This window comes from Catalinimonas locisalis (assembly GCF_038039535.1).
Classification (GTDB): Bacteria; Bacteroidota; Bacteroidia; order Cytophagales; family Cyclobacteriaceae; genus Catalinimonas.
On the sequence record NZ_JBBPHP010000005.1, the window covers coordinates 57,672 to 115,342 of the forward strand.

The window sequence follows — 57,671 nt, forward strand, 5'->3', positions numbered from 1 at the left end:
TACTGAGGCAGGGCATGACTGGCTTAGCAAGTTTATTGTCAATGCGCCGGAAGTGATTCAGAGTGGCGATCCCCGTGCTACAGAACTTTATGAGCAATATAAGCAGTACATGCCGGCTTTTACCTCACTGGAAGAACAGGAAGTAGAATCTATTCTGGCTTACATGAATACCTATCAGGAAAAGCCGCAGGAAACGCAGTCTGCTCTGACTGCCGCCAATGCGCTGGAAGATCCGATAGAAGAGAAAATACCAGCTTCCGGCCTAACGCTGGTGATGGACGAATACTTAAAGGCACCGCCTTCAGCCGATGAAGGTATCCGTGCCCGTATCAACCGTATGGTGGCTTTCCGGCAGAATGGAAAAGAGCGAATGTTTGTCAACGACCTGAGAGGTAATCTGTACGAAATTATCAATGGAGATTTCAAGGTCTTTCTGGATATGAAAAAGCAGATGGGTGAAAATTTTATGGATAACCCTGGCTGGGGTTCTGGTTTAGCCCATTTTGAATTCCATCCCGAGTTTGATCAGAATGGCCTGTTCTATACCAGTCATACCGAAAAGCCTGGTTCTGGAGAGGCTGATTTTGCCTATGCCGACTCTATCAAAGTCACCGTGCAATATGTACTGACCGAATGGAAAATGGATGATCCTACGGCCAGCAACTTTTCCGGTAGCAAGCGTGAGGTTTTGCGTGCCAATATGGTGACACAGATTCATGGGGTGCAGGACATTAACTTTAATCCTACTGCCCAGCCTGGCGATGATGACTATGGCTTGTTGTACATAGGCGTGGGAGACGGAGGTGCTGCTTTTGGCGGTTTCCCTTTTATCCCGCATGGCAAAGACCGCATCTGGGGCTCAGTCTTGCGCATTGATCCTTCGGGTAACAATAGCAAAAACGGACAGTACGGTATTCCGTCCATCAATCCCTGGGTGGATGATCCTGATGCACTGGGTGAAATTCTGTGCTACGGTTTTAGAAATCCTCATCACTTTGCCTGGGAGCCTTCGGGAGAAAGAATGTATGTAACCGATATCGGGCAGCATCAGATCGAAGAAGTCAATATTGTAGTGCCCGGAGGCGACTATGGCTGGCCGGAGCGAGAAGGTACTTTTATGATCAATACAGGAGGTAAGGCTGATCAGGTGTTTCCTCTGCCTGATAATGATCCAGACAAATTTATTTATCCCGTAGCACAGTACGATCATAATGAAGGAAATGCCATTATCGGAGGTGTGGTGTATCAGGGAGAAGCTATGCCTCAACTGCAAGGTAAATTTATCTTTGGTGACATTGTGAATGGAAGAGTCTTTTTCGCGGATACAGACGAAATGGAATTAGGAAAGCAGGCACCTATCTATTCGTTGCAATTAAGGCTTAAAAATGAGAGTGATACCACCAGTTTTCAGACATTGAGTGGCGTGCAGAGAGTCGCCCTCCGCTTTGGTACAGACACCAATAATGACTTATACTTATTCACCAAGAGTGATGGCGTAATTTATAAAGCGATAGCTTGTGAAGGAAATGAAATGGCAAGTATTGAGAAGTAGCAAGATGGAAGCAGGAAGATAGAAGTTGGAAGAACTCCCCACTTCTATCTTCCGTCTTTTTATAATCTTTCCACAATTCTCGCATAATCTTCATCCTTGAGTTCAGAGGCTTTGGTGTATTGTTTCATCACCTCTTTCATAATCATATCCTGCTTTTTGCCAATGCTCAAAGCTTCGGCATAGGGACGGTGAGAGAAAGTTACCATATTGTAAAGCGGAACCCATTGCTCGGGATAGCGTAGGTATAACTCCTTTTCAATTTTTTTGCGTTCTACAAAAGTCTCATCGGCTACCAAATCACGCATTTCTATGAAATTCTGCAAAGCCAGTTCGGCAATGGCATCCGCATTGGGCTTGCGGCTTTTCTGAAACTGGAAAATTACCTCAGCGAGAGCAGCAGGTTTTTCAGAAAGCATTTCGGTAAACAAACGACAGTCTTCAAAAGCCGCATTCATACCCTGCCCATAAAAAGGTACAATGGCGTGGGCAGCATCGCCCACCAGCAATTGTTTTCCATTGTAAGTCCAGGGATAGCAACGAATAGTAACCAGATCTGAAGTAGGGTTTTGGAAAAATATCTCCTCCAGATCAGGCATGAGCGGCAGCGTATCAGAAAAATGTTCTTTAAAAAATTGCTGTACCTGCTGCTTATTCTGTAAGGCTGCGAAGGATTTTTCTCCGTCATAAGGGAGAAAAAGCGTGCACGTAAAGCTTCTGTCTGTGTTGGGCAGAGCAATGAGCATATAACCTCCCCGGGGCCAGATGTGCAGTGCATGGGGCTCCATGGCATATTCTCCTTTGGAAGTAGGCGGAATACTCAGCTCTTTATACCCATGCGCGATGTAGTGCTGACTGTAATTGAAGCGAGGTATTTTTTGTAAGGCCGAGCGTAGCGCAGAGAAAGCCCCGTCAGTACCTATGAGCAGATCAGAAGAAATGTTCTTCGTTTCTCCTGAAAAGCGGAAACGTGCTTCATTTTTAGATAAATCTACTTCCTCACAAATGTGATTAAAATAATAGTTCACCCCTTTTTCCTCTGACTGACTAATCAAAATATTATTAAGGACCGATCTTGACACAGAGTAAATAGACTTACCATCCGTGCTGTAAGGCTGCAAATGTGTTTCTCCCTCCAGATTGTGAATCATGCGTCCTTTCATAGGGATAGCCTGTTTGCGGATCATCTCCTCTATTCCTGCTTTGCGCAAGGCTTCCCAGCCTCTGAGGCTGAGCGCCAGATTGATAGAGCGTCCTTCGGCAATTTGAGCATTACGAGGATCACTGCGTTTTTCGTATACACTGACCTGATAGCCTTGCTCTGCTAAAAGCAGACTCAGCAAAGAACCAGCCAGTCCGGCCCCTAAGATGTCAATATGTTTAGTTTGCTTATTAAGCATGCAAAGTGGTTTTTAGAATTTCATAGAAGCAATGCACTTCCTCAAAAGTATTGTACAATGGATTGGGAGCTACCCTAATAACGTTTGGTTCGCGCCAGTCTACCATGATACCAGCTTCAGTAAGTTTTTGAAAAAGCTTTTTGCCTTTCTGCAATACAAACATAGAAAGCTGGCAACCTCTTTCCTCCGCTTGAGATGGCGTAATAATTTTGATATGCTGTCCCTCCGGGTCAGCTTCACGAATGCAGTTTTCCAGAAAGCCGGTAAGTTGTACACTTTTCTTTCTTAAGTTATTCATTCCAGCCTGAGCGATCATCTCCAGAGAAAATCGCTGCACTGCTGTGGATAAAATGTTTACGTTACTCAACTGCCAGCCATCTGCGCCATACATTGGCCTGAAGCCTTTTTCCATTAGAAAGCGCTCCTTTTCATCATGCCCCCACCAACCGGCAAAACGAGGTAGCGATGTGTCATTCGCATAGCGTTCGTGGATAAACACTCCTCCATTATTTCCCGGTCCTGAATTCAGGTATTTATAGGTGCACCAGACAGCAAAGTCTACGTCCCAGTCGTGTAATTGAAGAGGAATGTTACCAACCGTGTGTGCCAGATCAAATCCGGCCTTTGCGCCTATCTCATGCGCTGCTTCAGTGATTTTTTGGATGTCAATGTATTGACCGGTATAATATTGTACACCGGGGAAAAGCACCAGCGCAATTTCTTCCCGATGTCTTTGCATCGTAGCGATGATATCCTCCATGCGCAGCCTTTCTTCTCCCGGCCGAGGTTTTACTTCAATGATAGCATCTTCAGGATCATACCCGTGAAAGCGGACCTGACTTTCCACCGCATACTGATCGGAAGGAAAAGCACCAGCTTCCAGCAGAATTTTGTATCGCTGCCCAGAGGGGCGGTAAAAGGAGACCATCATCAGGTGCAGGTTCGTTGTCAGGTTATTCATGGCCACTACCTCATGTTCATGTGCACCGGTGATATGGGCGAGGGGTGCTTTTAACAATTTGTGGTAACTAAGCCAGGGCGCAGGCGCTTCAAAATGACCTTCTACTGCTTGCTGCTGCCATTTGCCCAGAGCTTCCTGCAAGTAGTGAGTAGCGTTTTTAGGTTGCAAACCCAATGAGTTGCCACAGAAATAGATTTTGGTCTTTCCTTCCGAGTTTTTTGGAATATAAAATTGCTCTCGGTAGTGTTGTAATGAGTCTTTTTTGTCTTGTGCTAAAGCTGTGTCTAGAAGTTCATGCATTTTAATATTAGTGTTATGGTGCGATAGTGTTATAGTTAGTGCTAGAGTACATGTTCTTCAAAAACCATAACACCAGAACACTTAGAACTATAACACTTTTCCTCCCTACAGCAAATTTTATAATTTTAGCGGAGTTTTCTATGATTTACTAAACTATCAAAGATGAATATTGATTTGAGCAGTAAAAGAGCTATTGTTTGCGGAAGTACGCAAGGCATTGGCAAGGCAGTGGCAGAAGAACTGGCCAGCCTGGGAGCTTCCATTACTCTGGTAGCCCGCAACGAAAAAAAGTTAAAGGAAGTACAGGCAAACTTACCTACAAATCAGGGACAGGAGCATCATTATGTGGTAGCAGATTTTTCCCAACCCGATTATGTTAAATCAGCGATACAGTCTTATCTGGATAAGATAGAAGAAGTACACATTCTGTTGAACAATACCGGCGGACCTCCAGCTGGTAAATTATATGAGGCTGATCCTTCAGCATTTATCCAGGCGGCACAGATGCATGTGGTCTGTAACCATATACTGGTGCAGGCAGTTTTACCCAAAATGAAGGCAGCTAAATATGGGCGCATTATCAATATTGTTTCCACTTCGGTAAAAGAGCCAATTCCTGGCTTGGGTGTTTCTAACACTACGCGTGGTGCTGTGGCTAGCTGGGCCAAGACTTTGTCTGGTGAACTCGGACCTATGGGAATTACCGTAAATAATGTGCTTCCTGGTTCTACAGAAACTGACCGTATATGGGCCTTGATCAGTAACCGGGCTAAGGAACAGGGAAAAACGGAGAAAGAGATAGAAGAAAATATGAAATCGCAGATTCCTCTGCGGAGATTTGCTCAACCTTCCGAAACGGCGGCAGCAGTAGCTTTTCTGGCCTCACCTTCAGCGGCCTACATTACTGGAGTAAGTCTACCGGTGGATGGGGGTAGAATCAATTGCCTGTAATACAGATCAAATTTTATGCGTTGGAGGAGATATTTGTTGAAAGTGGAACAGCAGCTTGAGAATTCCCAGCTACGTTTCTCCTCCATTCTCTTACTATTTCTACTTTGGTTAGCCATCCAGCTTAGCACTTTTCATTATTTAGGAATCAGGACAGGCTCAGACACACAGCTTTATGTAGATGCTGCACACGATTTTCTTAATGGAGAATGGCCTCAGGGAAGGTTGATCTGGTACACTACTTATATCGTCTTTCTCGCTATGGTTTTTGCTTTAGGAGGGAGTCTTCCGTTAGTAGTTTTTCTGCAAATGTTGCTTTCAGGAATAGCCGCAGTCGCCCTATGGTTTTCTGTGAAAAGGATGACGGATAGCTTCTGGACCAGTTTTGTTGCTGTCTTGCTCTACCTCTGTTGGTTCAAAATCCATCAGTGGAATATTTTTATTTATACAGAGTCATTATTTACCAGTCTGGCTATCATCACCTTTGCCATACTGCTAAACTTAAAGCGTCCTTATCATTATATCCTTTTTACTATTTTATTTCTGCTTACCTTCTTCGTCAGGCCGACAGGTTTCTGCTTTTTGATAGGTGTGATGTTGTATGGGATGCAGAAAGTTCCTTTAAACTTTAGCATGAAGTTAGTGTTCGGAGCCATCCTTCTGCTGGCTTGTTTTTTCTTACTTAACAATATGTTGAGCCAGTTTACGCTGGTGGAAAGCTATGCAAAAGGGGAGGTCATTTACCCAAATATAAGGTTGGGGGTAGAAGTTCCGAACGATCTGATGATACCGGATACCAGCCTTTCCCCTCTTGCTCGTTTGGGTATGTTTGTGTTTTATAACCCTTTTTACTTCATCAAAATTACGCTGCTGAAGCTGTTCCTCTTTTTGGCTAATGTAAAACCTTATTTTTCATGGTTGCATAACCTTCTGATTACGCTGGTCTTATACCCTTTATACATTTTTGCCTTTTTGGGTTTTAAACATTTTCACGAAAAGAGATGTGGGAAATATTTCATACTGGGCTTTATCCTTGTCCAAAGCCTTACGGTAATGCTCACCACAGAAAACTGGGATGGCCGTTTTCTGATTCCCACTCTGCCCTTTATATTTATTTTAAGTGCAATGGGAATGCAGTGGATATCCAGAAGAGTCAGATACATCTGGAAAGGGAACAGTCAATAAAAAGCCTTCCCATTTTCACAGGAAGGCTTCTTCTCAAACCAAATAATCACCAAATTCTAAGTGGTAGAAGCGAAAGTTTTTCCAGCTTCTTTAGGGGTTTTCTTTAACTTAGCAATGTTAAATATCTTTTTAGTCTTATAGCCGGTATAGCTACATTCGTAATATTTCATCAGCGTACCTTCTTTTTCTTCAGTAGGCGATTCTATAATTTCTTCTTTCACCACCCTAAGTGTATAATAACCACAAGTAGGAGATTTTTCGGCATGCAGATGTCCTTTATATTTCTCAATCTTTGTTTCTTCGGTCTTCTCATCTATCCAGACATCATAGTCTACTGAGAAGATATTTTCTTCAGCCTGCATTCCTTCATCCAGATATACATCTTCTTCTGATTCACTGAGTAGTTTCATTGGATTACCCGTGCTGGAAATTCTGGGCTTATACCTTAGCTTCTGCAAACGCTTTTCAATAAATGTAGGATAGTAATATTCCAGGTAGTTGTAGATCACAACGCCGAGAATCATGCCAAACATAAAAGAGACAAATACACCTACAAAAACATACAACCACTCTGTAGCCAGTATGGAGGTTACAAAAGTGCCTGCGGCTATGAGCAGTATCAGGAAGCTACGCCAAAGCGTCTTTTTCTCATGCTTATTGATAAAATCATACTTAGTCTTTGGGTCGGAGGTGCCACCCAGTCGGATAAAATAAAAGATGAGCATTCCTACCCCCACTGCGATTAAGGCAAAGGAGAGGAAATATAAACCCTGCCTAACGATATTGAGTAAACCTTCCATGTTGATGTACAGTTATATTACCTTGTGATTTGATATTGATTATGAGCGACTTGACGTAAAAAATGTATACACAAGTACGGTAAAAAGCATTAAATAGTGAAAAATACCCTTACTCTAGTTTAACGAATATATTACATCAGTCATTACCTCATCAATACAATAAAATTTACAAAAAAACTGCGTGAATTAATAGCAAGAAGACTATAAATTATCCTTTACAAACGCCGTCATCATTCTGAAAAGGTGGAGGCGAGTATTGCCACCATAAATTCCGTGGTTTCTGTTAGGATAAAAGAAAGATTCAAATTGCTTACCAGCTGAGATAAGGGCATCCTGTAGCATCAGCGAATTTTGTACATGCACATTATCATCCCCTGTACCATGGATGAGCAGATAGTTTCCTTCAAGCTTTTCTACATGTGATAATGGTGAGTAAGCATCATATCCTTCAGGGTTGAGCTGAGGGGTTTGCAGGTAGCGTTCTGTATAAATGGTGTCATAAAAGCGCCAGTTGGTAACCGGAGCCACCGCGATAGCCGACTTAAACACATCATTACCTACAAATAGCGCGAGTGAGGACATATATCCTCCATAACTCCAGCCCCAAATGCCTATGCGTTCCGGGTCTACAAAAGGCAACCTGCCAAGATAACGAGCACCGTCAATCTGATCTTGTACCTCATACTTACCCATTTGCCCATACGTGGCATGTTTGAAAGCTTTACCTCTGCCTCCGGTTCCTCGGTTATCGATGCTAACTACGATATATCCTTCCTGTGCCAGATAATGATGCCAGTAATCACGATAACCCATCCAGTTGTCACGCACCAGCTGGGAGCCGGGGCCACCATATACGTACATAAGCACCGGGTATTCTTTGGAAGGATTGAAATCTGCCGGTTTTATCATATAGCCGTATAGCAGGGTGTCTTCAGCATTACGGAAAGTAAAAAACTCTTTTGTCCCCAATTGATATTTATTAAGGCTATCTAGAAGCTCCGGATTATCTTCCAGCACACGTACTAAATCTCCCGAAGGTGCTTCATGTAAGCTTACTTTTAGAGGTGTTTGCGAAGAAGAATAGTCCTGGATATAAAAATCACAGCCAGGGCTGAAGTCTGCACCATAAGTGCCCGCTTCCTGGCTCAGCTTTCTTTTTCTCTTACCCTGGAAATCAATAGCATACAAATGCCGTTCAAGAGGAGAATCTTCAGTAGAAGTAAAATAAATAAGCTCTCGCTCCTCATCTACGCCCAGCAGTTCGCTCACTTCCCATTTCCCTTCGGTGATTTTTCTTTCCTGTCCACCGTCCATATTATAGAGGTAGATATGTTTGTAGCCATCCTTTTCACTACTCATGAGGAAGTGCTCTCTGTCTTCAAGGTAGGTAAGGTTGTCATTAAACTCTACGTCAACGTAGGTATCGGAAGTCTCACTTAAGATCACATCACTTGCTCCGCTGCCAGCATCAGCATGTAGAATCTCCATCTGATTCTGCAGACGATTCATCCTGATAAAAGAGAGTACATTTGGATCTTGCGTCCACTGAAAACGAGGTATGTACATATCGGTTTCTGTGCCTACCTCTACGCTGACAATTTTATTCTCAGGAAGATGATAGACAGATAAGTTTACCTCAGAATTTTGCTCACCTGCTTTGGGGTATTTGAAGCGATAATCTTCAGGATAGAGCTCGTTCCAGAGCTGCATATTATACTCTTTGACAGCGGATTCATCAAAGGAGAGAAAAGCAATTTTTTCACTATCGGGAGACCAATAAAATGCTTTGGCAAAGCCAAATTCTTCTTCATACACCCAGTCGGCACTACCGTGGATCAATTCGTTGAATTTTCCATCTTCCGTCACCTGATGCAGTTGCATATCACCCAGGGTAACATAAAAGAGATTATTATCCCTGACAAAAGCTACCTTACTGCCATCCGGAGAAAAGGTGGCATAAGACTGTTTTCCTCCATCATCCAGCGCTTGAAAATTATCTTGACTGATATCGTAAAGGTAATAATATGCTTTTGTGGAGCGACGATAGATTGGTTCTGTTTCGGTGGCAAAAAGCACTTTATTTTCATCAGGACCTAGCTGATAATCATCAAAAGCCAAGGCATAAGGCTCATCTCCAGGCACCAGTTTTGCTCCGTTGACCAATGTGTCTACTACTTCAGCAGTATTGACATCATAACGGAGAATATGTTCGTAGTAGGCAGTATCATCGGGTACTACAGAAGTATAATGCTGACCATCTTCCATCCATCTGATGCCCTGTACATCATACTGATAGAAAGTCTGGTCTTCAAATATATTTTCCAGAGTAAGGGGTTGTTTGTCCTGGGCTTTTACATAAAAAGATGATAAAGCAATAAGGCAAATTAGTATTAAGTACTTATTAGGGTAGGTTTTTATATGAGTTATAATGATCATAATGTATAAAGATGAGAAACTAAATCATTTTGCTGATAACAATTTTCTAACTTAAATATTATATGAAAAAAGTTAAGCATATTTTTTAGGATTGCGTATCATACAATATTAATAAGCATCTGCTAGTAAATATGAGTAGCACTAAAAGCAAGAAAAAAAGTTTTAAGGAACTGATTAACTCCGGCTCAACGGCAGTGTTAGTAGATTTTTATGCTACCTGGTGTGGTCCCTGCCAGACATTAAGTCCTATCGTGCAAGAGGTATCAAAAGAATTGGGAGACCAGGTAAAAGTTATTAAAGTGGATGTCGATAAAAATCCGGCAGCGGCACAACAATTTCAGATACGCAGCGTTCCTACCCTGATGATTTTTAAAGGAGGAAAAGTGCTTTGGCGCAAAGCCGGTTTGATGACCAAGCGAGAGTTACTCTCTTCGGTGCAGCGGGCTGTTGAAAGTTAGCCAGCTTTTGATTCCAGGTGACTATTTTTTTGCTGATGATAGGAGTTAAGTGTATGAGAAATTTTTTTGAATTGTACCTTTTTAGTTTTTCAAAGAAAATACCATCCTGTGTTACTGTAATTTAGTTTTGAAGCCCGGGGCTTAATTCGGCTATCCTCAATAGTTTAGAGTAAGAAGAATAGCCCTCTAGAATTATTTTCAGGCTTTATTAACTAAAATTCCTCTAAAAATAATATGTACCTTTTTTTCAACTATTACATGAACAATATGATAAAAAAAAACTTGGACAAGTAGATACTGCACAAGTTTTGCATGAGACATGTAATTATTAATTAAGTTTTTTCAAACCAAATATTTTAACACGTATGAGTAAATTGTTGCGTTATTTTTTATTTAGCTCATTAGTACTATCCGTACTTTTTTTAGCGAGTTGTGAAGAGGATGGAGAAGATCCTATTGGAGATTTAGCCGTATCTCTTGATCCTTCGGAAAGTATTGAGGCAGCCCCTGGAGATACTGTGGATGTAGAAGTAACTCTTACAAATGCCTCAGCCGGTGCTGAAGCTACTGCTCTTACCGACGGCGGTGGTGATTTTATTGGTGATGGTTTAGTTGCCTCAGGTGAAACTGTACAGTTTATAGTTCCTGAAGACGCAGCTTCTGGAGATATTATTACATTAACATTTTCAGTAACAGATGGTAACTCTCAGGCAAGTGAACAGCTTGAAATTACTGTTGGCTTTGAGACTATCGTAGATATAGCTACCAGAAGTGATGATTTTGAAACATTAGTACTTGCACTAACAGCGGCAGATTTGGTAGAGGCTCTTGAAGGGGACGGTCCTTTCACAGTTTTTGCACCAAATGATGATGCCTTTGCAGCAGCAGGCATTACCTCTGAAGCTGACCTTCCTGAGACAGATGTATTAACTACTATTCTTCAGTATCATGTAGTGTCAGGTTTAGTTTTATCAACTGACTTAGAATCAGGTTATTACGAAACACTTAGCGGAGACAGTGTATATGTTGATGTAACTGATGATGGTATTTTTGTAAACGGTGCAGAAGTGCTTACTGCTGACCTTGAAGCAGGAAATGGTGTTATCCACGAAATAGAAGAGGTATTGATTCCTGATGTGACTTCTTATGAGGCATTCTTGTTAGCTGCTCCGACTGCAGAAGAAACTTCTGAAACCTTTTTCAGCACAAGTACAGGCGAACTTTACTCTTTTGATGATGTGGTAAGTTCTACCGAGCCTCTTTCTGCTGAAATAGATTTTGGTTATTTCTATGGAAATACATTAGAAGCTACGCTTCTTTCTCCCGATAATGGAAACTGGACAAGCACTGTAGGTTATGATATGGGAGAATGGAACCAACTGAATACAACAGTATTCAGAAGTACTAATCTAAGTGCCGAAGGATTTGATGCTATTGCATCATCACAGGGAGACGCCATAGAGGCAGAATTTGAAGCTGGAACTGCAGTAACCAGCCCAGGACGAATCAATGGTCTTGTAGCTGACGATGTAGTTGCATTTCAGACTGAAGATGGTCGTTTTGGACTTGTTAAAGTAGTAGAAGTTGTTGGTACTACCGGTGCAAATGATGGTATTAGAATTGAGGTAAAAGTGACTCAATAATTATTGAGGAATATCATATAAAAAAGCTCTCCGTATTGGAGAGCTTTTTTTGTTTTATAGCCCTACAAAAGTCTTTCGGTGCGAACAAATATAGTTTAAGTGTGTTGAGATATGACAGGTCGGAAGTATATTCTGCGAGATATCAGGACGTCTATTTCTATATAAGATCAAGAAATACCATCAGACATTTTTCAATGTGTTTCAGATTCCGGCAGTTGTATAAAAAATGATTTTTCAAACTAAATTAATGAAGAAGATGAATAAAGCTTTGCGTTATTTTTTATTTAGCTCATTAGTACTCTCCGTACTTTTTTTAGCGAGTTGTGAGGACGATAATGAGGGACCATCCGCATCCATCTCCCTTTCTATAGATGGTGAAATTGTTGAAGAGGATACTTACATCGCTCCTCCCGGTTCAGATATCGAGATCACTCCATCTCTGGGGGCTACCAGTACCGAAGAAATTACTGTAGTAACCAATGGGGCGGCGGTAAGTGTGCCCAGTAATAATGTTATTACTTCAGGAAGCAGCATTACCGTAACAGTAAGTCCTACTGCTACACTTAGTGATGAAGCTACGCTTACGTTTTCGTCAGGTGGGGTAAATAGACAATTGACAATAGATGTAGGATACCAGACTGTAGTAGATGCTGCCATGTCTGACGCTAATCTTTCCACATTGGTAGCTGCGCTTGATGAAGCTGACCTTGTGGAAACTCTAGACGATCAAAGTGCTGAGTATACGGTTTTTGCGCCCACCAATCAGGCTTTTCAGGGGCTGATGACAGCTCTGGGTGTTACTCAGGAAGAGCTTTTGGCAAGAGAAGATTTGGCAAATATTTTAATGTATCATGTAGTAGAAGGTGCTTCAGCTTCTGGCGACCTTGAAAGTGGACAAGTGATTGAAACGTTGCATCCTGACGGGCTTAGCGTAGTAGTTACCATAGATGACAATGATAATATTATGATCAATGGTGCTACTGTTACTACCGCAGATATAGAAACAGGTAATGGTGTAGTGCATGTGATTAATCAGGTATTGTTACCACAAACCGTGGCCGAATACGAAGCAGTCTTGTTAGCTGCTCCTATAGGACAGGCTCCTGGTGAGCGCTCATCTGACACCTTCTTTAGTGCAGACAATGGTGGAATCTATTCGGTAGATGATGTTGTAAATGGTACCGATGGTATCACTTCTGCGGATATTGATTTTGGTTATTATTATGGTGTTGATAACAATGCTTCTATCGCTGCGCCTTCAGACTATCCTTCAAACGTATATAACCTTGGGGCAGGTGGAGCAAACTGGAGTGCATTGAATGCTACTATGTTTCGTGCTACTAATAACCTAAGCCTGGACGACTTTAATGCCATTAGTGCAGCTGATGCGGCCCGGTTGGTGCAGGAGTATGAAATTGCTACCGAAGATCCTGTCGCTGAAGTTACCGATTTATCGGCTGGTGAGCTTTATGCTTTCAAAACAGTAGACAATCGCTACGGAATATTCTTTGTAGAAGAAATTGTAGATGGTAATAATGATGGTGAATTTGATGGAATAGATGATGAAATTGAACTTGAGGTAAAAGTGACCAGGATGGTTGAGTAATCCGTTGATTTAACTTATAAAAAAAGCTCTCTTTCATGAGAGCTTTTTTTAGTTTATATACTGCATTGCAAAATCTTTTTTCTATATTTGCAGTTCTTTTTGGACAGCGTATTTAAAATACAAATATATCATGAGCGATCTGTTAAAATTTATAGAGGAGGAATATCAGGATGTACGTAAGAAGCACCCTGAATTTCAGGCAGGTGATACGATCAACGTACACGTGAAAATTACTGAAGGTAACAAGGAACGTATCCAGCAGTTTCAAGGGGTAGTAATTCAGCGCCGTAATGAAAACTCAAATGGAGAAACCTTCACTGTAAGAAAAGTATCAAGCGGTATTGGGGTAGAAAGAATATTCCCCTTGTTATCTCCAAGTATTGACAAAATTGAATTAATCAGAAAAGGTAAAGTAAGAAGAGCCAGATTATTCTATCTGAGAGGTCGCCAGGGTAAAGCTGCCCGTATCAAAGAAAGAAGGTAGAAACTATATTTAACGATATTTAAGCGCCATTATCTGTAAAAGATAATGGCGTTTTTTTATTATTTGTTTTTCTTACCCCACTTAAGCTGCTCATAATCCATATCATCAGCAGGATTACTCTCAGGGTTAGTTTTAGGTTCCTCTCCGGTAACTTTGGCTGAGCCCTCATAGCCTTGGTGCGCGTGATTAGTCTGCCTTTCTTGTACATATTGCTGGCTATCAACAGATTCTTGTGACTGATTTTCCATCACCTTGACGCCATAGTAATTAAAAAGCTTCTCCAACTCTTGGGTATCACTTCCTTTGAGCTTATGAATATCTATAGAAGGAGCATTTTTGATGCGATGAGCTGCTACTTTGAGTGCAACATCAGAAGCCTGGGTGTTAAATCTGAGTAGGTGAAATGGTAAGGCTATATAATCACTACCTAAACCTAAAATCCCTCCTTCTGCAAGGATAGCAATTTTGGCCTGGTTATCTTCCGGGTCAATCAGTATGTCATGGATTTTCCCAACTTCCTCTCCTGTCTCATCATGTACAGTATTGGATAATATATTGTCTCGGGTGGATAAATATTGCTTCAACATGATTCTATAAGTGTAAATATTTAACTAAGTCTACACTAACAGAACCGGGCGAGGCTGAGAAAGTTTAGCGGCCGTAGTCTATTGTATCAAGCTGATTGCCAGCTTCATCGTACATTTTCCATGCGCCACTTTCATGTCCATCCTTATAGTCTCCTTCTAATGCAATATTGCCGTTTTCATGATAAAATTTCCAGTGCCCTACTTTCTGTCCACTCTGGTAGTCACCTTCTTCCTGAATCTTACCATTACCATAAAAACACTGCCAGTGCCCATGTCTGGCACCATCAACCATTTCTCCCTTACAATTATCTGTAGTGGATGAAAATAAAAAAGAAAGCCAGATCAGAATTTGTACAACCAATATCATCATGGAAGGGCATTGAAAACTATCCGCAATTTAAGCAGATTATCACCTCTTCCGATTTTCCTTCTAAGCGCAATATTACATTGGTAAGATAAAAAGAGGCTTACAAGAGTTCATTGGCCAGGTTGGCTAGCTCAGAACGCTCCCCTTTTTCCAATGTGATATGCGCATAAAGCGGATGACTTTTAATCTTATCTATCAAATAAGAAAGTCCATTGCTCTGAGAATCCAGATAAGGAGTGTCTATCTGATAAATATCGCCGGTAAATACAATCTTGGTATTCTCACCCGCCCGGGTGATAATTGTTTTTACTTCATGGGGCGTAAGGTTTTGTGCTTCATCCACAATGAAGAATATGTTGGATAAACTCCTGCCCCGAATATAAGCCAGCGGTGTGATGACCAGCTTTTCTGTATTGAGCATTTCAGTAATGCGGGTATGATCCTTATCACTCTCATGAAACTGGTTCTGAATAAATTTCAGGTTATCCCACAGCGGCTGCATATAGGGATTAAGCTTAGATTTGATATCACCGGGCAGGTAACCTATGTCTTTATTGCTCAAAGGGACGATAGGTCTTGCCAGATAAATCTGTTTGTACTCACGCCGTTGCTCCAAAGCTCCGGCAAGGGCCAGTAGTGTTTTTCCGGTACCAGCTACTCCCTGTACAGAAACCAGCCTCACCTCAGGGTTGAGGATAGCATGTAGTGCAAATGCCTGCTCAGCATTCTTAGGTCTGATGCCATAGGCCTGCTTTTTTTCTACTTTTTCTATGCGTTGCAGGATCGGATTATAGTAGCAAAGCGCAGAGTTTTTGGCACTTTTCAGAATGTAATAGCCATTGGCGCTTACCTGTTTGGGGTTCATAAAATCTTCTACCTCGGCAAAGCCATCTTTGTAAAGGTCAGTGATTTTATCGCTGTTGACCCGCTCAAACACGGTTTTTCCACTGTACAAACTGGCTACGTGTTTTACTTTGCCAGTCTCATAGTCTTCCGCAGTCAGGTTAAGAGATTTGGCTTTAAGGCGAAGGTTAATGTCTTTGGTAACCAGAATGACTTTACGCTCAGGATACTCTTCTTTGAGCGAAAGCGCAGCATTCAGAATTTTATGATCGGGCTTTTTCTCATCAAATATTTTTTCAGCATCTACTTCGCTCTCCGGGCTCATCACCACTTTAAAAGAGCCTTTGGTTTTGCCATTCAGAGGAATCCACTCGCGGAGAGTATGCTCTTTAGAAAGATCATCCAGCATACGGATAAACTCTCTGGCCTCAAAGTTACGAGTATCACTGCCCTTCTTAAACTGGTCAAGTTCTTCCAGCACCGTGATAGGGATACCTACATCGTGCTCATCAAAGTGCATGATAGCATCATGAGCATACAATATGACTGAGGTGTCAAGTACAAATATTTTCTTTTGCTTAGACTTAACCCCATTGCTGTTGGCTTTAATCTTTTTAGTTGTGGTGGCACCAGCTGGCTGGCTGCTTGCTTTCTTTCTCGTAGTCCCCATAAATGTTTTGTGACGAATACTAATCTTCAATTACACTTTTGTACTTCCGCGGATGTCAATGTTTTCCGAGAGAGGAGAATAAATGTAAGGAATATCTTATGAAAATTTCAGCATAAAAATGTCTTCTTTTTCTCTGGGAATAATTTTGAGTACATTGGCTAAGACGAGCAAAACCAGGGTTTGTGAAGCTCTAAATCGTGGCAAATGGGCCAAGCGAGTAAACTCAGTAAGTGTGATATGGGAGTGATTGTCCAGGTATTCCATCAGCAGCTTTTCCTTCTCTCCGAAGGTAAACTTCATATCACGAGGTTTACGTCCCCGTTTGAGGATTTTCCATACTTCAGGGCTGGCTTGGAGGCTTTTATCTTCAAAACGAACGTAGGCTTTTCCCTTATGCTTATGGATACGCTTATCGCCGTTTAGCTTGTGCTTTTTAAAATCTTCGTTGAGTACGTAATGTGGCTTTTTTTCGCTTTCCTTAATTTTATAATGCACTATAGATTTTTTGCCATTGATAGGTACTACATCTACTTCATAGTCAAGCTTAGGGCGACACCACTGCTGTATGGCTTTTTCCAGTACAAAAATTTCCTCATCGGCAAATCTAATACCCGGAATATTTCCATTATCATCTACGCCAATCAGTAAGTTGCCTCCTTTAGTATTGGCAAAGGCTACAATCTCTCTGATGATCTTTTCAGGATGGGCTACTTTTCTTTTAAACTCAATATTTTCTCCCTCACCACAGCTAACCAGTTTTTGAATTTCCTGCATAGACATGACCCATAAATATTGTTAAATCTACAGATAAACAGGGCCGCATACTTTTTATGAACGGCCCATTTTACTTTACTAAATGATGATAGCCAGTATGCTATTCGTCAAAATCGTTTTCTTCGCCATAGTCAGGCATAGAAAACATACTGCTCAGCAAATCTTTGAACTGCGTACCGGCAGTGAGTTGCTTTTTGCTAAGCTGGCTGTATTCGGCTAAGCCATGTAAAGCAAATTCCATGAGGAAGAGACGCGTATTTTCATCTGTTTTAGCATGATGATTTTTGACAAGTTCTTCCAGGCCGGGCACGCTTTTCAGGCGCTTCTTATATTCCTTATTGCTGAGATCATTCAGGATATCTACTTCTTTGCCTTCTCCAAACCATTCTACGATCTTTTTGTAAGGATTTTTTTCTTTCTGCTTACGCTTATCGTCGGGATTAGGAAAGTACTTCAGAAATTGGGTACGTATGGCTTTGCCTACCAGATTATGCGCCACAATGCCGGGGCCTTCCTGCTCTCCTTCGTACACCAGCTCTACTTTACCGGTGATGGAAGGGATAACGCCAATAAAGTCAGAGACACGTATAAAAGTGTCCTCCTCATCATTCAACAAAGTACGTCTCTCCGCAGCGCTCATCAGGTTTTCGTACGCGGAAATGGTAAGTCGGGCGGATACCCCACTTTTTTCATCCACATATTCGCTTTCTCTGGCCTCAAAAGCCACCTGCTCAATAAGATCATGAGCCAATTCCGTAAGTTTGATCTTAGCTTTCTGAGGTTCTTTGATCTTGGCTTCCTGCGCCGTAATTTTCTTGCTGATCTCCAGTGTACGCGGATAATGCGTCATGATCTGGCTGTCAATCCTGTCTTTGAGCGGAGTAACGATGCTACCTCGGTTGGTATAATCCTCCGGATTGGCGGTAAAGACAAATTGTATATCCAGCGGCAATCTTACTTTAAAACCGCGAATTTGAATATCACCTTCCTGCAAAATATTGAACAAAGCCACCTGTATGCGTGCCTGCAAATCGGGCAGCTCATTGATCACGAAAATAGAGCGATGTGAGCGGGGAATAAGACCATAGTGAATTACCCTTTCATCAGAATAAGGCAGCTTAAGTGAAGCTGCTTTAATAGGATCGGTATCTCCAATCAAATCCGCTACCGATACATCAGGCGTAGCGAGTTTTTCAGCATAACGCTCAGAGCGATGCACCCAGGCAATAGGCGTATGGTCTCCATGCTCTGCTATTTCACTCTTACCAAAGTGTGAAAGTGGCTGCAGAGGATCATCGTTCAGTTCGGAGCCTTTGACTACCGGCATGTACTCATCCAGCAACTCTATCATCATACGGGCGATTTTGGTCTTGGCCTGTCCTCTTAGTCCCAATAAAATGATATTGTGCATGGAAAGAATGGCACGTTCCATATCGGGAATGACAGATTCTTCATAGCCCCAAATGCCCTCAAATACTCTCTCCTTTTTGCGCAGGCGCTGAATCAGATTATCTCTCAATTCCTGCTTAATAGACCTGGGTTGGTAGCCACTGGCTTTCAGTTCTCCTAGTGTATGAATTTTTAAAAGTTGTTCAGACGGAATGTCCTGATATTTCATTGACGTTTACAATTAAAGGTTAAAAAGCTTCAGGTTAACAAAAAGATATAAGTTCTTGCTGTGAAGAAGAACACAAAATAAAAATTTTACCTGAAACTACTGTTTAAAGTTTTTACGGCGGTTTCGGCGATAATCTTCAAAGATAAGATTACCCAAACCTTTGAGGCTGCTGTAGTAGGCGTTGCCGTTGTTGACCTCGGTAAATTTCTGCACAAACTGCTTCAGATAAGGGTCAGAGGCAATCATGAAAGTAGTGACCGGAATGCCTATGCGGCGGCACTGAGCACCCAGGTTTAGCGTTTTGTTAAGAATCTTGCTGTCCAATCCAAAACTGTTTTTGTAATACTTAATTCCCTGCTTGAGACAGGTAGGCTTACCATCCGTAATCATAAAAATCTGCTTGTTTTTAGTTTTACGGCGGCGGAGAATATCCATAGCCAGTTCCAGCCCGGCTACCGTATTGGTATGGTAGGGACCAACTTTCAAATAGGGTAAATCTTTGATCTGGATCTGCCAGGCATCATTACCAAAAACAATGATGTCGAGTGTATCTTTTTTGTACTTAGTCGTGATCAACTCTGCCAGCGCCATTGCCACTTTTTTGGCAGGCGTGATTCTGTCCTCTCCGTAGAGAATCATGGAGTGCGAGATGTCAATCATGAGTACTGTAGAGGTCTGGGTTTTGAACTCCGTATCATTGACCTCCAGATCGTTTTCGGTCAGCATAAAATTGCCTAAGCCGTGGTTGATCTGTGCATTACGGATAGAGTCAGTCATGGCAATCTGCTCCAGAGAGTCACCAAACTGATAATCACGACGGTCAGTACTGGCTTCGTCACCCATGCCGCTGTGCGGTGTTTTATGGCTACCCTGTCCGGACTTTTTGAGTTTGCCGAAGATTTCTTCTAGCGCACTTTTACGAATTGAGCGCTCAGTTTTGGCAGTAAGTTCAAAAGAACCTTCAGGATTTTCATCGGTGATGTATCCTTTATCTTTCAGTTCCTGAATAAAATCACCCATCCCATATTCATCATTAGTGATGTTGTACTGATTATCCAGGCTGGTCATCCACTGCAATGTCTCTCCAACATCACCGGAGGTAATAACCATGAGTTCCATGAATATTTTCAGTAGCTGATCAAAAGTACTTTGTCCTTGCTGATTGGGGTCGGGCTGGTAGTCGGTAAATCGGTATCCTAGCATATATGCAAAACCTTAAAAATGGTGGATTTGTTCTGTTTCTCCTCTATAACGGAAAAGTGAGCAAAGGCATTCGCTGTAGCGACATTTATTTGACGCATTTAGCCCAAAATATAGATTTGAAATATACTTAGCAAGAAGAAGTTGGAAAGTAAGGTAGGTAGGAAATGTAATACACTTATCTACATGAAGTTGGTTTTTATAAAACCCTCTCCAGGCGAAACTTTTTCTTTAGCTCCTTACCGTTTCGGAGTACTTTGACGCGAATGCGCTTGCCCGGTCTTTTGTTCACCAAAGCGCTAAACAGCCCAAGGTCAAGCTCCGGGGGGCGTCTTCCATTAATAGAAATAATCATATCTCCTTCTTTGAGTCCTACACGATCGGCAGGAGTGTCTTCAGTAATTTTAGAAATGTAAAGGGTAGTAAGCAGGGGACCGGTAGCGATCAGTTCCATGCCGCTCATGTTATACTCAAACTCTTTACGGAAGAGCCGGTTCTTCTTGATATACATCTTCTGATTGGCGTAGTCAAATACTACACGAAAGCGCTTCAAAACGGAGCCGCCGATATTACCATGGTGCTTGGTTTGTGACTGTGCCGGAAGCACGAGGCTGCTGTCTTCTGGAAATGAAGAAATGATACCTTCTAACTCATAATCGGCAAGTTTTAGGCCGTCAATACGCCCCAGATAACCATATATTTCTCCGCTAAGACCACGGCCCAGATAGCCGGAGAGATTTTTTTCAGGAACAGTAATGAGCGGGTGGGAGTCGGTATCTAGTAGCAGAGAATGGCTGGCGCCAGTATCTACCATTAACTTGAGCGGTACATAAGTAGTGTCGTTAACTCTCAGCTTCACGTCGGTAATATAGGGCTTGGTATCTTCTATGCTCATTGAAAACTCCCGGTAAGAACGACGGGGCTTGAAATGTTCGGGACGGTGGAGAATAACACGTTGATTAATGTAGTCTACCTCAACCACAAAGCGGCTGAAGATCTCGTAGCCGAGAATACCATGAATACGTACGCCAAGGTGATTGTCCAGTTGCAAATAATCTTCCTGCAACACCAGCATGGCATTCCCTTCAGCTTCTACCCCTTCCGGTAGGGCAAAGGAAATATTATTACTTACATATGCACTGATCTGCCCTTCTTTTCCCGCACCCATCAGGCGGATTACTCTGTCGTTGGGGCTGGGTACTCCTTCCACATATATATCGTCAGTAAGAATAGCAGTGCGCACTCCCGTATCCAGGATGAATTTAAGCTCATGCTCAGCATCATTGATCCTCACGGGTACCACAATGAGATTACTGTGCATCTCAAAAGGGATTTCTACACGTTTGGTTCTTTTGTTAGTAATCCGGAAACCACGGTATACAAACTGACCATAAGCCACATGAGATGCTACCTCCCCAATGGTAAAAAAAATAAAGAGTGCATATTGAATTAAAAATTTAGTACTCATGTGGCTGAGCAAGGTAGTTACAGGGTTAATGTGCTGAATCTCAGAATATATACTACATGTAAACTCTGTATATAACAAACAATCAGAAAAAAAAATTACCTCTGATTATACAATCTATACTTTGCAATAGATGAGCAGGTTCATACGCTTTTTCCTAATAAAAAGAGGTATTTTTTGTTAGATTTGCGGTTTATTCTACCTGCAAAAATACTATGTCTACTTTTTCACTCTACTTCAATCTGGGTTTTACCCATATTTTGGATATTAATGGCTACGACCACATTTTGTTTGTAGTAGCCTTGTGTGCAATCTATCTGCTCAAAGACTGGAAGAAAATACTGGTGATTGTAACCGCTTTTACCATAGGCCATTCTATTACGCTGGCCCTATCTACGCTAAGTATTATTACAATAAATCCTTCACTGATTGAGTTCCTGATTCCGGTAACCATATTTATTACTGCGATGAGCAATGTGTTCAAAAACAACAGCGGTCTGCAACAAACTGGTGGCAGGCTGAATTATGCCTTTGCACTTTTCTTTGGGCTGATTCATGGTATGGGTTTTTCAAATTATCTGCGTAGCCTGCTGGGCAAAGATGAATCTATTGTGATGCAACTATTGGCTTTCAATATAGGTTTGGAAATAGGGCAAATTATCATTGTAGCCTTATTCCTGTTGATTTCTTTCCTCTTTGTGAATATGTTACAGGTAGCCCGTCGTGACTGGCGGCTGGTGATTTCTTCTGCGATTGCCGGTATTGCTCTCACATTAATGCTTGATACCAAATTCTGGTAAATCTTGAAATAGTGTATTGCAATATTTAATTATATTTACATAAAATACCGTAAATAACTTGTTTTTCAGACTATTTAATTGATACTATGAGATATATACTAATTAGCCTAAGCCTCATAATAGGTCTCGGACAAAGCTTGTTTGCCCAGGAGAATAAGCATACCGACAAGTTTGAACAATTGGGACCGGCAGCCTTACCTACGCCTAACGTATACCGTGCAGGTTCCGGAGCGCCCGGGCATAAGTACTGGCAGCAGCGTGCCGACTACAAAATTGAGTGTGAGCTGAACGATGAGATTCAGCGCCTGACCGGCTCCGAGACAATTACCTATTACAATAACTCCCCTGACCCGCTGGACTATCTATGGGTGCAGTTGGATCAGAATATGCGCGCCAAAGATTCTGATACTTATAAAACCCAGACCAACAGCATTGCTGATCGCATGAACGTTGATAACCTGGAGAGTATCGTAGGCTATGACTTTGATGGAGGGCATAAGATTCAGGCGGTAAAGGATGCGGAAGGAAATGATATTCCCTACACCATCAACCGTACGATGATGCGAGTAGATATCCCTGAAACACTGATGCCCGGTGAGCAGATCTCTTTTTCAATAGATTGGTATTATAACGTTAATGACCGCCTGCTGATGGGTGGACGTGGTGGACACGAGTACTTTCCTGAAGATGGTAACTACCTTTATACCATCACTCAGTGGTTCCCTCGCATGGCTGTGTATGATGACCACAACGGCTGGCAGCACAAGCAGTTCCTGGGCCGTGGTGAATTTGCACTGACTTTTGGTAACTATGAAGTGGCCATTACCGTACCTGCCGACCATATCGTAGCCTCTACAGGGACGCTGCAAAATCCTGAAGAAGTACTGACTCAGGAGCAACGTGATTTATTGGAGAAATCTAAAACCGCTGATAAGCCAGTAATCATTGTAAGTCAGAAAGAGGCGGAGAAAAAAGAAAAGTCAAAAGCCAAGGACAAAAAGACCTGGGTATACAAAGCAGAAGATGTAAGAGACTTTGCTTTCGGTAGCTCTCGTAAGTATATCTGGGATGCTATGGGCGTAGAGATTGACGGACGCACTGTCATGGCGATGTCTTATTATCCTAAAGAAGCCAACCCGCTGTATGAGCAGTACTCTACTGAAGTAGTCGCCCATACGCTGAAAACATATTCTAAATATACTATACCATACCCTTACCCTAAGGCGATCTCTGTAGAAGCCTCTAACGGTATGGAATACCCTATGATCTGCTTTAATTACGGTCGCCCTAACCCAGATGGTACTTACTCCGAGCGTATCAAATACGGTATGATAGGTGTAATCATTCACGAAGTAGGGCACAACTTCTTTCCGATGATTGTCAACTCTGACGAACGTCAGTGGACCTGGATGGACGAAGGACTGAATACCTTTGTGCAGTACCTTACTGAGCAGGAATGGGATCGTAATTATCCATCTCGTCGTGGACCGGCTTTCAAGATTGTACCTTATATGAAAGGAGATAAGTCCCAGATCAGCCCTATCATGACCAACTCCGAGCAGGTACAGCAGTTTGGCTGGAATGCTTATGCCAAGCCTGCCACGGCTTTGAATATACTGCGGGAGACCGTGATGGGGCGTGAGTTGTTTGACCATGCGTTCAAAACGTATGCCACCCGCTGGGCTTTCAAACATCCTGAACCCGCCGACCTTTTCCGCACTATGGAAGATGCTTCGGGTACTGATCTGGACTGGTTCTGGAGAGGGTGGTTCTTTACTAATGATCATGTGGATATTGGCATTAAGGATGTAAAATACTTCCAGATCAATACGCAGGACCCACGTATAGAAAATCCTATTGCCAGAGAGAATTACGAGCAGGAGGAGAAGCATATCAGCCAGATGTACAACAAAGATGATGTGCCCACTACAGCGATTGAGGCTGATCCCAGCCTGAGAGATTTCTACAATGACTATGATCCTTTTGAGATCAACCAGGAAGATGTGGAGGCTTACAATGACTTTGTGGCAAGCCTGAATGAGAAAGAACGTGAACTGCTCAAGTCAGGTATGAATTTCTACGAAGTGACTTTCAACAATATTGGAGGATTGGTCATGCCTATCATCTTAGAATGGACCTTTGAAGACGGCTCTACCGAGATAGAAAGGATACCTGCTGAGATATGGCGCTACAATGCTGAAGAGGTAACCAAAGTATTTGCCAAAGACAAAAAGGTAAAGCAAATCCACCTGGACCCTTATCGTGAAACCGCCGATACCGAGGAAGGTAATAATTTCTTTCCTGAGCGTGCTGTACCTACCCGCTTTGAGATTTATAAAGAGCAGATGAACGCTCGTGGCGCTTCCGGTCCTAATCCTATGCAGAAGAAAAAGAAAAGTGAAGAAGCAGTAGGAAGTAATTAATTTCTTTCTCGCGAAATGTATCATGAAAGCGGCTTATCTTTGGAGAAGCCGCTTTTTTTATGATGTGATTAATGGTGTGAATTGTTGTACTACTGTCCATTTTCTGAAGGTGAGCTGTGAGACACAAGCCCAGAGAGTGTATGTCCCACTTTTGTCGCCCTATCTGCAATCTTTACAAACTGAAAATATACCGTAGTAGGGTTAGTTGCCCATTTACCCCAGGCCTGTACAAACACTCATCGTTTTAGTATTTTTTTTCTCAGAAGTCTTCTTTATCATTGATGCTTTAAGTATATACTATTACTTTATCATAAAGCATTGGTCTCCCTTCATGAAAAATCTACTAATCATCATATTCGTATTTTCTCTTTTCGCTAACTTATCTCATGCACAGCCGATACTCAAGCCCTCGGTCAGCATGAATATTTCAAGCGTTTCCAATAGCTCTGACTTTGATAACGCAGTAGGACAGGCAAGCTGGCAGGGAGGTGTGAGTATAGCCTATGGCGATGGTCTTTATGGGGAAATAGGCGCTTTTTTTGTGAATAAATCTACTGATTTACAAGATACTCTCGCTAATGAATACATGACTGACTTTGAGGGCATTCGTATTCCTGTTACCATTGGCTACCAGATCGTAGGGAATGAAAATAGCAGAGGAGGAGTACGTCTGTTCGGAGGAGGTTCTTTGTTCTGGATAACGGATCTGGAAACAGATTTAGACTATGTTAAAGATGACTTCAAACCCAGAGCAGGAGGAGTGTTTGCAGGGCTGGGAGTAGATTTTCTGTTTCTCTTTGCCGAAACCAAGTATGAATGGTCGCTTACCGAACTCTCGGAAGTACCTGATTTCAATCTTGGTACTCACCGCTCTTTCTTTCTGACCGCCGGGTTGAGGTTTCCTATCTGAATGCTAATAGTCCGAAAGGACATTGTTTTTATTTTTTAAGAATGTTCTGTAACTACGGCTTTCTCCTTGTCCTTCCGCAATACAAAGAAGTGAAAATAGCCATACGCCAAAAGCATAATGCCAAAGTAGACCAGGGCAATCATCAGATTGTAGATGGTCATGGCGATGAGGGCGATAGTAGCAATCACTAGCGCAATGGCCGGGAAAGCAGGATAGAATGGCACCCGGAAAGGGCGTTCCATCCCCGGTTCTCGTTTGCGTAGCACAAAAAAGCTGATCATGGAAATGATATAAAGGGAAAGCGCGCCAAAGCAGGCAATGGTGATGATTTCACCGGTCTTACCCGTAAGTAAGGCAATGATCCCGATAAACATATTGGCTACCAAAGCATAAGCTGGCGTCTGGAAACGAGGATGGACTTTGCCCAGCAGCCGGGGCACATAGCCTACCCTTCCGAATTCAAAAGTAGCTCGTCCTGCCGCCAGTATAATCCCATGAAAAGAGGCGATCAGCCCCAGCAAGCCTACTGAGATGAGCAGATGATACAGCCAGCTTTCCGCGCCCACCACATACGAAAGTGCCAGCGGCAGCGGAGAGTCTGAGGCTTCAGTACTGCCTTCAGGGTAAACTACTGCTTCCCATCCGGCTACACCTACTGCCGAGGAGAAGGTAAGCACACAGAGCATAACCAGCGTAAAGATGGCAGAGCCAAAGCCCAGCATCACATTGCGTTGCGGATTGATGGTTTCTTCTGCTACATTGGCCACCCCTTCAATGGCCAGAAAGAACCAGATGGCAAAAGGAATAGCCGCAAAAGCACCGCCCCAGCCATTGGGTAAAGCATTTTGACTAAGGTTAGCAAACTCAAACTCCGGCAGGGTAACGCCTGCAAAGATCAGCAGTTCTACCACCGCCAGCACAGTCACCACCAGCTCAAAAGTAGTAGCTGTTTTTACTCCTGAAATATTGAGAAGGGTGAAAAGCATATAGGCAACGATAGCAATGCCCAACGTAGGCATGGCAGGAAAATAAAGGTGAAAGTAAGCGCCTATGGCAGCAGCAATGGCCGGAGGAGCAAATACAAACTCAATGATCTGCGCCATACCTCCGAAGAAACCCATTCTCTTGCCCAGCGCCCGATCAGCATAGTCAAAAGCACCTCCTGCTTTAGGAATAGCACAGGCAAGTTCGGAATAACTGAAAGTAAAAGTGATATACATGATGGCAATAAAAACGGTAGCCACTGCCAGTCCGGCAGTACCGCCTTCGGCCAGTCCGAGGTTCCATCCAAAGTACATACCTGAGATCACCAGCCCTACGCCTATGCCCCACAAAAGTACCGGCCCCAGGGTTTGTTTCAGTTTTGCTTCCGCCATAATGTGTTTAGGTAATGATAAAAGGTTTATCCGGTGAACATAAGGTAAAAAGTATTATTAGTAAAATTTAAGAACTGTAATGTTGTCTCTGTGCTTAATAAAATTCTGCAATGAGCTTTGTGTAAGGCATTGCAAAAAGTTACCTTCTCCACATTTTTTCCCTTCTGATCAATCTACCTAAGTCCTGAGCTTCGTAGGTAAGATACTTTTTAACAACAAAAATCATTATGAAGAAGCACAAAGTTAAAGTATCCCTTTCCGAAAGCCAGCCCTTTCAGGCAGGCAAAGCAAACCGGAGACAATTTATCAAACTGGGAGGCGCTTCCCTTGCCATTGGCGGGATGCTACTGGCAGGTTGTGAAGAGGATGACGAAATGATGCCCAATCCTCCTGACGATGGAGATGATGAGGTGTTTGATCTGGGTAGCGGCGATGTAGGTATTCTCAATTACGCCTATGCGCTGGAGCAGCTGGAGGCAGACTTTTATACCAGAGTATTTAATAACTTCTATGCAGGCATCACTGCCGAAGAGCAGCAGGTGCTTACCGCTCTGTACTATCATGAAGTGATTCACCGTGAGTTTTTTAAGACTGCAATCACCGCTGCGGTAAGCGATAGTGCGCAGGTACTGCCTGAGCTGGAATTTGATTATGGCGATCTGGATTTTAGCAGTCGTGATGCGGTACTGGCCACTGCCAAAGCTTTGGAAGATACCGGTGTGGCAGCCTATAATGGTGCAGGAAGGCTGCTCACCAACCCTGATTATCTGCTGATCGCGGGTAAGATCGTATCGGTGGAAGCTCGTCATGCTGCGGCTATTCGCAGCCTGATCAATCCAGATTCTACTGACTTTGCGGGTGATGATGTGGTAGATCCGACAAACGGGCTGGATGTAGCCATGCCTCCGGCAGATATACTTCCGATAGCTGGACAGTTCATCACCACTGAGTTTACCGCCAATAATTTACCCACATCATAAGATCTCAAAACATTTTATATTATGAATATCATACATTTTTTAGACCATTTCACGAGTGATGAATTGACTGCCAACAAAGAGCAGGACAAGAAAAGCATAGTATCCCGCCGCCAGGCATTCAATCAGCTGGGTAGCCTAAGCAAAAAGTTGGCGATGAGTGCCGTCCCTATGGGTGCAGCGATGTTTGCTTCACAAAAAGTGAAGGCACAAAGCATGAACAGTGCAGTATCAGCCTTGCAGCTGGCGCTTACGCTGGAGTATCTGGAAGACGAGTTTTATCGTATGGCACTGGATTCAGGTGTGGTACCTGCGGGTACCCGTGCCGAGAAAGTGTATATGCAGATTTCCAAACATGAGAGTGCGCATGTAGACTTTCTGATTGCCGGACTGGGAGACAATGTGGTGGATAAGCCTACTTTTGACTTCACTGCCGGAGGCGCATTTGACCCTTTCAATGAAAATGGAATTGGTCAGGATACTGCATACGCCCAGCTACTGGCTTTGGCCCAGGCATTTGAAGATACCGGCGTACGCGCTTACAAAGGGCAGGCTACCAACCTGATGGACGCGCCCGATCTGCTTACCGCGGCATTGCAGATACATTCGGTAGAAGCACGTCATGCTTCAGAAATCCGCAGGCTGAGAGGCTTAAAAGGATGGATTGTACAGGATAATCGGGGAGAGGGTATGCCCGAAGCAAGCCAGGCGGTATACAATGGTGAAGCGCAGACCATGCAGGCTGGTTATGATACCGCTACCGAGTTTGGCGCTGACGCAGGCACTGAGGCTTATGATGAACCTCTGTCCGGAGAAGATGCCACGGCCATTGCCAGCCTGTTCATAGTGAGCTAGATATTTTCTGTAATAGATCTCAGAGTTCCTTTCTCCCTCCTCAGAGTTCTTTACAAGTAACTCTGAGGGTGAAGGCATAAATCACTTATTTTTTCATTTAAAAAACGATACGATATGGAAAGCTTATTATTATTTGTAGGAGGCCTGGGAGGATGGGAAATCTTCCTGATTCTGGCCATTATCATGCTATTTTTTGGAGCTAAGAAGATTCCTCAGATGGCGAAAGGTTTAGGACAAGGCATCAAAGAATATAAATCTGCCATCAGTGGCGAGGCAGAACGAGAACTCAAAGACTCATGATGAGTGGTAGTTAAGTAAATGTTAGCGTTACTGAGATAAGTGTACCCGCCAGGGTTCATAAGTTTTTGGTTAAAACAAAGGTGCTCCATGCTGTGGAGCACTTTTTTTATGGAATAGGCAAAAAGTAGCTAAAATCAACTTATTTTTAAGGCTTGGAGAAACCTTCACAATTATATATCCAAATCGCTAGCAGTACTCAAAAAATGAAAGCAGCCTATCATGTGGAATACGGCCTACCTGAGGTATTGAGCTTGAGAGAAATAGAAAAGCCTGTTCCGAAAAAAAACGAACTTCTGATCCGGGTGCATGCCACTACCGTAAACCGAACCGACTGTGGTATTTTGGGGGCACGACCCTTTGTGCTACGCTTTATCACAGGTTTGTTCAAACCCAAGCTTCCTGTTACCGGAACTGATTTCGCGGGTGAGGTAGAAGCAGTAGGAGACAAAGTGAGCCGCTTCAAGATTGGGGATAAGGTATGGGGGTTCAATGACCAGGGCATATCCTCCCACGCGGAGTATATGACGATAGCTGAAAAGCTGGCGATCTTACCTCTGCCCCCAGGGTTCACTTATGCGCAGGCAGCGGCAAGTGTGGAAGGGGCGCATTATGCCTACAATTTTATCAATAAAGTGAAGCTGCAGGCAGGGCAAAAGGCGGTAGTCAATGGAGCGACTGGCGCTATCGGATCAGCACTGCTTCAGTTATTAAAGTATCATGACATATATGTGACGGCGGTATGCAGATCTGTTCACTTTGAGACAGTAAAAGCCTTAGGTGCGGATAAAGTAATAGACTATACTCGGGAAGATTTTACGCAGGATACCGAGCAATACGATTATGTGATGGATGCGGTCGGCAAAAGTACCTTCTTCAAATGTAAGCCCCTGTTAAAGAAGAAAGGCATATACATATCATCTGAGCTGGGCCCCAACAATCAGAATATGTTTTTGCCCATCATTACCCCACTAGGCAGAGGTAAGAAAGTGGTTTTCCCCTTTCCCATAAGTATTGAAAAAAGCATGGAATTCGTCAGTAAGCTTATAGAGGAAGGAAAGTTTACCCCTCTGATAGATAAGAGAACATTTACGCTTGAAGAAATCCGGGAAGCCTTTACCTATGTGGACTCAGGGCAGAAAATAGGCAATGTATTGCTTAAGATGCACTAGGTCTGGCGCGCGATTGCATCGCGTGACAATCATGTCTCCTGAGTAAATAATCTACCTTCTCAGAGTTCCTTTCAGGTAACTCTGAGGAAGTAGTAAGCGGCCGCCGGAGTGGCGACTCTCGTTACGGGGACTCTGAGAAAGTAGCAATCCAATTCCCTAAGAAGGCACCACGATGCCTAAAGCTTCCAGTTGCTGCTTATCTTCGTCAAAAGCATAGCGGGCAGCTTTGATAAACTTACTCATCCACTGCTGCATCTCTTTCCGCTCCCGGTCGCGACGCTCTTTGGCCACCTGCTTGCGGCTTTTGCTCTGGTTTTGCTGTATACGGGCCTCAGCTACCGCCTCTATCATTGCTTCGGTCTGCGCCAGTTCTTCGGCAGTGATACCCCGCTGGGCGAAAGTGTCGGCCAGAGGAATAGCGTACTTATAAAAAGCTTTGACCTGCACCAGCCAGCCAGTCATATTCTGACTGCGTTTGCCGCCCAGTTTCATGTCATTCCAGGCCTGGCTTTGGGGTGTGAAAAGCATGCGGGCAAGCTTCAGGTGACCCATATAGCGAGTATTCACTGCTTTATAGGCTTCATGTAACTTTTGCGTGCTCTCCTTCTGGAGGTTCTCCTCATGCTCCCGCTCATCCTGCTGGTTCGCGAACTTAGTCAGCAGGCCATTGCCAAAGTTGATTTCCTTACGGTCGTAGCCCAAAGGAGACAGCAGCCTGATGATCTCAGGACTGGCCAATGCACCCGCTACAATCTGGCGGTTGCTTTCCAACTCATCATAAATACTCTTTCTCATATGCACTTTTTTTATGATAAAATTAAAAGAGAATTAGGAGGTGGTAGCTATACTGAGTATAAGTAAACCTACACAAGTAAGTTTGGCAAATGAAGCAGAGATTACTATACAGATGATGCTTTTTTATGGTTATAGAAGCAGGGGTAGATCACAAAAGAATGGACTGGAGGATATATCCCGACGAGGGAAATGAATAAAAGGCCGGACTTTATTACCTTCCCTCATAGGGACAGCAACAAAATGACAGTCTGGAACTCTCATCCCTATTAGGGATAGATACAAACGAACGGTCTTTTGTAACCATCCCTCCCGGGGAAGGTCATTCATTCCATCATTTCATAAGCATCCCCATTGGGGACAGTTACTCCAGCCCGGGCTGGCATAGGGTGGATAGGGATGGTAAAGGGTTTGGGCTGGGGAGTTTGTGAGGGTAAGGTGGGCAAATAGACGATTTGTAAGTGGTACTTGTGAATAAATGTTGATAAAATTTTATATACTTAGGAGCAACTCATGCTTTTTTATATTAGATCATTTAAAAGTATACATCAATATCCTTTTGCCCTCCTCAGAGTCTCTTGCAGGTGACTCTTAAATTTTTTGCACATTCCTGCTTAGGAATCTCAGTGTCCTCTGCGAGTGACTCCGAGGAGGAAGCAATTCTGAGGGTGAAAAGACATAAAAGCATAGAATCTTAGCAGTATCGCAGTTTCTAAAGTACAATAATTTGTCAACCCACCGATTACATACTGAGCGCCATGAGGTTTACTTTTGTACAATCACCTGCTATCAATGGCTACCCCTTTTTGAGCAAGCCCAAGCCTATGCAGCAGTATACAAATGGTTTGAATACTTAAAGAAAGACAATTGCCATATCTTGGCGTATGTAATTATGCCTAATCACTCACATTGTCTTTTATATCCTACCCATACGGAGAAGTCTCTCAATCACCTGGTTAGTGAAGGCAAGAGGTTTATGGCTTATACTATTGTAAACCAACTAAAGAAGTTAGAACAGCATTCTTTACTGCAACACCTGGCAGCGGGAGTACAAGCCAATGAAAAGAAGAAAGGTAAGAAACATCAGGTATTCAGGTTGTCATTTGACGCCAGAAAATGCTTGAGTGTGGAGATGATTGAGCAAAAAATGGATTATATTCATCGCAATCCTGTCAGTGGTAAATGGAGCTTGGTAGAAGACTTTGTAGATTATCCCCATTCAAGTACGTCCTATTACGAGCAGGATAGGGAAAATGATTACATCACACACTATAAAGCAATTGGCTAGATTGACAGAGACGTTACTGGAACAGCTACTGCTCCCCCTCAGTGTCATCCTCTATGGAATTTGCGCAGAGGGCATTGAGCTACTAAATGGGAGGTAGTGCAAGGTGCTCAGAGTTGCCGCAACGGGAGTTGCCACTCCGGCGGCCACTTGCAGGTGACCCTGAGGGGGGAGTGTATTACAACGAAAGCACCTCATTACTCTGACTAAGTGGACGTATATTTGCCCAATAAACGATCAGCAATCTATTGAAATAAGAGGGGATAAGGATAGGCTCCACCCACTATGTTCAAGTATCAGGAAAGATTAAAAAATCGTATACCAGGATATGAAAGTACAATTGCAATATTTGAACGATCAGGAAGGCAATCTGACAGCAGTTCAGATTCCCATTGAAGATTGGGAAAAGCTTGAAAAGAAAATAAAGAAATATGAACAAGCTTTAAAAGTGAAAGAAGATTTGACAGCAGCCTTTGAAGAAGTTAAACAGATGAGAGCTGGTAAAATTCCCAAACAATCTTTATCAGACTTTCTGAATGAATTATAAGGTAATTCCTACGCCACGATTCAAGAGACAAGCTAAAAAACTGCTTAAGAAATACAGTTCATTATCTACTGAGCTGCAGGCATTTGAGCGGGACTTGATAATGAACCCTACACAGGGGCAAAGTCTGGGACAAAATGCTTATAAAGTAAGAGTGGCAGTTAAAAGTAAAGGGAAAGGTAAGAGTGGCGCCCACCGCGTGGGGGGCTACGCGTGATTACTTATTTGATTACTGAGGAAGAGGAAATTTATCTGCTGACAATTTATGATAAATCAGAGATGGAAAGCATAGATAACAAGACTTTGAAGGAGATGATAAAAGATATCAATTAATAAAGTATACATCCTATCTTACACACATTTGAGCGCAGCGAAAACGTATGCCTTCCTTTCCCCTTCCCCAGTATTACCCCCAGAGAAAGGAAAACACAGAAAATAGTTTTATCTTAAAGCAAATGGAATACAAGACAGTCCGGTATTGACCTCATTACTAGCCGGATAAGCTATACAACTCACCCTAAGATGAAAACTTACGCCAAACTCCTCTTTGTCCTTTTGTGGACTTGTACCTCAGCCTTCGGCTCAGTGGCTATGTCTCCTCCTGTATCGGGTAGCCTAGATAAGGTGAGTACGGTGCTGTTTGAGGTGCGCTCTGATGAGATAGACAATGTGTCTTATCTATTTGGCACGCATCATGCCTTTGGCAATACCTTTTTTGATTCCCTGCAAAACGCTCATCAGGCCCTCTTATCTTCTCAAATCCTCATCAAAGAAAACCTGGATATTCCCGGTCACCTGGCCGAAGATATCATTAACCGGCGTACTGCCACTACAGACTGGACAAAGTATCTGCATAAAAGAGATCTTCCTTTTGTGGACAGTATCTTCTCCAAAAGTGAAGTAGATCTAAATAAAGTAACGCCTACAGAACTGCATATGATTCTGAGCAGATTTTACAATGAAAGGATATGCCAGGCCAAAGCCCTCGGAGATTCTGTGCTGACACTGGATGGCTATATTGGTGCGTTGGGCAGGCAGCAGGGTCTACAGCTTATAGGCCTGGAAACTATAGAAGAACAACTAGCCCTGATTGCCAAAGATGTGGAAGGCATGCCCAGAAAAGTACATAAAAGGCGGCTTGAAGGCGTGATTGAACGTATCCGCCAGCAAGACCGCAGCGCTTGCTCCCAGGCAGACTGGTACAAGGACATGGAATTTGATTTACAACTGGATCAGCCCTGTCAGAATACCCTGATACTCACCGAGAGAAATGACAAATGGATGCTTGAGATTGACAGGCAACTCCAGGCCGGAAGCTGTTTTATTGCAGTGGGCTTTAGTCATCTCATGTTTGAGTGTGGTTTAATCAATCAGTTGAAGCAGCTTGGATATACCGTACAGCCCATTCCGGTGAATTAAGATTCCTTATTTTATCCCACCTCCCACGCGTTTGAATGCAACGGGAACGCTCGGGCGAGACCCGGCATGGAACCATACTTACCGATTAATCCGAACTTCCCTTAAAAAAAATATTCACTATCCTGTAATGATTTGAGGTTTCAGCCACTAAACAAGAAAAAAAGTAGTGAGCAGCGATTTCTATACTTCATCCATTCTTCCTTATGCCGGTATTATCATCAAGATATGCCGGGCCTATACCAATACGCAGGAGGACTTTGAAGATTACTATCAGGAGGTATGCCTGCAGATCTGGAGAAGCCGGGAAAGCTTTCGGCAGGAGTCGGAATGGTCTACCTGGATATACCGCCTCTCGCTCAACGTCTGCCTGACCCTGCTTAAGAAGAAGAAAAATAACGGGCAGCATTTCGCCTCTGATGCCTTACCGGATATAGCAGTGGAAGATAGCCGTGCCTTTGCCGATGAGTCACTCAATTATCTGTATACCGCTATCCGGCAGCTCGCAGAAGTAGACCGGGCGGTAATTCTGCTTTATCTGGAGGAGAAATCATACCAGGAGATCGCTGACATTATGGGTACCAACCCCAATAACATTGGGGTACGCATTACAAGAATTAAAGAACGTTTAAAAAAACTGTTAGATGGAAAAATCAATTGAATCAATCTGGAAAGAAGGCTTCCTGAAAAGTGACGCCCTAGTGGCTCCCCGCCTCAATGATCTGTACAATCAGAAATCTCAGGATATTATTGAGAAGATCAAACGTATGATGCATATCAACGTAATTGCAATCGTTGTATTTGCCTTTGTAGTATTGGTAGGCTGGTATTTGATGGGCATTCCTTATATCGGTGTCTTTATCTTTGTGCTGCTTAATGTCTTTGCATGGTATGCCCATATGCAGATGAAGAAATTACAGAATATAGATAGAAGCAGTAGCAGCTACCAATATCTTGTAGCCTTTAATCACTGGCTGAAAGCCGGTCTCTCTAATAATGCCAGAATCATGCGCTTCTTTTACCCCCTGATTTTCCTGGCGGCAATGGCTACCATATGGTTTTCCAACAACAACGAAGCTGTGCTGGGTGAAGTAATCCACAAATATTTTCCCGGCATCAATCTGATAGGGGGCGTCCCAGTTTGGTGGTTAGTGGGGGTACTTGCAGTGGCTACTATCATGGGTTTATTTGGCGAAAGAATCTACAGGTGGGATGTGAATATTGTGTATGGAAATGTATTCAAAAAGCTGGAAGAGATCATCGCAGATATGGAGGAATTAAGGGCATGATAATTCATGCCCTTAGTTTTCTCTTACAAACTTTACTGTGCCATAGGACGCTGTTGCGCATAGAAATCCTGCAACACAAAAAAAGCTTTTTTGCGCTCCCCATTGTCAGTAATCAGTCCCTTACGGTTCCAGTAATCCTGAACACCCTGATAAAGGCGCATGGTGGAGCGGAAGTCTTTCAGTATCCAGGGTGACATGCCCACTAAGCTCTGCTGTTGCTTGATCATCTCAATCTGCTTACGATATACCAATGCCTGATATTCTTCAGTAAATACTGCCAGATCCTCTTCGCTGGCGGTTTTTCCACGTTTGGCACCGGCACCTAGTTCACTGAAGACAAAGGGTTTTCCTTCGGGAATGTGAAAGCGGATTTTATGCATATTATCCAGCATGGTCTGGCGTCCCTGCTTGGCGGGCAGATTGGCTGCAGATGCCAGAAATCCGGAGTAATACCAGCCAAAATACTGATTGATGGCTGCTACATCCACAATAGCTGCCAAAGGGTCTTCAATATGTATATCCCAGGTGTCAAACTCCTGCCCGGCCATCGTAGGGAAGTAATATTCCTTGGCCATCTTCTGTATCTCTTCTCCTCCAAAGATAAGCGCAGCAGTAGTCAGGCGGGTTTGGTCCAGGCTTCTTACATGTGCGTTTAGTGCTCTGAAGAAGTTGTTTCTGGCATCAGACATGGGGGTCTCGTTGCCCAGGCTCCAGAATATGATACTGGCACGGTTCTGATCACGGTGGATCATTTCTTTCATGCGGGTTTTAGCCATTTCCAGCACTTCCGGGCTTTCAAATTTCACACTCCAGTATACCGGTATCTCCGCCCATACCAGTAAGCCCATTTCATCCGCTGCCTGTAGCATATATTCATTATGCGTATAATGGGCAAGTCTGACGTAATTACAGTTGAGCTCCTTGGCATAGGAAAGCAGTGCTTTGGCTTCAGCATAGCTGGAAGCTCTTCCCTTAGCGCCAATGGCTTCTTCGTGGAGGGAGATGCCTTTCAGAAAGACTGGATTACCATTCAGAAGTACCTGATCGCCTTTTACTTCCAGCGTACGGAAACCGATCTGATCCCTCACTGTGTCCTCAGGAGTAGTCAGCACTACATCGTAGAGCTTAGGACGCTCCGGCGACCATAGTTCGGGAGATGCGTTTACACTGATCTGTGCCCGGCCTTCTTTGACTGGAAAAGACTGGCGAATGTTGAGTTCATCAATTTCAAGCGTTACACTAGCAGACTCCACACCTTCAAGGGCAACCCAACCTTCAATACGGTTGCTGCGCTGAGGGGCAAGCTGGATTTTGTAGTTCTGAATGAAGCTTTCAGGGACTTCTACCAGTTTCACTTCACGGGTAATGCCGCCATAGTTCATCCAGTCGGTACTGGTAGTAGGGATATCTTCAGCACTAAGTGTGTTATTCACTTTGACGACCAGCAGGTTATCGCCTTCCTTAAGTTTATCAGTTACTTCAGCGTTAAAAGAAGTATAGCCTCCGGTATGGCTGGCTACATGCTCCCCGTTGACATAGATTTGTGCCTTGTAGTTGATCGCTCCGAAATAGAGATAATAGCGTTTGTATTCCTGCTTCTTTACAAAGAAATCCCGTTTGTACCAGACTTTGCCATTGTAGAAAAAGAGCCTGTCATCCTGGGTGTTCCAGTCGCCCGGTACCTGCAGGGTCAAGCCGTCTTCCAGGTTAGCCTCAACCAGTTCGCTGGGCTGTGGTTTATAGTTACGCTCCAGATAATGCATCCTGTCGTTCAGAGAGAAAACGGAGGGGTCAATCAGAGCATTCCAGGTGCCATCCAATGAATAGGTGGTACGGTCATCTACATTACCAATGATAGGAGCAGTAGGAATATCTTCTATCTGCTGGGTAGCAAAGATATCTTGTGCTTTTAGTGAGGGTAAGCCTGAAATGATAAAGATTAGTAATAGGCTTGCGTAGTAATACGGTACTTTTTTCATAATCATAGGTTATTCAGTTTATACCTTACAATTATGCTTGTTCCTACACTCTTAATCGTCCCAACGATATGATTGAGGCTTATTTAGAGGTGCTAGTGGTATCGTTAGGACCTTTTATATGCTGAAAACTTTATCAAAGCTATCGGGGGCGTACCGCATGCAAAGTCAGATTAGCTTTGGCAAAGTTCGTATCCATTATATTTGTCATAGATTCAAAGACTGCTGGTATTGAGAAGGTGTTTGCCCGGTGGATTCCTTAAAAATTCGGTTGAATGAAGATTTGGAATTGAAACCTGCTTCGTAGGCTAAACCCAATAAGGTGAAATTTCTTGATTTGGGTTCTCGCAGCAAACGCTGAAATTCTTGTACCCGGTACTCATTGATAAGCTGATAAAAATTCTTGCCTAAAGCCTCATTGATCGTTTGCGAAAGGCTCTGCTGAGAGAGATTCAGGTCCCTGATCATACTTTGTAAGCTGTATTCTGGATTGGTATAGGGCTTCTCTTCTTCCAGGTATTCGGTGATGCTTTGCGCGTATTGCTGCATCATCTCTTTGCTGAGGCCGGAGCGGTAATACTTTTCGTTGAGTAAATCATCTGTAACAGACTCATCGGACCGTAAGTTAGGTTCATAAATGACAGGCTGCATCAGGCCAAATACCAGTAGTACATAGCTCAGCATAGCCATGTTGAACTGATGCAGCCAAAAACTCATGTGGGCGATAGAAGTAAAGTAAGGGAGCAGGAAAGGGGCGGCAAGGAAAAGGATATGGCTAAGCAAGGCGATCAGCATGATAGAAGATACCCAGCTTAACGTACGTTTTCCTGAACGTGTAGAAAAAAAGTTGAGGATATTTTTGTTATGTCTGAACAGCAAAACCAAAGTAGCCACCCAGTAAGCAAGGAAAGAAACCCCAAAAAGAAGTACTGCAATCAGGTGATAGGCGCTAAAGGCGCTTTCTGCATAACGCTCAGGGCTCATGGACTCAGGTAGATAAATGACCCTGAGAATACTCACCAACACAAAGGGAATTAGGTGAACTAAGTCTATCCACTTGAATTGAGAATGGACGTAGATAAGGCTACGGACATAAAAGTAGAAAACCGGACCAGTTAGCATGAAGAAAGGAACGAAGCCTACCTTAGTATAAGTGGTAAGCCCCTCAGGAAGCAATAGTCCCAGAAAGAACAATGAGAAAATCAGGAACCATAATGATAGTATAAAATTGGAAGCGTGCCTGGGCTTTCTCAGGAAAAAAACTATTGCACTAAATATAGATTGTACCAGTCCGATGAATAACATAGGGCAAAAGCTTCATTCAGTAAGGTAGTTAATTCTCTCCAAATACGAGATAATGCGATTAATCTTTTACGTATGCTAAAAAGAAGGGCGTATTTCTATAAACAAAAAAACTATATATTCAGTAATTCTGCCTTCTTTTCGGTAGTTTCATGACATAAAAAAGCTGTTCTATTGGAGCTAAAACGAGAAATCAGGAGGTGGGACCTGGTACTGCTGCTGATCAATAACATTATTGGCGCAGGCATATTTGGGCTGCCTTCCAAGATATTTGCCTTATCAGGTATTTATAGTGTGCTGGCACTTTTTGTATGCGGCCTTATTATCTTCATCCTCGTACTTTGCTTTGCTGAGGTGGCCAGCCGATTTGAGAAAACCGGAGGACCATATCTGTATACACTTAATGCTTTTGGCAAATGGCCGGCCTTCATTATTGGCTGGCTGATCCTGATTACCCGTCTGGCTACTTATGCGGCGCTGGTCAATCTGCTGGTTACCTATCTGAGTTATTTTTATCCAATCTTTGCGGTGAGCAACGCATACAGATTTGGTATCATTATACTTGTAACGGCTTTTTTGACGCTAGTCAATTACCTGGGCGTAAAGAACTCAACACAGTTAAATAATGCCCTGGGGGTAATCAAGCTTTTGCCGCTTGCTGTTTTCATTGTAGTAGGACTGTTTTATATCCAGCCTGAAGCGGTAAACACTGAACAGCCCCTGCCCAGCTTTTCTGACTTTTCTGCTGCAGTTTTTATTTTAGTTTTTGCCTTTACCGGATTTGAAGCCACACTGGTCAATACAGGTGAAGTAAGAAAGCCGGAGAAAAGTATTCCTTTTGCGCTCATCACTGCCATCACTTTTATCGCCATCTTTTACGGCCTGATCCAAGTGGTAAGTATCGGTACTTTACCTGGTCTGGCTACTTCTGATAAACCTTTGACCGACGCAGCCCAAATATTTATGGGGCCAGCAGGAGCGATTTTTATCAGTATTGGTGCGATAATCTCCATTAGTGGAACCTTAAATGCGGTGATGCTGGTAGGCTCAAGGGTACCTTATGCCTTGAGTGTGGAAAAGCAGTTTCCTAAATTCTTTTCCTATCTTCATCCTAAATTTCGTACACCTGTTTTTTCGTTGCTGGTGTTTTCAACGATTTCTCTCTTTGCTTCACTGAGCGGCTCCTTTATCTATGCAGTATCTATCAGTGTCATTAGTAAAATCATGATTCTGCTGACAGTGTGTGTGGCACTCATCAGGTTTAGGCTGAAGGCAAAAGCAGGAGCCACTTTTTTCAAGCTTTCTTATGGATATTTTTTTGCTGGTGTAGGTATTCTCGCTTGTATCTGGCTGCTGGCTAGTGCTGAGGCAGAAGAGTTTATGGATGTGCTGATTACCACCCTGATAGGAATGGCTTTGTTTGGTATTTACAGGCTGATACCGGCTCAGAAAAATAAAAGTTAAATTGTACTGAGGCTACTGACATAGGGTTGTCACTACCCCTGCTTTTCTTTGTATGGTAATATTTTTCAAACCCATAAAACATACAAACTCATGGAAAACAGTAGCGTTCAGACAAAAGAAATCACTTCAAATGTAGTCATCACTCCCGAAGCCTTACTGGAGCAGTGGCAGGGACATCGTCGCCTTACCCGCCGTGTCATTGAAGCTTTCCCTGAAGAAGAACTTTTTAACTTCTCGGTGGGTGGTATGCGTCCTTTTGCGGCATTGGCTATGGAAATGATTGGTATCGCCGGACCCGGTATGCGAGGAATTGTGACCAGAAAATGGGAAAACATAGAGGATCTTATGGAGGAGGCTGAAAGAAATACTCCTCAGACCAAGGAAGATCTACTTAAACTCTGGGACGAGGCTACCGACGAAATCAACCGCTTATGGCCACAAATTCCCGCAAATCGTTTTCAGGAAGTAGATAAGGCTTTCGGCCAGTACGAAGGGGCTATCTACTGGAACTTCTTCTACTTCGTTGACAATGAAATCCACCACCGCGGGCAGGGCTATGTTTACCTGAGGGCTTTAGGCATTACGCCTCCATTTTTCTGGGAGCGTTAGTATGAATTTGTGTATTTCATCTCAAACTCCTCCTGGACAGAGGAGTTTTTTTTGCACTATCCTTGGCAGCAATTCTTTGTAGCAGCTCATTAACTATTTTATACAGGGAAACTAACTTTCTCCGACATGATAGGTTATGAATCTGTTAGATGAAAAAGAATCTATTTTAATTTTTTAAACTTGTTTGATATGAATGTAGGCAAATCACTACTGGCAGGTGTGGCGGGAGCCACTTTTTTGAATGTTTTGCACGAGAGCGTACGCAGGCTTGTTCCTACTGCTCCAAGGGTAGATTTATTGGGTAGAGAAGTGGTAAGGCGCGCTTTTCATAAGCAGGGAAAAAAAGCGCCCCGGGGGAATAAAGAATATGCCATCACCCTGGCGGCGGATGTAGTCTCCAACGCGCTTTATTATAGCCTGGTAGGTTGGGGAAAAGGGCGCTCCGCCTGGATCAGAGGATTATTGTTAGGGTTGAGCGCCGGCTTGGGAGCAGTCAAAGCACCGGATTATATGAAATTACCTAAAAAAGCGGTCAAGCGCCATCAATCTACCAAACTGATGACAGTAGCCTGGTATCTGCTGGGTGGCCTGGCAGCAGGTACAGTGGCTCAACTGATCAGTAAGCGCCGCTAGCGTTTTGCAACAAATACTTTTTTTTCTGCTTCAGGTGTTGGTGCATCAGAAGCAGGAAACTATGCTCATTAGCACCAGAATACTTGCCTTATGAAGCTATTCAAAAAATCTAAGCCCACTCCTCCCTCAACTTCTGTTCTTATTCGCAAATTATACGATTTCAGAGGTGCTCCTGTAGTAGTGCTTAGTGTACTTGCGCTTTTTGTACTGGAGAGAAAGTATCCTTTGCGAAAGAGAAAAATAGCTCAGATTCCCCGCCTACTGACCAATATACAACTGGTTCCTCTTGCTTCGCTTAGCCTTAGGCTGGCCTTGGTACCGGCCATTGTGCAGGCCGCCAGATTTTCACAAAAGAAAGATTTTGGTTTACTCAGGTGGCTTCCTTTACCTCCCGTATTGTCCAATTTACTGGGTTTTATGCTGCTGGATTACAGCAATTATGGCTGGCATTGGCTGAACCATCGTTCCCGCTTCATGTGGCGTTTTCATCAGGTACACCATGCCGATATGGATATGGATGTGTCTACCGGACTGCGGTTTCATATCGGTGAAATGCTGATTTCAGTCTTTTATCGTGCCGCTTGCGCTGCTTTGGGAGGAGTGAGTCCCCGCACTACTATCGTTTATGAAATTGCTTTTGAGCTGGCCAATAATTTTCACCACAGCAATACCCGCATGCCTGAAAAGTTTGACCGGGGGCTGAGCCGACTAATTGTCACTCCTCGCATGCACGGGATTCATCATTCCATCGTCAGACAGGAAACCGACAGCAATTACTGCATTGTTCTGACTTTCTGGGATCAACTGCACCGCACCTTTAAGATAGATATACCACAGGAGGCCATTAATATCGGCGTACCTTATGTGAGAAAGCATCTGAAGGCAGGCGCGCTGATGAAAATGCCCTGGGAGGAAGCCGGTAAATGGCAACTTCCCGATGGCACTGTACCTCAAAGAGTTCCGCTAAGCCCGCCTTCAGATGAGACTGAGGATCGGTAATTAATGAGTTAAAGCCAGATAAGCTTTAGCCACTAGTATAATTTGTGTTTCACCAACCTTAACTTCTAACGCTTACGCAGATAAATATCGCTGCTGATGGTTTCCAAAGCTAACCTTTTTCCTCCATCGCCAATTTGTCCTTTGAGGGTATAGCCTACTGTCGGAGGATTTTCTTTTTGGTTGAGGATATCAAAGTCAAGATCAGTATACAGTTCACCGGTGATAGACTTGAGTGCCAGTTCCGCTTGCTGCCTTTCCTGCCAGTTAAAGTCAATGAATCCGCTGATAGATTTGATCTCGGTATCTCCTTCCAGCCCTTTGGCTTCTATGTCAGCGCTGATGGTTTTCATTTGTAGCATCGCTGAACGGGGAACATGGATGACATAGTTGATTTCCGCGCATACCGCAATCTGTTTTCCATTACGATTGCTCTGGTAAGAATAATGTCCATCCCCGCAGTCTTCTGCTTTCCCGTTCTGTAGGATTTCATCATCCAGATCAGCAGTGAAAGTCAGCGTTTCGCCTTCCTGCACCTCCAACTGATAAGCGTCATTGAGGCGATTATTATTGATATCTACCGTAGCAGTCAGGCTTACTTCATTTTTGTCCCAGCCGGAAAGCATAATACTTTCACCGAAAGGAAGGTCAAACATGATTTTTTGTCCGGGGCGGTATTCCAGATTATGCTCTACTATTTTTTGAGAAAAAAGAGAGGAGGATGCCAGCACTACACAAACCACTGACAAAAGGTATTTTAGGTAGCTTTTATATTGCATAGCTATTGTGCTTTTCGGATGTAAATATTGCTGCTGATGGTTTCAATTCCCAGTTCGGCGCCCCCTCCATTGGTACTGGCTTCAATGGTATGTCCACCGCCCAGTCTCCGCATATTGCTTCCTTCTCTATCTTGGTTGAATTCCATGTCAAAATCTGTATAGATTTCACCGCTGATAGATTTCAGCTTAAAATTTGCCGGACTATTGGCGGGCAATGAAACTTCCACATCGCTGCTGATCGCAGAAATTTTACTGGCTGCGGCCTGATTTAAAGCGCTAAATACAACTTCTATATCCCCGCTGGTACTGTTGGCGATTACCGGCCCATCCACATTGATCAGACGCACATCGGCAGAGTTACTTTTGATCTCTACCTCATTTTTCATGTTCTGCACCTCTATGTCCTGACCATTCCAGTTCTGCTGCATGATGCTAAGTTTAGCATTCTGCGGAACACGTATGCTGTATTCACCTTCCTGACCGGAGGCCTCGCGAATCACCAAGGTGCCCTCTTCTTCAGTGACAGATAGCCCGGTATTGGTATTATCTACTGCATTATTGTAGAGTGGACGAAGTCCTTTGGCTCTTTCAGGCGGGGCTTCATAATCTGTTGCAGTAATTTTCACTTCATTGCCATCATAGCCTTCCACTTTGATGTCGCTGCGGTTGAGCAGGATTTTTACTGATTGATCGGCCTTTAGGGCTTGAGTAAATTCCTGGGCATGCCCAATGCTGAGGAGAGAACAAAGCAATAGGCTGAGTAGAAGAGGTTTTTTCATCATTTTCATAGCTGTTTTGATAAGGGTTAATGGTTTTTGTTATCATTTAACCAGTAGACGAGCCAGAGGGAAAAGCATTACGCTGCCTCTAAAAAATAAGTAGTCTATGTACAGGCTATCCAACTTTCAGTTACAGAAAAGTGTCCTTCTAAAGCCTTAGCGCTTCAAAGATTTTAACTTTACATCAATCACTCAATTAACTTTGATCATACCATGAGCAGACAACTCATTCTCTACATCGCCATGAGCCTGGACGGCTATATTGCCAAGGATGAAGATAACTTAGACTTTCTTTCGGTGGTGGAATGGCCGGGTGAAGACTATGGCTATGCCGCTTTTCAGCAGGAAATTGATACACTGATCTGGGGCAGAAAAACCTACGATAAAGTGCAGTCCTTCGGCATTAAATTTCCACATAAAGATAAGAGATGCATCGTCTTATCCAGAACGAAAAAAGGTAGAGATGAAAATGTGGAGTTTTTTGGCGGTGATCTCAAAGAACTGATTGCTGAACTTAAGCAGCAGCCAGGGAAAAACATTTACTGCGATGGTGGCGGAGAAGTGGTATATGCCTTACTGAAAGATGCGCTCATTGACAAAATGATTATTTCCATCATTCCCCATCTGGTAGGGAATGGCATAAGGCTTTTCAAAGATGGCAGGTCTGAACAAAACTTAAAGCTGACAAAAAGCATCACTTTCCCTTCAGGGCTGGTGCAACTGTGGTATGAGAAAAGAAAGAAATAACCCGCTAAGCCAGTAACTATGCCTGTTGACTTAACGGATTAAAGTTCAGCCTGAGAAACGCTTACTTAATATACCTGAAATCGTGCTTGTCTTTGAGTTGGAGCAGAAACTCGTACATCAAACCAATCACATTTTCCACATCTTCCTGATGGGCCATTTCTACCGTAGTATGCATATACTTCAGCGGCAAGGAAATGAGAGCTGAAGCAACGCCTTCATTAGAATAGGCAAACGCATCAGTATCGGTGCCCGTAGCCCGTGAAGCGGAAGCCCGTTGGAAAGGAATCTTTTGCTTTTCGGCTACATTAATGATCATATCCAACAAATTATTCTGTACCGCAGGGCCGTAGGTAAGCACTGGCCCTTGCCCTGCTTTCAGGTCTCCACTGACAATTTTATCGTACATGGGCGAAGCCGTATGGTGGCACACATCGGTAATGATGGCTACGTCCGGTTTGATCCGCTGGGCAATCATCTGTGCTCCTTTTAGCCCTACTTCTTCCTGTACCGCATTGACCACATACAATCCGAAAGGAAGTTTCTTCTTCTTCTTTTTGAGTTGCTTGGCTACCTGGGCGATCATAAACCCTCCGATGCGGTTGTCCAAAGCCCGGCCTACATAGTAGCGGTCGTTGAGTTCCGTAAATTCATCCTCGAAAGTGATGACTGAGCCTACGTGGATTCCCTTTGCCAGCACCTCATCTTTAGAACTGCAACCACAGTCAATGAAAATATTTTTCAGAGAGGGAGCTTCTTCTTTATTGCTGTCGCGTACATGAATGGCAGGCCAGCCGAATACGCCTTTGACAATACCTTTTTTGGTATGGATATTTACTCTCATAGAGGGGGCAATCTGGTGATCTGAGCCACCGTTGCGGCGTACATAAATAAAACCTTCGTCGGTAATGTAGTTTACAAACCAGCTGATTTCGTCAGCATGGGCTTCAATGACTACCTTATACTTTGCCTTAGGATTAATTACGGCTACTGCAGAGCCATATACATCGGTAAAATAGTTATCCATGTAGGGTTTCATATAATCCAGCCACAATTGCTGACCGGATGACTCAAAACCGGTGGGAGAAGCATTATTCAAATACTTTACTAAAAAATCTTTACTGTCTTTATCCATAATATGGGTTTATTTTAAAAGTAATTGCCTGTTTAGCCAGACAAAGCTACAAAACACATAAGGAAAAGAATAATAGGCAGAAGAGATTAAGAGTTTCTGAATGCAATGCATTTCTTAAAAGGTTTGATTTTCATCTTGGGAAACATGATATAGCATAAGTGGACTGGCGTCAGGCAGGTCTCCTTCTCTCGGAAGATCACGGTTTCGGGTCAGGGTTTCCCAGCGCAGGGTGTAGATATCTCCTTCATCGGTTTGTTCTGTTTCCAAATTGACCCTCATCCCCGGAAAAGTAGAACGGACCTTTTCCAGATCTTCAGGATAGCCTTTGTCTACGGGTAGAGCTTTTACTGTGGAAAGATTTTCTTCATCCAACAGGAATTTCTGTAGCCCTAATGTATCTATCCAATACTGCTGGGTAAGCTGTCCCTGTTCTACCACCACAGGAAAAACGCTTACGCGGCTGTTGAGCGAGCCTCTGCCTCCAAAATCCCAGCGGAAGTCCCAGTCTGTAGCCTGATAGATTTTCCATCCTTCGTCTTCTCTTCTGGCATTAAAAACCTGGGTGTTGCCCTCAGGGCCAAATTTGTGATAGGTGACTACCAACTGATCGTTCTGATCAAAGCCAATCTTGGTATTGCCATTGATCATGCCCTGTTCAACAGGTACCGGATCAATGATCTCGCAATTTTCCAGTGTAATGGGTAAGGGCTGGGGCGAACCATCACTTTGCTCCCAATGTGCCAGGTTTTTGCTTCTGGCATACGAAATATCATGATTGGTTTCTGCATCGGGCGTTTCCCGCCAAACCCAGATGAGGTGATAATAACCATCCGGACCAGGTACAGGGCCATGCAGGTAAGCATTTCTTTCTCCTTTTCCATCTACCAACGGCTCATCCAGGAGTCGGCTCCATGCTTGTGTTTCCGGATTGTAGCGATTGTAAATTTGGTTGCCATTGCCACTTCCTCCATCCCGATAAGTAAAGACAAGATCACCTTCCGCTGAAGAAAAGAACTTAGGGTAAGTAGCCCGGCTTTCCAGGTTTCCAATGAGTTGCTCTTTACGTTCAAGGCTGGCTGCGTCGTAGGGCTTGCTGGCCTGAAAATAGACCAGGCTATCTACGTGCATATTGCCGGACACATGCACATGGCCTTTACTGTCTAATGCCATGGAGATGTAATTGTGTGAATCCCATCCAATGGTTTCAGGCAGTTTTTTCTTCTCCCAGACCTTTTCTCCGAGCTGGCGTTGTGCTACCGTCATCACCCGATTGCTATCATAATAGGCTACAAACTGATGTGGAGGCTTAGTAAGCAGGGCGAAGCCTACCGGATGACCTGACCACACCTCATCAATGAATAGTGAATCAATTTGCCTTGTTGCCGGAGCTGTTTCAGTGATAGTAGTAGGTGTATTGCAGGATAATAGGAGAAGTGCAGAGATAAGAGAGCATAAGAGAAAGGTAATGCGTTTTTGATAAGTAGGCATAGGTTTCAGTCTAATTAGAAGTTGGTAATTTAAGCGCTGCCCAACGATAGACAGTTCAATTTTACATTTTGTAAAATATCAAAAAAATAGGGTATGAACATTTATCATACCCTAAGGATTTTCATCGTAATAAAAGCTTACACCAACATACCATGAGGATCAATGACAAATTTAGTTGCAGCACCTTTGTCAAAATCCTGATATCCTTTTGGTGCCTCGTCTAAGGTGATCGTCTGCACATTGACGGCTTTTGCGATCTGTACCTTATCATAGAGAATAGCCTGCATCAACTGTCGGTGGTAGCGCATCACCGGGCACTGGCCGGTATGGAAAGAGTGAGATTTGGCCCATCCTAAGCCTATTCTGATGTTTAAGTTGCCTTCTTTGGCTGCTTCTGTGGCCGCACCTGGGTCACCGGTGACATACAAACCAGGAATACCTATGGCTCCCCCTGCCCGGGTAACCTGCATGGCCGCATTGAGTACAGTAGCCGGTTGCTCCTCATGGGCATGGTGTCCGTGCCCTTTGGCCTCAAAGCCCACACAGTCCACTGCCGAGTCTACCTCGTTGACGCCTAAGATTTGAGCGATCTGATCTTCCAACGTGGCTTCTTTTCTCAGGTCTATGGTTTCACAGCCAAAGCTCTTAGCCTGAGCCAATCGTTCGGGAATCATATCTCCTACAATGACAACTGCTGCGCCTAGGAGATGGCATGAAGCAGCGCAGGCCAGTCCTACCGGGCCTGCTCCGGCTACATAGACGGTAGAACCAGGTCCTACTCCGGCGGTGACTGCTCCGTGATAACCCGTAGGAAATATGTCTGACAACAATGTGAGATCGCGAATTTTCTCCATCGCCTGATCCTTATCAGGAAATTTGAGCAGGTTAAAGTCTGCATAAGGCACCATCACATATTCTGCCTGCCCGCCTACCCAGCCTCCCATGTCTACATAGCCATAGGCTGCTCCCGGTCTTGCGGGATTGACATTGAGGCAAATGCCAGTTTTTCCTTCCTTACAATTTCTGCATCGGCCACAGGCAATGTTAAATGGAACAGAAACGATTTCTCCTTTCTTGATAAACTCCACATCCCTTCCTGCTTCAATGACTTCCCCGGTGATCTCGTGTCCGAGTACCAAACCTGCCGGTGCTGTGGTACGCCCTCTTACCATATGCTGGTCACTTCCGCAAATATTAGTGGAAACAATTTTCAGAATGACTCCATGATCGCATTTTCGTTTGCCCAGGGCTAGTTTAGGAAAGTCAATATTCTGGATTTCTACCTTACCGGGCTTAATGTAAGCTACTCCTCTGTTGTCTGCCATAAGTTTTTTGTTTAGGTTGTTTAACAATTTAGTAAAATGAATGGTATAAAAAGAGTGTTTTTATGGAATTACCAATTTTGAGAAAGAGGATGTATTTATGCTAAGTTTGTGTATAACAAATCTATGAAGTAGAAGGAACCCATGAACAACAGTGTACAACATACCAGGATTTTGAAAGTAGGTGAAGTGGCATACCAACAGGACGACCTGCTGGCGGTGGAAGAGCCTATGGAAATACGCCTGGGCTATGGCCCTCTCAGGGTAAGAAAGCAAAGCAGTATCTCCGTGACCATGCGCACGCCCGGCCATGATTTTGAACTGGCACTGGGCTTCTTGTTTTCTGAAGGAATTATCCAAAATTATGAGGAAGTAATAAGTATCAGATATTGCCGGGGCGAAAACCAGCAGGAAGCAGAAGAGAATATTGTCAGAATAGAACTCTCACCCGATACCCAGGTGGATTTGCAGAAGTTGCAAAGAAACTTTTATACGACTTCAAGCTGTGGGGTTTGTGGCAAAGCCTCCATAGAAGCACTGGATACGCTTTGTACTCCTCTTGCCAAGGATGATTTCAGTGTAGAAGAAAAAGTAATTCATCAGGCTCCGGCAAAGCTTCGTAAAGCGCAACTGGTGTTTAACTATACCGGAGGTTTGCATGCCGCTGGTTTATTTAATAAGGATGGAGAACTGCTATTGTGGCGGGAAGATGTAGGAAGACATAATGCGCTGGATAAACTGCTGGGCGCTTCGCTGGCAGCAAACAAAATTCCTTTGAAGGGTTCTTTTTTACTGCTGAGTGGCAGAGTAAGTTTTGAGCTGGTACAAAAAGCACTGATGGGCGGTATCTCCATGATCGCTGCGGTAGGAGCGCCTTCCAGTTTGGCGGTGCAACTTGCCCAACAGTATGGTATTACCTTAATGGGCTTTGTCCGTAACCAGCAGTTTAACATCTACAGCAACAGCCACAGACTAAGTATCAAAGAAAATCTGCAAGTACAACTTTAACCTATTATGTCTAAGTCATCAAAACTATCTACTGAAAAAGCGGAAGAGCAGCACAAAATAAAGTTGACCCATCCCAAAAAGGTTGCTGCCGGCCTTCCGGCCATTCTCAGTTCTGCTAAACATGTGTATAGTGAAGTAGGTGTGGTAGAAGGAACAAAGCTGATGAGCCGGATCAATCAGTTTCATGGCTTCGATTGTCCGGGTTGTGCCTGGCCCGATCCCGATGATAAACGTTCGCCGGTAGAGTTTTGCGAGAACGGCGCCAAAGCAGTAGCTGAAGAAGCTACTACTGATCAATGTGACCCTGCTTTTTTCAAAGCACATTCAGTTGAAGAATTGTCTGGCTGGACTGATTATGAGTTAGGAAAAAGCGGGAGGCTGACTGAACCTATGATGCTCAGAGCAGGAGGCACTCACTACGAAGCTGTCTCCTGGCAGGAAGCTTTTCAAATGATAGGGAAGCAACTACAGCAGTTTGCCTCTCCCGATGAAGCCATTTTTTATACCTCCGGCCGTACCAGCAATGAAGCCGCTTTTTTGTATCAGCTTTTTGTACGACAGTATGGTACCAATAACCTTCCCGACTGTTCCAACATGTGTCATGAATCCAGTGGAACGGGTTTATCAGAAACGGTAGGTATTGGTAAAGGCTCGGTGACTTTAGAAGATTTTTATGAAGGAGAAGTAATCATGATCATGGGGCAGAACCCCGGCACCAACCATCCACGTATGCTCACTGCCCTGCAGAAGGCTAAGCATAATGGAGCAAAAATCATCTCTGTTAATCCATTACCAGAGACTGGCTTGATGAGCTTTAAAAATCCTCAGCATCCCTGGGAAATGGCAGGCAATGGTACTGCGCTTACTGATATTTTTCTGCAGATAAGATTGAATGCGGATGTGCCTTTACTCAAAGCCCTTATGAAGCTCCTGCTGGAAAAAGAAAACCAGCATCCCGGAACAGTGCTGGACAGAGATTTTATCCAGAACCATACCAGTGGATACGAAGCGCTACTGGCTGATTTGCAAAACTATGACACTGATGAACTGATCAGTCAGACTGCTCTTTCCAGGAAAAAGGTTGAAGAGGCTGCTGAATTACTGGCTTCCAGAAAAAAAATCATCATCTGCTGGGCGATGGGCCTGACCCAGCATAAAAACGGTGTGGATAACGTAAGGGAGATTGTCAACCTGCTGCTGCTCAAAGGAAGCATTGGTAAGGCGGGAGCAGGTACCTGTCCGGTAAGAGGACATAGCAATGTGCAGGGCGATCGTACCATGGGTATCTGGGAAAAGCTGAAGCCGGAATTTGGTCGGAAGCTGAAAGAAGCTTTTAATTTTGATCCTCCCGCTAAAGATGGCTATGATGTGATGCACTCCATTGAGGCAATGGCTGAGGGTAAGGCTAAGTTCTTTATGGGAATGGGAGGTAATTTCCTTTCCGCGACACCGGATACGGAATATACTGCCAAAGGATTACGCCAATGTGAAATGACCGTTCATGTGTCTACCAAGCTCAACCGAAGTCATCTGGTACATGGCAAAACCGCGTTCATCCTGCCCTGCCTGGGACGTACCGAACTGGATGTACAGACCAGTGGTCCTCAGTTTTTGTCGGTAGAAAACTCTACCGGAGTAGTGCATCAGACCAGAGGTGGCAAAGATCCGGCTTCTCCGCATTTGCTCAGCGAACCCAGGATCGTAGCAGAATTGGCTAAAGCCACTTTGGGAAAGGATACTACTGTGGATTGGGATGAAATGGTCTCCAATTATGATCATATCCGTGATGCCATAGAAAAAACCGTAGACGGATTTGACGCTTATAATATCAGGGTGCGTAATTCCGGAGGCTTCTATTTGCCCAATGGAGCCAGGGTAGGTAAGTTTAATACGGATATCGGCAAAGCTAAATTTACCATCAATGAGAATCCTGATCACCAACTGGCAGCAGGTGAGTTTCTGATGATGACCATCCGCAGCCATGACCAGTACAATACCACCATTTACGGCCTGCACGACCGCTACCGGGGTATAGCCTACGATCGCAGAGTAGTACTGATGAATGAGGAAGACATGCGACAGCAGGGATTGAAAAAAGAAGATAAAGTTAATTTATATAGCGATTATGATGGAGTGGAAAGATCAGCTGAGCGTTTTGTAGTAGTGCCTTACAGTATTCCCAAACAATGTGTAGCCACCTACTTTCCTGAAGCCAATACTTTGGTCCCTCACAACCGTATGGCCCGCAAAAGCAATCAACCTATTTCCAAATCGGTAGTGATCAGAATAAGGAAGAGTGAGTAAAGCTGAGAATGGCTTTGCAATTTAGAGTCATAACAGCTACTCTTTACAGACGGAGGCCTTTAAGGTATTGCTCACTGCTCCGGCAACCCGGTCGGCAGGAGTCGGAGGCGCCTAGCCGGGTGAGTGAATGCTTTAACGAAAAGCTTAGCTGCTTCTGTGGCTTACACCTTCCATTAGTCCGCGGATGTAGCCGATGGCGAACAGAGTGCCAATGGTGCTGTAGCCGGGATGTTCATTGCTGTCTCTGGCCATGGTAGGCACATGATCCGGGCGTATAGGTCCTTTGAAGCCTACATCATAATACGCCTGCATGGCCTGGTACATATCCGTCTTACCGTCATCATGGAAGGTCTCTTCAAAATTATTTTTATTACCCCTCACATCTCTGAAGTGCACAAAATGAATCTTGCCTCTTTTGCCAAAGTATTCTATGGCGGCAGGAATGTCTACTCCTTCTCCTTCACCGCCCATTGAGGCAAAGCTTCCCTGGCAGAAGGTCAAACCATTGCTGTCGCTGGGGACAATCTCTATCAATCTTTTGAAAGCCTCTACCGAAGTCATGATGCGGGGAATACCTCTGATCATATCAATGGGAGGATCGTCGGGGTGAAGTGCGAGTTTGATGCCATGCTTCTCTGCTTCGGGCACTACTGCCTTGAGAAAGTATTCCATATTCTGCCACATGGTTTCGTGGGTAAACGTACCATATTCTGTCAGCGGCTCTTCCTTGATGTCTTCTATATCAAAAGCACTGACCAAAGCACCTCCCCGGCTGGGACGGTCCATCGTGGTGCGTGCCCAACTGACCACCGGCATCCAGTTGTAACAGACCGTGTCTATGCCAAGCTGAGAAATGTTTTTCATAAAGGTGATGAAGTTGTCTATTTCCTCATCCCTACCTTCCAGGCCCAGTTTAGTTTTTTCGTAAAGAGAAGGAGGTCCCTCAATCACCCTCAGTTGCAGGCCTTCTTTTTCCCAGGCCTCTTTTACGGCTTTGATAACGCTGTACTCCCAATTAGGCTTGTCATTCATGCCAACCATGTGCGGACTGATACCACCTACCGCGCCCAAAACCCTCATCTGTTTGGCGAGTTCAACTTTATAAGGTTCTATGCCCCAGAAGTAGGCCAGGCACATCTGCATGCCAGCGTCCTGTACCAGGGCTGTATTTTCTTTGGCGATTTTGGAAGAAGAATTGGGTAGTGCTGCTGAAGCAGTGTGTATACCGCTCATGGAAAGCGCAGCGACTGAGGCGCTCTTTTTGATGAATGCTCTGCGGTTGTTGTGCATGGCAATAGGTTTAGGTATGTATATAAAGAAACACCTTTTGCCCAAGAGATGCAACAGGAGGAAGGCTAACACTTTATCAGTTCAATAAAGCAAAAAAAGGGAGGTAGTGAGAGCACTACCTCCCGATGGATCATTTACTCAATCGTAATATCCCAAGTGATATCCACATCGGTAGTACCATCCTCAGAGGTAGAGGTAGCTGACTTGATATCCGGTTGATGCGCAAGAATAACCCTAAAAGTACCATCTGCAGCATCTCCGGTAGTCCACTGTGTCTCCAGCCCTATGGGTTGGCCGTCATCATCTTCATCTTCGTAGTTGAGCGGATCATCGCGTTCATCACTGCCAATATTACCATCGCCACTAGGGTCAGTGAAGAGTCCTTCGGTCCAGCTAAAAAAGAACATATGTTCGTCACCCTCTTCCCTCACCTCTTCCGTAATGCTTTCGGTATCATCAGGATCAATGGCATTTAGCAAAGTCATTTCCATTGTGTAAGTGGTATTAGCCGCCAGTTCTATGTCTGTTAGCACAGGATCATTACTTCCTTCTCCATCAGCATCTACCCAGGTGGCAGTCACCACATCGCCTCCCCCCTCAGGTGTAAAGGTAAGTGTAACATTAGTGATCACCTCTTCCTCATTTTCGGCAGGTGGCACATCATCATCTTCGCAGGCAACAAATAGCAAAGATACAGGTACAAGCAACACATAGGCTGCATAGGTCATCCATTTCATAAGTGTAAATTGATTAGTAAGAAAAATTGGAATAGAATATTAAAGCATTGCTTCTTAGCCGTATTAGCTGACTTATCCCAAAAGGAATGATAAGCAATAGCTATATCAGTATAATTGAATTACTGCGCTCCTTCTCAATCCATGATCATGAGCAAACAGAAAGGTAATTCGGCTAAGAAAGTTGGTATTATCCCAGGACCGGAGGCGCTCGGGGAATTAGCTGAGCGGCAGCCTTTATATAAGGGATAAAATAAGTAGCGAGTTGATAAGTATATTCTACTGAAAAAGGAGTATAGTCAACCTTCCAGAGCGCTTCGGTTACATCCTGCAGCGTCCACCAGTCGCAAACCCGGCAAAAATCCTTGAGGGATGCACTATCATCCGGCAGGTTGCTTTCACCCTGCTGAGGAGTATGAGTAGCCATATGAGATTCGTGACCCTGCAGGTGTAATGGAAACCAAATTAAATACATGAGCAGCAGATGAGCCGTAAGCCCTCTGGCTAGGAATGCCCTGACAGTATTTAATTGGTGTATAAACATACTTTTCAAAGTAAGGGAGACCCTGCTAATAATGCAAACCTGTTGCGTAAATAAATAGAAAAGTACCTCATTTGTTTGATAAAAGGTATTGTTTACGGTACAAAATTTGAGAAAAGTAATGCGGTAGCTATACAAGTACCGACTTTAAAGTATCACTTTTGTCATTTCTGGAAATATGTCGGAACTTAGTGAGGCTTCATTGCATTTAGCAAACAAACAATTAACCACAAGTACACTATTGCCGCTTGCTGCGCCGTTAGCAAACAAAAGGTGAACTCAAAATATGGCACGACTCTCATTCTTATTGAGCTTTTTAAGCATAATGATATTTGTGCACGAAGGGTATGCCCAGACTTCAGTAGAAGAACCTGCTCCTCTGGATACCGCCGGACAGTTTATTCTGGACCCTGCCACCAAAGTACCGCTTACTATCAATCTTGATGCGGAAGAAGAAGAGGAGCAAGAAGAAGAAAATGAGAAGAAGGAAAAAAAACGTAAAAGAAACGTTTATTATGATGTCAAGACCAAGAAGGGCTATGCGGAGGCTGGTTATGGTCAGGATGTCATCATTGAGCTTTTTCATTATCTGAGAGAGTACGAAGAGCCGGACCCTTATGTGCGTGATATTTATTGGTATGACACCAAACGCAATCAGATACGCACTACACGCAACATACAAAAAGACAAAGCGCAAATACTGCACGGTCCTTATCAGAAAATGACAGAGGAGGGCGAAGTGCTGGAAGAAGGTATTTTTTATAAAGGTACCAAGCACGGCCGCTGGACCCGCTACGATAAAGAATTTATACTACTGGATAAAGAAAAGTATTCCAAAGGCTGGCCTCGTGACTCGGAGATCACTTACTACGATAAAGACGAAATGCAGAAGTTGAAGGAAGTGATTCCTATTGAGTATGGCGTAAAAGAAGGCTATTATTACTATTTCCATGAAAGCGGCCAGATAGCAGTAGAAGGCGAATATCAGCAGGACCATAAGGTAGGTCTCTGGACGGAGTATTATGACTACAAAAACCGACTGCCCAAGAAGCAAATCAAATATCCCGACGACCCCTTTGATGAAACATCTCCCTACACCACCAAAGAGTGGACTCCACAGGGACAGGTGGTGTATGAGCATGATAAAAAGTAAGCTACATGTCTGACAAATCCCCCCAATACTGGATAGATCACCTTCATATGCAGCCCCATCCCGAGGGAGGGTTTTATGCAGAAACCTATCGCTCGGAAGGAAAAATCAAAGAACTGGATCGGCCATACAGTACGGGCATTTATTTCCTCTTACTGGAAGACAAGTTTTCCGCATTTCATCGTATCCGCTCCGACGAAATGTGGCATTTTTATGCAGGTAGCTCAATAGAAGTATTAGTGCTGCAAAAGAACGGAGAGCTTAAAATACATCGCCTGGGGAATAAACCTGATCAGGGAGAAACATTTCAGCTGGTAGTGCCCGGAGGTTTATGGTTTGCTTCCCGCATGGCTGATACCACTGCTTATGGCCTGCTGGGGTGTACCGTTGCTCCCGGCTTTGACTTTCAGGATTTTGAAATGGCTAATCGTAGTGCTCTGGTTGAGCAGTTTCCCCAACATACGCAAGTCATAACTGAGCTTACTTATCCCGAATAATTACTTCAGAGTTAGCCAGTTTCTAAACTTTTACCGGAACTACCTGAAAAGATTGAGGTAACAATCCAACCATTAGCCCTTATTTTGTTTCTTAAAAGAGGAAGTAAACCAATTTTATAAGTATTTACGCTTTTGTTTACTGTTATTTTATTGTGAATTATCATCAGATACATTTGTGTTCGTTTCATAATTGCCAACATAAATGTATTTTTGAAGATGCTCCGTGCTATGGCTCAATATAAATTCTGATTGATGAAGAAACTTTTACTGTGTTTAGGGCTTTTAAATATTTGTTTTTCAATTTCTTATGCCCAGACTACCTTTCCTATTATAAGGCCGCAGCAGGTAGATTTGTATGAGTATAATAAATACAAGCTCATGCCTGAAAATCAGGAAGCAGAGGTTAAAAGCATGAGCGAATTGCCCAATGCTATCTTTCGCTACCGTAATAATTCGATCAACGCTTCTCTCCTCAACCGCAATCTGATGGGGGCAGCCCCTTTTCAAAGCGAGAGTTATCAGCTCAAGCTTCCCAATATGACTGCTATGCCTGATACCCTGGTGATGATGGTGGGTGTACCTAATCAGGAAGGAGGGCGAATTGTAAGTGCTGTGGTTATAGGTAATTTACGAGATCGCCTAGCGTATTTTGTAGATGCTAACCACAATTTTGATTTCACAGACGATGGAGACTTTATAGTTTTCAACGAAAAGGAGAAATTCAGTGAAGTAAGCATACAGCCCGAAGGCAGTGAGAAAAGCTGGGAGTACATTATTTTTGATCTGGGCATGGAGAAAGAATACCTTAAGGGTTTGGATATTTATCTGGTAGAGCCTGCTAAGCAAGAAAAGAAGCAAAAGGCAGCGCCCAAGTACCAGGTACCTTTGTTAAGTATGAATTCAAGACTGAATCTGCAGGTGGCCTTTACTACCGGTAGTGGAGATATGTACTTTGCCTACGATACTCCCGATAATCAAAATAAAAAGTACTCCGCAGCCATAGATGCCGTCTCCAGGTTTTCTGCCAGTTTATCCTATGCTTTTCGTAACCTGAATGTAGGGGTCAACCTCGCGTTGGATGCCAATCAATTGGGAAGAGAAGAGCAGTACCTAATTGACTATTCTGATTCCGAGAGACCTCCTGAGCAGGTTACACATTATAATATCGGTAACTGGTCGCGTGTTCGCTTCATGTACGGGGTATTTGCGGAGTATGACATCCGCCTGATTCGGAACTCTTATCTTTCTCCTTACTTTCATCTCTTCAAGTACAATCATCTGCAGAAAGAAACTTTCTCGGGTTATGCCAATGAGATTAGTGATGAGTATGTGTTTAATGAAGCGTTTATCAACCGAATAGGACAGCAGTTTGGTGCTAAAGTGAAGCTTCCGATGAGCGAGAAAGTACTGGTAGTATTGGATATAGGCTATACCAAAAATGGCTTTGACCTGAAAGATGGCTTCATTCAGGAAGCACATGATATGGATAA

General features: G+C 43.7%; 53 protein-coding genes (2 of these 53 cut by a window edge). 30 read left to right on the forward strand and 23 right to left on the reverse strand.

All coding sequences use genetic code 11. From position 1 onward, the window contains the following. A protein-coding gene (locus WJR50_RS08875) for a PQQ-dependent sugar dehydrogenase (protein ID WP_341292901.1) crosses the window boundary here: on the forward strand, nt 1-1,552 show its 3' portion. It extends 206 nt beyond the left edge of the window; 1,552 of the gene's 1,758 nt are visible here — the last part of the coding sequence; the start codon falls outside the window, past its left edge; the stop codon is at nt 1,550-1,552. 59 nt (nt 1,553-1,611) lie between these two features. Here WJR50_RS08875 and WJR50_RS08880 read toward each other — a convergent pair whose 3' ends face one another. Continuing rightward, complete coding sequence (locus WJR50_RS08880; protein ID WP_341292902.1) at nt 1,612-2,949, reverse strand: FAD-dependent oxidoreductase; 1,338 nt, start codon at nt 2,947-2,949, stop codon at nt 1,612-1,614. After that, complete coding sequence (gene kynU / locus WJR50_RS08885) at nt 2,942-4,210, reverse strand: kynureninase (protein WP_341292903.1); 1,269 nt, start codon at nt 4,208-4,210, stop codon at nt 2,942-2,944. Before kynU ends, WJR50_RS08880 begins: the two co-directional genes overlap by 8 nt. A gap of 162 nt (nt 4,211-4,372) precedes the next feature. Here kynU and WJR50_RS08890 point away from each other — a divergent pair, with 162 nt between their 5' ends. After that, nucleotides 4,373-5,161, forward strand: a complete 789-nt coding sequence (locus tag WJR50_RS08890; protein ID WP_341292904.1) for an SDR family oxidoreductase — start codon at nt 4,373-4,375, stop codon at nt 5,159-5,161. Between the two features lie 15 nt (nt 5,162-5,176). Beyond that, nucleotides 5,177-6,343: a hypothetical protein gene (locus tag WJR50_RS08895; RefSeq protein WP_341292905.1), complete on the forward strand. Its 1,167-nt coding sequence runs from the start codon at nt 5,177-5,179 to the stop codon at nt 6,341-6,343. Between the two features lie 56 nt (nt 6,344-6,399). Here WJR50_RS08895 and WJR50_RS08900 read toward each other — a convergent pair whose 3' ends face one another. Further along, the gene (locus WJR50_RS08900) at nt 6,400-7,143 is read right to left on the reverse strand and encodes a hypothetical protein (protein WP_341292906.1); all 744 of its coding nucleotides are present in this window, start codon (nt 7,141-7,143) and stop codon (nt 6,400-6,402) included. 201 nt (nt 7,144-7,344) lie between these two features. Beyond that, nucleotides 7,345-9,579 carry a S9 family peptidase gene (locus WJR50_RS08905; protein WP_341292907.1) on the reverse strand — a complete coding sequence of 745 codons (2,235 nt, stop codon included), beginning with the start codon at nt 9,577-9,579 and terminating at the stop codon, nt 7,345-7,347. A 131-nt stretch (nt 9,580-9,710) separates the two neighbouring features. Here WJR50_RS08905 and trxA point away from each other — a divergent pair, with 131 nt between their 5' ends. From trxA to rplS, 4 genes are all read left to right on the forward strand, one after another. Continuing rightward, nucleotides 9,711-10,037, forward strand: coding sequence for a thioredoxin (gene trxA / locus WJR50_RS08910; protein WP_341292908.1), 327 nt, complete (start codon nt 9,711-9,713; stop codon nt 10,035-10,037). A 365-nt stretch (nt 10,038-10,402) separates the two neighbouring features. Next, nucleotides 10,403-11,680 carry a fasciclin domain-containing protein gene (locus WJR50_RS08915; RefSeq protein ID WP_341292909.1) on the forward strand — a complete coding sequence of 426 codons (1,278 nt, stop codon included), beginning with the start codon at nt 10,403-10,405 and terminating at the stop codon, nt 11,678-11,680. Between the two features lie 256 nt (nt 11,681-11,936). After that, the gene (locus WJR50_RS08920) at nt 11,937-13,286 is read left to right on the forward strand and encodes a fasciclin domain-containing protein (RefSeq protein ID WP_341292910.1); all 1,350 of its coding nucleotides are present in this window, start codon (nt 11,937-11,939) and stop codon (nt 13,284-13,286) included. A gap of 130 nt (nt 13,287-13,416) precedes the next feature. Beyond that, complete coding sequence (gene rplS / locus WJR50_RS08925) at nt 13,417-13,770, forward strand: 50S ribosomal protein L19 (RefSeq protein WP_341292911.1); 354 nt, start codon at nt 13,417-13,419, stop codon at nt 13,768-13,770. A gap of 59 nt (nt 13,771-13,829) precedes the next feature. On the opposite strand, the gene WJR50_RS08930 is transcribed toward rplS, so the two are convergent. The 7 genes from WJR50_RS08930 to WJR50_RS08960 all read right to left on the reverse strand — a co-directional run bounded on the left by WJR50_RS08930 (nt 13,830) and on the right by WJR50_RS08960 (nt 21,297). After that, the gene (locus WJR50_RS08930) at nt 13,830-14,357 is read right to left on the reverse strand and encodes a PRC-barrel domain-containing protein (protein WP_341292912.1); all 528 of its coding nucleotides are present in this window, start codon (nt 14,355-14,357) and stop codon (nt 13,830-13,832) included. Between the two features lie 64 nt (nt 14,358-14,421). Continuing rightward, complete coding sequence (locus tag WJR50_RS08935) at nt 14,422-14,727, reverse strand: toxin-antitoxin system YwqK family antitoxin (RefSeq protein ID WP_341292913.1); 306 nt, start codon at nt 14,725-14,727, stop codon at nt 14,422-14,424. Between the two features lie 97 nt (nt 14,728-14,824). Then, complete coding sequence (locus tag WJR50_RS08940; RefSeq protein WP_445223459.1) at nt 14,825-16,087, reverse strand: PhoH family protein; 1,263 nt, start codon at nt 16,085-16,087, stop codon at nt 14,825-14,827. A gap of 246 nt (nt 16,088-16,333) precedes the next feature. Further along, entirely contained in the window at nt 16,334-17,017 is a 684-nt protein-coding gene (locus WJR50_RS08945) for an AlbA family DNA-binding domain-containing protein (RefSeq protein ID WP_341292915.1), read from the reverse strand. Nucleotides 17,018-17,111: 94 nt separating this feature from the next. Continuing rightward, nucleotides 17,112-18,629 (reverse strand): P-loop NTPase family protein, encoded by a 1,518-nt coding sequence (locus WJR50_RS08950; protein WP_341292916.1) that lies wholly within the window; start codon nt 18,627-18,629, stop codon nt 17,112-17,114. 96 nt (nt 18,630-18,725) lie between these two features. Next, entirely contained in the window at nt 18,726-19,832 is a 1,107-nt protein-coding gene (locus WJR50_RS08955) for a vWA domain-containing protein (protein WP_341292917.1), read from the reverse strand. Nucleotides 19,833-20,028: 196 nt separating this feature from the next. Beyond that, nucleotides 20,029-21,297 carry an aspartyl protease family protein gene (locus WJR50_RS08960; protein ID WP_341292918.1) on the reverse strand — a complete coding sequence of 423 codons (1,269 nt, stop codon included), beginning with the start codon at nt 21,295-21,297 and terminating at the stop codon, nt 20,029-20,031. 212 nt (nt 21,298-21,509) lie between these two features. Between WJR50_RS08960 and WJR50_RS08965 the strand changes: the two genes are divergently transcribed. The 3 genes from WJR50_RS08965 (at nt 21,510) to WJR50_RS08975 (ending at nt 25,427) form a co-directional block, all read left to right on the forward strand. Continuing rightward, entirely contained in the window at nt 21,510-22,094 is a 585-nt protein-coding gene (locus WJR50_RS08965; protein ID WP_341292919.1) for a HupE/UreJ family protein, read from the forward strand. A gap of 86 nt (nt 22,095-22,180) precedes the next feature. Further along, a complete protein-coding gene (locus tag WJR50_RS08970; protein WP_341292920.1) occupies nt 22,181-24,517 on the forward strand; it encodes a M1 family metallopeptidase in 2,337 nt (778 codons plus the stop codon). Nucleotides 24,518-24,848: 331 nt separating this feature from the next. Then, on the forward strand, nt 24,849-25,427 hold the full coding sequence (locus WJR50_RS08975) for a hypothetical protein (protein WP_341292921.1): 579 nt from the start codon (nt 24,849-24,851) through the stop codon (nt 25,425-25,427). Nucleotides 25,428-25,462: 35 nt separating this feature from the next. Here the strand turns inward: WJR50_RS08975 and eat are convergent, their stop codons facing one another. Then, entirely contained in the window at nt 25,463-26,803 is a 1,341-nt protein-coding gene (gene eat / locus WJR50_RS08980) for an ethanolamine permease (RefSeq protein WP_341292922.1), read from the reverse strand. Between the two features lie 227 nt (nt 26,804-27,030). Between eat and WJR50_RS08985 the strand changes: the two genes are divergently transcribed. The 4 genes from WJR50_RS08985 (at nt 27,031) to WJR50_RS09000 (ending at nt 30,104) form a co-directional block, all read left to right on the forward strand. Further along, the gene (locus WJR50_RS08985; RefSeq protein WP_341292923.1) at nt 27,031-27,783 is read left to right on the forward strand and encodes a ferritin-like domain-containing protein; all 753 of its coding nucleotides are present in this window, start codon (nt 27,031-27,033) and stop codon (nt 27,781-27,783) included. A 21-nt stretch (nt 27,784-27,804) separates the two neighbouring features. Continuing rightward, on the forward strand, nt 27,805-28,635 hold the full coding sequence (locus tag WJR50_RS08990; RefSeq protein WP_341292924.1) for a ferritin-like domain-containing protein: 831 nt from the start codon (nt 27,805-27,807) through the stop codon (nt 28,633-28,635). 114 nt (nt 28,636-28,749) lie between these two features. Continuing rightward, the gene (tatA, locus tag WJR50_RS08995; protein ID WP_341292925.1) at nt 28,750-28,935 is read left to right on the forward strand and encodes a twin-arginine translocase TatA/TatE family subunit; all 186 of its coding nucleotides are present in this window, start codon (nt 28,750-28,752) and stop codon (nt 28,933-28,935) included. Nucleotides 28,936-29,138: 203 nt separating this feature from the next. After that, nucleotides 29,139-30,104, forward strand: coding sequence for an NAD(P)-dependent alcohol dehydrogenase (locus WJR50_RS09000; RefSeq protein ID WP_341292926.1), 966 nt, complete (start codon nt 29,139-29,141; stop codon nt 30,102-30,104). 156 nt (nt 30,105-30,260) lie between these two features. Here the strand turns inward: WJR50_RS09000 and WJR50_RS09005 are convergent, their stop codons facing one another. Further along, a complete protein-coding gene (locus WJR50_RS09005) occupies nt 30,261-30,899 on the reverse strand; it encodes a PQLLE family protein (protein ID WP_341292927.1) in 639 nt (212 codons plus the stop codon). A gap of 889 nt (nt 30,900-31,788) precedes the next feature. Here WJR50_RS09005 and WJR50_RS09010 point away from each other — a divergent pair. The 6 genes from WJR50_RS09010 to WJR50_RS09035 all read left to right on the forward strand — a co-directional run bounded on the left by WJR50_RS09010 (nt 31,789) and on the right by WJR50_RS09035 (nt 35,430). Beyond that, nucleotides 31,789-32,184 carry a hypothetical protein gene (locus WJR50_RS09010; protein ID WP_341292928.1) on the forward strand — a complete coding sequence of 132 codons (396 nt, stop codon included), beginning with the start codon at nt 31,789-31,791 and terminating at the stop codon, nt 32,182-32,184. Between the two features lie 346 nt (nt 32,185-32,530). Further along, a complete protein-coding gene (locus WJR50_RS09015; protein ID WP_341292929.1) occupies nt 32,531-32,728 on the forward strand; it encodes a hypothetical protein in 198 nt (65 codons plus the stop codon). After that, a complete protein-coding gene (locus WJR50_RS09020; RefSeq protein WP_341292930.1) occupies nt 32,718-32,942 on the forward strand; it encodes a hypothetical protein in 225 nt (74 codons plus the stop codon). Before WJR50_RS09015 ends, WJR50_RS09020 begins: the two co-directional genes overlap by 11 nt. Before the next feature lie 305 nt (nt 32,943-33,247). After that, on the forward strand, nt 33,248-34,144 hold the full coding sequence (locus tag WJR50_RS09025; protein ID WP_341292931.1) for a TraB/GumN family protein: 897 nt from the start codon (nt 33,248-33,250) through the stop codon (nt 34,142-34,144). 166 nt (nt 34,145-34,310) lie between these two features. After that, on the forward strand, nt 34,311-34,802 hold the full coding sequence (locus tag WJR50_RS09030; protein ID WP_341292932.1) for an RNA polymerase sigma factor: 492 nt from the start codon (nt 34,311-34,313) through the stop codon (nt 34,800-34,802). Then, the gene (locus WJR50_RS09035; RefSeq protein WP_341292933.1) at nt 34,786-35,430 is read left to right on the forward strand and encodes a hypothetical protein; all 645 of its coding nucleotides are present in this window, start codon (nt 34,786-34,788) and stop codon (nt 35,428-35,430) included. The genes WJR50_RS09030 and WJR50_RS09035 overlap by 17 nt, the downstream gene beginning before the upstream one ends. Before the next feature lie 32 nt (nt 35,431-35,462). On the opposite strand, the gene WJR50_RS09040 is transcribed toward WJR50_RS09035, so the two are convergent. Beyond that, a complete protein-coding gene (locus tag WJR50_RS09040) occupies nt 35,463-37,409 on the reverse strand; it encodes a glycoside hydrolase family 2 protein (protein WP_341292934.1) in 1,947 nt (648 codons plus the stop codon). A 204-nt stretch (nt 37,410-37,613) separates the two neighbouring features. After that, nucleotides 37,614-38,711, reverse strand: a complete 1,098-nt coding sequence (locus WJR50_RS09045; RefSeq protein ID WP_341292935.1) for a helix-turn-helix domain-containing protein — start codon at nt 38,709-38,711, stop codon at nt 37,614-37,616. Between the two features lie 171 nt (nt 38,712-38,882). On the opposite strand from WJR50_RS09045, the gene WJR50_RS09050 reads away from it, so the two are divergent. From WJR50_RS09050 to WJR50_RS09065, 4 genes are all read left to right on the forward strand, one after another. Continuing rightward, on the forward strand, nt 38,883-40,172 hold the full coding sequence (locus tag WJR50_RS09050) for an APC family permease (RefSeq protein WP_341292936.1): 1,290 nt from the start codon (nt 38,883-38,885) through the stop codon (nt 40,170-40,172). Between the two features lie 90 nt (nt 40,173-40,262). Beyond that, nucleotides 40,263-40,781 (forward strand): DinB family protein, encoded by a 519-nt coding sequence (locus WJR50_RS09055; protein ID WP_341292937.1) that lies wholly within the window; start codon nt 40,263-40,265, stop codon nt 40,779-40,781. Between the two features lie 189 nt (nt 40,782-40,970). Beyond that, on the forward strand, nt 40,971-41,414 hold the full coding sequence (locus WJR50_RS09060) for a hypothetical protein (protein WP_341292938.1): 444 nt from the start codon (nt 40,971-40,973) through the stop codon (nt 41,412-41,414). A gap of 90 nt (nt 41,415-41,504) precedes the next feature. After that, nucleotides 41,505-42,413 carry a sterol desaturase family protein gene (locus tag WJR50_RS09065; RefSeq protein WP_341292939.1) on the forward strand — a complete coding sequence of 303 codons (909 nt, stop codon included), beginning with the start codon at nt 41,505-41,507 and terminating at the stop codon, nt 42,411-42,413. A gap of 65 nt (nt 42,414-42,478) precedes the next feature. On the opposite strand, the gene WJR50_RS09070 is transcribed toward WJR50_RS09065, so the two are convergent. After that, a complete protein-coding gene (locus WJR50_RS09070; protein ID WP_341292940.1) occupies nt 42,479-43,189 on the reverse strand; it encodes a DUF4097 family beta strand repeat-containing protein in 711 nt (236 codons plus the stop codon). A gap of 2 nt (nt 43,190-43,191) precedes the next feature. Beyond that, a complete protein-coding gene (locus WJR50_RS09075) occupies nt 43,192-43,971 on the reverse strand; it encodes a DUF4097 family beta strand repeat-containing protein (protein WP_341292941.1) in 780 nt (259 codons plus the stop codon). 210 nt (nt 43,972-44,181) lie between these two features. Between WJR50_RS09075 and WJR50_RS09080 the strand changes: the two genes are divergently transcribed. Next, a complete protein-coding gene (locus tag WJR50_RS09080; RefSeq protein ID WP_341292942.1) occupies nt 44,182-44,715 on the forward strand; it encodes a dihydrofolate reductase family protein in 534 nt (177 codons plus the stop codon). 61 nt (nt 44,716-44,776) lie between these two features. Here WJR50_RS09080 and WJR50_RS09085 read toward each other — a convergent pair whose 3' ends face one another. From WJR50_RS09085 to fdhA, 3 genes are all read right to left on the reverse strand, one after another. Continuing rightward, nucleotides 44,777-45,847: a M20/M25/M40 family metallo-hydrolase gene (locus WJR50_RS09085; protein ID WP_341292943.1), complete on the reverse strand. Its 1,071-nt coding sequence runs from the start codon at nt 45,845-45,847 to the stop codon at nt 44,777-44,779. 114 nt (nt 45,848-45,961) lie between these two features. Then, nucleotides 45,962-47,335: a BNR repeat-containing protein gene (locus WJR50_RS09090; RefSeq protein ID WP_341292944.1), complete on the reverse strand. Its 1,374-nt coding sequence runs from the start codon at nt 47,333-47,335 to the stop codon at nt 45,962-45,964. A gap of 137 nt (nt 47,336-47,472) precedes the next feature. After that, nucleotides 47,473-48,660, reverse strand: coding sequence for a formaldehyde dehydrogenase, glutathione-independent (fdhA, locus tag WJR50_RS09095; protein ID WP_341292945.1), 1,188 nt, complete (start codon nt 48,658-48,660; stop codon nt 47,473-47,475). 141 nt (nt 48,661-48,801) lie between these two features. On the opposite strand from fdhA, the gene fdhD reads away from it, so the two are divergent. Together fdhD and WJR50_RS09105 are read left to right on the forward strand one after the other, a co-directional pair. Then, on the forward strand, nt 48,802-49,665 hold the full coding sequence (fdhD, locus tag WJR50_RS09100; protein WP_341292946.1) for a formate dehydrogenase accessory sulfurtransferase FdhD: 864 nt from the start codon (nt 48,802-48,804) through the stop codon (nt 49,663-49,665). A gap of 6 nt (nt 49,666-49,671) precedes the next feature. Further along, complete coding sequence (locus tag WJR50_RS09105; protein WP_341292947.1) at nt 49,672-51,969, forward strand: FdhF/YdeP family oxidoreductase; 2,298 nt, start codon at nt 49,672-49,674, stop codon at nt 51,967-51,969. 144 nt (nt 51,970-52,113) lie between these two features. Here WJR50_RS09105 and WJR50_RS09110 read toward each other — a convergent pair whose 3' ends face one another. From WJR50_RS09110 to WJR50_RS09120, 3 genes are all read right to left on the reverse strand, one after another. Further along, nucleotides 52,114-53,259 (reverse strand): mannonate dehydratase, encoded by a 1,146-nt coding sequence (locus tag WJR50_RS09110; RefSeq protein ID WP_341292948.1) that lies wholly within the window; start codon nt 53,257-53,259, stop codon nt 52,114-52,116. A gap of 134 nt (nt 53,260-53,393) precedes the next feature. Then, nucleotides 53,394-53,996 carry a hypothetical protein gene (locus tag WJR50_RS09115; RefSeq protein WP_341292949.1) on the reverse strand — a complete coding sequence of 201 codons (603 nt, stop codon included), beginning with the start codon at nt 53,994-53,996 and terminating at the stop codon, nt 53,394-53,396. 187 nt (nt 53,997-54,183) lie between these two features. Continuing rightward, the gene (locus WJR50_RS09120; RefSeq protein WP_341292950.1) at nt 54,184-54,537 is read right to left on the reverse strand and encodes a hypothetical protein; all 354 of its coding nucleotides are present in this window, start codon (nt 54,535-54,537) and stop codon (nt 54,184-54,186) included. 283 nt (nt 54,538-54,820) lie between these two features. On the opposite strand from WJR50_RS09120, the gene WJR50_RS09125 reads away from it, so the two are divergent. The 3 genes from WJR50_RS09125 to WJR50_RS09135 all read left to right on the forward strand — a co-directional run. After that, the gene (locus tag WJR50_RS09125) at nt 54,821-55,687 is read left to right on the forward strand and encodes a toxin-antitoxin system YwqK family antitoxin (protein WP_341292951.1); all 867 of its coding nucleotides are present in this window, start codon (nt 54,821-54,823) and stop codon (nt 55,685-55,687) included. Between the two features lie 5 nt (nt 55,688-55,692). Then, the gene (locus tag WJR50_RS09130; protein WP_341292952.1) at nt 55,693-56,181 is read left to right on the forward strand and encodes a cupin domain-containing protein; all 489 of its coding nucleotides are present in this window, start codon (nt 55,693-55,695) and stop codon (nt 56,179-56,181) included. A 252-nt stretch (nt 56,182-56,433) separates the two neighbouring features. Next, nucleotides 56,434-57,671, forward strand: partial view of a hypothetical protein gene (locus tag WJR50_RS09135; protein WP_341292953.1) — the 5' portion only. 109 nt of this gene lie beyond the right edge of the window; only the first 1,238 of its 1,347 coding nucleotides appear in the window; its start codon is at nt 56,434-56,436; its stop codon lies beyond the right edge, outside the window.

What these genes read in the sequence shown, in the direction of transcription:
- WJR50_RS08880 (WP_341292902.1), bottom strand. Translation starts at nt 2,949, where the DNA reads ATGCTTAATAAGCAAACTAAACATATTGACATCTTAGGGGCCGGACTG.
- kynU (WP_341292903.1), bottom strand. Translation starts at nt 4,210, where the DNA reads ATGCATGAACTTCTAGACACAGCTTTAGCACAAGACAAAAAAGACTCA.
- WJR50_RS08890 (WP_341292904.1), top strand. Translation starts at nt 4,373, where the DNA reads ATGAATATTGATTTGAGCAGTAAAAGAGCTATTGTTTGCGGAAGTACG.
- WJR50_RS08895 (WP_341292905.1), top strand. Translation starts at nt 5,177, where the DNA reads ATGCGTTGGAGGAGATATTTGTTGAAAGTGGAACAGCAGCTTGAGAAT.
- WJR50_RS08900 (WP_341292906.1), bottom strand. Translation starts at nt 7,143, where the DNA reads ATGGAAGGTTTACTCAATATCGTTAGGCAGGGTTTATATTTCCTCTCC.
- WJR50_RS08905 (WP_341292907.1), bottom strand. Translation starts at nt 9,579, where the DNA reads ATGATCATTATAACTCATATAAAAACCTACCCTAATAAGTACTTAATA.
- trxA (WP_341292908.1), top strand. Translation starts at nt 9,711, where the DNA reads ATGAGTAGCACTAAAAGCAAGAAAAAAAGTTTTAAGGAACTGATTAAC.
- WJR50_RS08915 (WP_341292909.1), top strand. Translation starts at nt 10,403, where the DNA reads ATGAGTAAATTGTTGCGTTATTTTTTATTTAGCTCATTAGTACTATCC.
- WJR50_RS08920 (WP_341292910.1), top strand. Translation starts at nt 11,937, where the DNA reads ATGAATAAAGCTTTGCGTTATTTTTTATTTAGCTCATTAGTACTCTCC.
- rplS (WP_341292911.1), top strand. Translation starts at nt 13,417, where the DNA reads ATGAGCGATCTGTTAAAATTTATAGAGGAGGAATATCAGGATGTACGT.
- WJR50_RS08930 (WP_341292912.1), bottom strand. Translation starts at nt 14,357, where the DNA reads ATGTTGAAGCAATATTTATCCACCCGAGACAATATATTATCCAATACT.
- WJR50_RS08935 (WP_341292913.1), bottom strand. Translation starts at nt 14,727, where the DNA reads ATGATGATATTGGTTGTACAAATTCTGATCTGGCTTTCTTTTTTATTT.
- WJR50_RS08940 (WP_445223459.1), bottom strand. Translation starts at nt 16,087, where the DNA reads ATGCACTTTGATGAGCACGATGTAGGTATCCCTATCACGGTGCTGGAA.
- WJR50_RS08945 (WP_341292915.1), bottom strand. Translation starts at nt 17,017, where the DNA reads ATGTCTATGCAGGAAATTCAAAAACTGGTTAGCTGTGGTGAGGGAGAA.
- WJR50_RS08950 (WP_341292916.1), bottom strand. Translation starts at nt 18,629, where the DNA reads ATGAAATATCAGGACATTCCGTCTGAACAACTTTTAAAAATTCATACA.
- WJR50_RS08955 (WP_341292917.1), bottom strand. Translation starts at nt 19,832, where the DNA reads ATGCTAGGATACCGATTTACCGACTACCAGCCCGACCCCAATCAGCAA.
- WJR50_RS08960 (WP_341292918.1), bottom strand. Translation starts at nt 21,297, where the DNA reads ATGAGTACTAAATTTTTAATTCAATATGCACTCTTTATTTTTTTTACC.
- WJR50_RS08965 (WP_341292919.1), top strand. Translation starts at nt 21,510, where the DNA reads ATGTCTACTTTTTCACTCTACTTCAATCTGGGTTTTACCCATATTTTG.
- WJR50_RS08970 (WP_341292920.1), top strand. Translation starts at nt 22,181, where the DNA reads ATGAGATATATACTAATTAGCCTAAGCCTCATAATAGGTCTCGGACAA.
- WJR50_RS08975 (WP_341292921.1), top strand. Translation starts at nt 24,849, where the DNA reads ATGAAAAATCTACTAATCATCATATTCGTATTTTCTCTTTTCGCTAAC.
- eat (WP_341292922.1), bottom strand. Translation starts at nt 26,803, where the DNA reads ATGGCGGAAGCAAAACTGAAACAAACCCTGGGGCCGGTACTTTTGTGG.
- WJR50_RS08985 (WP_341292923.1), top strand. Translation starts at nt 27,031, where the DNA reads ATGAAGAAGCACAAAGTTAAAGTATCCCTTTCCGAAAGCCAGCCCTTT.
- WJR50_RS08990 (WP_341292924.1), top strand. Translation starts at nt 27,805, where the DNA reads ATGAATATCATACATTTTTTAGACCATTTCACGAGTGATGAATTGACT.
- tatA (WP_341292925.1), top strand. Translation starts at nt 28,750, where the DNA reads ATGGAAAGCTTATTATTATTTGTAGGAGGCCTGGGAGGATGGGAAATC.
- WJR50_RS09000 (WP_341292926.1), top strand. Translation starts at nt 29,139, where the DNA reads ATGAAAGCAGCCTATCATGTGGAATACGGCCTACCTGAGGTATTGAGC.
- WJR50_RS09005 (WP_341292927.1), bottom strand. Translation starts at nt 30,899, where the DNA reads ATGAGAAAGAGTATTTATGATGAGTTGGAAAGCAACCGCCAGATTGTA.
- WJR50_RS09010 (WP_341292928.1), top strand. Translation starts at nt 31,789, where the DNA reads ATGCCTAATCACTCACATTGTCTTTTATATCCTACCCATACGGAGAAG.
- WJR50_RS09020 (WP_341292930.1), top strand. Translation starts at nt 32,718, where the DNA reads ATGAATTATAAGGTAATTCCTACGCCACGATTCAAGAGACAAGCTAAA.
- WJR50_RS09025 (WP_341292931.1), top strand. Translation starts at nt 33,248, where the DNA reads ATGAAAACTTACGCCAAACTCCTCTTTGTCCTTTTGTGGACTTGTACC.
- WJR50_RS09035 (WP_341292933.1), top strand. Translation starts at nt 34,786, where the DNA reads ATGGAAAAATCAATTGAATCAATCTGGAAAGAAGGCTTCCTGAAAAGT.
- WJR50_RS09040 (WP_341292934.1), bottom strand. Translation starts at nt 37,409, where the DNA reads ATGAAAAAAGTACCGTATTACTACGCAAGCCTATTACTAATCTTTATC.
- WJR50_RS09045 (WP_341292935.1), bottom strand. Translation starts at nt 38,711, where the DNA reads ATGTTATTCATCGGACTGGTACAATCTATATTTAGTGCAATAGTTTTT.
- WJR50_RS09055 (WP_341292937.1), top strand. Translation starts at nt 40,263, where the DNA reads ATGGAAAACAGTAGCGTTCAGACAAAAGAAATCACTTCAAATGTAGTC.
- WJR50_RS09060 (WP_341292938.1), top strand. Translation starts at nt 40,971, where the DNA reads ATGAATGTAGGCAAATCACTACTGGCAGGTGTGGCGGGAGCCACTTTT.
- WJR50_RS09065 (WP_341292939.1), top strand. Translation starts at nt 41,505, where the DNA reads ATGAAGCTATTCAAAAAATCTAAGCCCACTCCTCCCTCAACTTCTGTT.
- WJR50_RS09070 (WP_341292940.1), bottom strand. Translation starts at nt 43,189, where the DNA reads ATGCAATATAAAAGCTACCTAAAATACCTTTTGTCAGTGGTTTGTGTA.
- WJR50_RS09075 (WP_341292941.1), bottom strand. Translation starts at nt 43,971, where the DNA reads ATGATGAAAAAACCTCTTCTACTCAGCCTATTGCTTTGTTCTCTCCTC.
- WJR50_RS09080 (WP_341292942.1), top strand. Translation starts at nt 44,182, where the DNA reads ATGAGCAGACAACTCATTCTCTACATCGCCATGAGCCTGGACGGCTAT.
- WJR50_RS09085 (WP_341292943.1), bottom strand. Translation starts at nt 45,847, where the DNA reads ATGGATAAAGACAGTAAAGATTTTTTAGTAAAGTATTTGAATAATGCT.
- WJR50_RS09090 (WP_341292944.1), bottom strand. Translation starts at nt 47,335, where the DNA reads ATGCCTACTTATCAAAAACGCATTACCTTTCTCTTATGCTCTCTTATC.
- fdhA (WP_341292945.1), bottom strand. Translation starts at nt 48,660, where the DNA reads ATGGCAGACAACAGAGGAGTAGCTTACATTAAGCCCGGTAAGGTAGAA.
- fdhD (WP_341292946.1), top strand. Translation starts at nt 48,802, where the DNA reads ATGAACAACAGTGTACAACATACCAGGATTTTGAAAGTAGGTGAAGTG.
- WJR50_RS09105 (WP_341292947.1), top strand. Translation starts at nt 49,672, where the DNA reads ATGTCTAAGTCATCAAAACTATCTACTGAAAAAGCGGAAGAGCAGCAC.
- WJR50_RS09110 (WP_341292948.1), bottom strand. Translation starts at nt 53,259, where the DNA reads ATGCACAACAACCGCAGAGCATTCATCAAAAAGAGCGCCTCAGTCGCT.
- WJR50_RS09115 (WP_341292949.1), bottom strand. Translation starts at nt 53,996, where the DNA reads ATGAAATGGATGACCTATGCAGCCTATGTGTTGCTTGTACCTGTATCT.
- WJR50_RS09120 (WP_341292950.1), bottom strand. Translation starts at nt 54,537, where the DNA reads ATGTTTATACACCAATTAAATACTGTCAGGGCATTCCTAGCCAGAGGG.
- WJR50_RS09125 (WP_341292951.1), top strand. Translation starts at nt 54,821, where the DNA reads ATGGCACGACTCTCATTCTTATTGAGCTTTTTAAGCATAATGATATTT.
- WJR50_RS09130 (WP_341292952.1), top strand. Translation starts at nt 55,693, where the DNA reads ATGTCTGACAAATCCCCCCAATACTGGATAGATCACCTTCATATGCAG.